At 64.8% G+C, this 57,671-nt stretch carries 54 protein-coding genes, 2 tRNA genes and 1 pseudogene (1 of these 57 only partly in view); 27 read left to right on the top strand and 30 right to left on the bottom strand.

Annotated elements, in window-relative coordinates:
• The first annotated feature begins 43 nt into the window (after positions 1–43).
• Both ACXPWS_RS09345 and ACXPWS_RS09340 read left to right on the top strand, forming a co-directional pair.
• Positions 44–631 carry an SACE_7040 family transcriptional regulator gene (locus ACXPWS_RS09345; RefSeq protein WP_458712169.1) on the top strand — a complete coding sequence of 196 codons (588 nt, stop codon included), beginning with the start codon at positions 44–46 and terminating at the stop codon, positions 629–631.
• A gap of 78 nt (positions 632–709) precedes the next feature.
• Positions 710–1,495 carry an MmpS family transport accessory protein gene (locus ACXPWS_RS09340; protein ID WP_458712168.1) on the top strand — a complete coding sequence of 262 codons (786 nt, stop codon included), beginning with the start codon at positions 710–712 and terminating at the stop codon, positions 1,493–1,495.
• On the opposite strand, the gene ACXPWS_RS09335 is transcribed toward ACXPWS_RS09340, so the two are convergent.
• On the bottom strand, positions 1,463–2,782 hold the full coding sequence (locus ACXPWS_RS09335; protein WP_458712167.1) for an MFS transporter: 1,320 nt from the start codon (positions 2,780–2,782) through the stop codon (positions 1,463–1,465). The two genes, ACXPWS_RS09340 and ACXPWS_RS09335, sit on opposite strands and share 33 nt — an antisense overlap.
• 33 nt (positions 2,783–2,815) lie before the next feature.
• Between ACXPWS_RS09335 and cmrA the strand changes: the two genes are divergently transcribed.
• Positions 2,816–3,622 carry a mycolate reductase gene (cmrA, locus tag ACXPWS_RS09330; RefSeq protein ID WP_458712166.1) on the top strand — a complete coding sequence of 269 codons (807 nt, stop codon included), beginning with the start codon at positions 2,816–2,818 and terminating at the stop codon, positions 3,620–3,622.
• Positions 3,623–3,673: 51 nt separating this feature from the next.
• Here the strand turns inward: cmrA and ACXPWS_RS09325 are convergent, their stop codons facing one another.
• Positions 3,674–5,263 (bottom strand): helicase HerA-like domain-containing protein, encoded by a 1,590-nt coding sequence (locus ACXPWS_RS09325; protein ID WP_458712165.1) that lies wholly within the window; start codon positions 5,261–5,263, stop codon positions 3,674–3,676.
• A gap of 81 nt (positions 5,264–5,344) precedes the next feature.
• On the opposite strand from ACXPWS_RS09325, the gene orn reads away from it, so the two are divergent.
• The 5 genes from orn to ACXPWS_RS09300 all read left to right on the top strand — a co-directional run bounded on the left by orn (position 5,345) and on the right by ACXPWS_RS09300 (position 10,054).
• Positions 5,345–5,992, top strand: coding sequence for an oligoribonuclease (gene orn / locus ACXPWS_RS09320; protein ID WP_458712164.1), 648 nt, complete (start codon positions 5,345–5,347; stop codon positions 5,990–5,992).
• 28 nt (positions 5,993–6,020) lie between these two features.
• Positions 6,021–6,093, top strand: a tRNA-His gene (locus ACXPWS_RS09315).
• Between the two features lie 533 nt (positions 6,094–6,626).
• Entirely contained in the window at positions 6,627–7,640 is a 1,014-nt protein-coding gene (locus ACXPWS_RS09310; RefSeq protein ID WP_458712163.1) for an MrcB family domain-containing protein, read from the top strand.
• A 215-nt stretch (positions 7,641–7,855) separates the two neighbouring features.
• A complete protein-coding gene (locus ACXPWS_RS09305; protein ID WP_458712162.1) occupies positions 7,856–9,193 on the top strand; it encodes an AAA family ATPase in 1,338 nt (445 codons plus the stop codon).
• Positions 9,194–10,054: a hypothetical protein gene (locus ACXPWS_RS09300; RefSeq protein ID WP_458712161.1), complete on the top strand. Its 861-nt coding sequence runs from the start codon at positions 9,194–9,196 to the stop codon at positions 10,052–10,054. It abuts the gene before it with no gap.
• Positions 10,055–10,223: 169 nt separating this feature from the next.
• On the opposite strand, the gene ACXPWS_RS09295 is transcribed toward ACXPWS_RS09300, so the two are convergent.
• Complete coding sequence (locus ACXPWS_RS09295) at positions 10,224–11,042, bottom strand: hypothetical protein (protein ID WP_458712160.1); 819 nt, start codon at positions 11,040–11,042, stop codon at positions 10,224–10,226.
• Positions 11,043–11,163: 121 nt separating this feature from the next.
• On the opposite strand from ACXPWS_RS09295, the gene ACXPWS_RS09290 reads away from it, so the two are divergent.
• A complete protein-coding gene (locus ACXPWS_RS09290) occupies positions 11,164–11,820 on the top strand; it encodes a hypothetical protein (protein ID WP_458712159.1) in 657 nt (218 codons plus the stop codon).
• Positions 11,821–12,398: 578 nt separating this feature from the next.
• Here ACXPWS_RS09290 and ACXPWS_RS09285 read toward each other — a convergent pair.
• From ACXPWS_RS09285 to ACXPWS_RS09265, 5 genes are all read right to left on the bottom strand, one after another.
• Positions 12,399–12,746, bottom strand: coding sequence for a hypothetical protein (locus tag ACXPWS_RS09285; RefSeq protein ID WP_458712158.1), 348 nt, complete (start codon positions 12,744–12,746; stop codon positions 12,399–12,401).
• Positions 12,743–14,041, bottom strand: a complete 1,299-nt coding sequence (locus ACXPWS_RS09280) for a hypothetical protein (protein WP_458712157.1) — start codon at positions 14,039–14,041, stop codon at positions 12,743–12,745. Before ACXPWS_RS09280 ends, ACXPWS_RS09285 begins: the two co-directional genes overlap by 4 nt.
• 86 nt (positions 14,042–14,127) lie before the next feature.
• Positions 14,128–14,436: a WXG100 family type VII secretion target gene (locus ACXPWS_RS09275; protein ID WP_458712156.1), complete on the bottom strand. Its 309-nt coding sequence runs from the start codon at positions 14,434–14,436 to the stop codon at positions 14,128–14,130.
• 77 nt (positions 14,437–14,513) lie between these two features.
• Entirely contained in the window at positions 14,514–15,650 is a 1,137-nt protein-coding gene (locus ACXPWS_RS09270) for a Fic family protein (RefSeq protein ID WP_458713472.1), read from the bottom strand.
• A 113-nt stretch (positions 15,651–15,763) separates the two neighbouring features.
• Positions 15,764–16,531, bottom strand: a complete 768-nt coding sequence (locus tag ACXPWS_RS09265; RefSeq protein ID WP_458712155.1) for an SDR family oxidoreductase — start codon at positions 16,529–16,531, stop codon at positions 15,764–15,766.
• 103 nt (positions 16,532–16,634) lie between these two features.
• Between ACXPWS_RS09265 and ACXPWS_RS09260 the strand changes: the two genes are divergently transcribed.
• Both ACXPWS_RS09260 and ACXPWS_RS09255 read left to right on the top strand, forming a co-directional pair.
• Positions 16,635–17,324, top strand: coding sequence for a DUF899 domain-containing protein (locus ACXPWS_RS09260; RefSeq protein WP_458712154.1), 690 nt, complete (start codon positions 16,635–16,637; stop codon positions 17,322–17,324).
• Entirely contained in the window at positions 17,321–17,791 is a 471-nt protein-coding gene (locus tag ACXPWS_RS09255) for an SRPBCC family protein (protein WP_458712153.1), read from the top strand. Before ACXPWS_RS09260 ends, ACXPWS_RS09255 begins: the two co-directional genes overlap by 4 nt.
• A gap of 26 nt (positions 17,792–17,817) precedes the next feature.
• Here the strand turns inward: ACXPWS_RS09255 and ACXPWS_RS09250 are convergent, their stop codons facing one another.
• Positions 17,818–18,171 (bottom strand): nuclear transport factor 2 family protein, encoded by a 354-nt coding sequence (locus tag ACXPWS_RS09250; RefSeq protein ID WP_458712152.1) that lies wholly within the window; start codon positions 18,169–18,171, stop codon positions 17,818–17,820.
• An 85-nt stretch (positions 18,172–18,256) separates the two neighbouring features.
• Positions 18,257–19,456, bottom strand: coding sequence for a L,D-transpeptidase (locus tag ACXPWS_RS09245; RefSeq protein WP_458712151.1), 1,200 nt, complete (start codon positions 19,454–19,456; stop codon positions 18,257–18,259).
• 189 nt (positions 19,457–19,645) lie between these two features.
• Here ACXPWS_RS09245 and ACXPWS_RS09240 point away from each other — a divergent pair.
• Positions 19,646–19,721 (top strand) — tRNA-Lys (locus tag ACXPWS_RS09240).
• 41 nt (positions 19,722–19,762) lie between these two features.
• Here ACXPWS_RS09240 and ACXPWS_RS09235 read toward each other — a convergent pair.
• A complete protein-coding gene (locus tag ACXPWS_RS09235) occupies positions 19,763–20,326 on the bottom strand; it encodes a cation transporter (RefSeq protein WP_458713471.1) in 564 nt (187 codons plus the stop codon).
• Between the two features lie 50 nt (positions 20,327–20,376).
• The gene (locus ACXPWS_RS09230) at positions 20,377–20,715 is read right to left on the bottom strand and encodes an ArsR/SmtB family transcription factor (protein ID WP_458712150.1); all 339 of its coding nucleotides are present in this window, start codon (positions 20,713–20,715) and stop codon (positions 20,377–20,379) included.
• Positions 20,716–20,955: 240 nt separating this feature from the next.
• Here ACXPWS_RS09230 and ACXPWS_RS09225 point away from each other — a divergent pair, with 240 nt between their 5' ends.
• Positions 20,956–21,675 (top strand): hypothetical protein, encoded by a 720-nt coding sequence (locus tag ACXPWS_RS09225; protein WP_458712149.1) that lies wholly within the window; start codon positions 20,956–20,958, stop codon positions 21,673–21,675.
• Here ACXPWS_RS09225 and ACXPWS_RS09220 read toward each other — a convergent pair whose 3' ends face one another.
• Positions 21,676–23,451 carry a cellulase family glycosylhydrolase gene (locus tag ACXPWS_RS09220; protein ID WP_458712148.1) on the bottom strand — a complete coding sequence of 592 codons (1,776 nt, stop codon included), beginning with the start codon at positions 23,449–23,451 and terminating at the stop codon, positions 21,676–21,678. It lies immediately after the preceding gene.
• 619 nt (positions 23,452–24,070) lie between these two features.
• Complete coding sequence (locus ACXPWS_RS09215) at positions 24,071–24,292, bottom strand: DUF3618 domain-containing protein (protein WP_458712147.1); 222 nt, start codon at positions 24,290–24,292, stop codon at positions 24,071–24,073.
• Between the two features lie 92 nt (positions 24,293–24,384).
• Here ACXPWS_RS09215 and bcp point away from each other — a divergent pair, with 92 nt between their 5' ends.
• The 4 genes from bcp (at position 24,385) to istB (ending at position 27,915) form a co-directional block, all read left to right on the top strand.
• Positions 24,385–24,867, top strand: coding sequence for a thioredoxin-dependent thiol peroxidase (gene bcp / locus ACXPWS_RS09210; protein WP_458712146.1), 483 nt, complete (start codon positions 24,385–24,387; stop codon positions 24,865–24,867).
• Positions 24,868–24,908: 41 nt separating this feature from the next.
• Entirely contained in the window at positions 24,909–25,565 is a 657-nt protein-coding gene (locus ACXPWS_RS09205; protein ID WP_458712145.1) for a hypothetical protein, read from the top strand.
• A 134-nt stretch (positions 25,566–25,699) separates the two neighbouring features.
• Positions 25,700–27,061, top strand: coding sequence for an IS21/IS408/IS1162 family transposase (locus tag ACXPWS_RS09200; RefSeq protein ID WP_458708835.1), 1,362 nt, complete (start codon positions 25,700–25,702; stop codon positions 27,059–27,061).
• Positions 27,058–27,915 carry an IS21-like element helper ATPase IstB gene (gene istB / locus ACXPWS_RS09195; protein WP_458708836.1) on the top strand — a complete coding sequence of 286 codons (858 nt, stop codon included), beginning with the start codon at positions 27,058–27,060 and terminating at the stop codon, positions 27,913–27,915. The genes ACXPWS_RS09200 and istB overlap by 4 nt, the downstream gene beginning before the upstream one ends.
• Before the next feature lie 189 nt (positions 27,916–28,104).
• Here istB and ACXPWS_RS09190 read toward each other — a convergent pair whose 3' ends face one another.
• From ACXPWS_RS09190 to ACXPWS_RS09175, 4 genes are all read right to left on the bottom strand, one after another.
• The gene (locus ACXPWS_RS09190) at positions 28,105–28,761 is read right to left on the bottom strand and encodes a hypothetical protein (RefSeq protein WP_458712144.1); all 657 of its coding nucleotides are present in this window, start codon (positions 28,759–28,761) and stop codon (positions 28,105–28,107) included.
• A 36-nt stretch (positions 28,762–28,797) separates the two neighbouring features.
• Positions 28,798–29,151 carry a type II toxin-antitoxin system PemK/MazF family toxin gene (locus ACXPWS_RS09185; RefSeq protein WP_458712143.1) on the bottom strand — a complete coding sequence of 118 codons (354 nt, stop codon included), beginning with the start codon at positions 29,149–29,151 and terminating at the stop codon, positions 28,798–28,800.
• Between the two features lie 39 nt (positions 29,152–29,190).
• Entirely contained in the window at positions 29,191–29,796 is a 606-nt protein-coding gene (locus ACXPWS_RS09180) for a Panacea domain-containing protein (protein ID WP_458712142.1), read from the bottom strand.
• Between the two features lie 352 nt (positions 29,797–30,148).
• A complete protein-coding gene (locus ACXPWS_RS09175; protein ID WP_458712141.1) occupies positions 30,149–30,532 on the bottom strand; it encodes a hypothetical protein in 384 nt (127 codons plus the stop codon).
• Positions 30,533–31,035: 503 nt separating this feature from the next.
• Between ACXPWS_RS09175 and ACXPWS_RS09170 the strand changes: the two genes are divergently transcribed.
• Positions 31,036–31,302: a hypothetical protein gene (locus ACXPWS_RS09170; RefSeq protein WP_458712140.1), complete on the top strand. Its 267-nt coding sequence runs from the start codon at positions 31,036–31,038 to the stop codon at positions 31,300–31,302.
• Positions 31,303–31,768: 466 nt separating this feature from the next.
• Here the strand turns inward: ACXPWS_RS09170 and ACXPWS_RS09165 are convergent, their stop codons facing one another.
• The 6 genes from ACXPWS_RS09165 to ACXPWS_RS09140 all read right to left on the bottom strand — a co-directional run bounded on the left by ACXPWS_RS09165 (position 31,769) and on the right by ACXPWS_RS09140 (position 36,270).
• Positions 31,769–32,224 carry a hypothetical protein gene (locus ACXPWS_RS09165; protein WP_458712139.1) on the bottom strand — a complete coding sequence of 152 codons (456 nt, stop codon included), beginning with the start codon at positions 32,222–32,224 and terminating at the stop codon, positions 31,769–31,771.
• Positions 32,225–32,575: 351 nt separating this feature from the next.
• A complete protein-coding gene (locus ACXPWS_RS09160) occupies positions 32,576–33,301 on the bottom strand; it encodes a hypothetical protein (RefSeq protein WP_458712138.1) in 726 nt (241 codons plus the stop codon).
• A 148-nt stretch (positions 33,302–33,449) separates the two neighbouring features.
• Positions 33,450–33,695, bottom strand: a complete 246-nt coding sequence (locus ACXPWS_RS09155; protein WP_458712137.1) for a thioredoxin domain-containing protein — start codon at positions 33,693–33,695, stop codon at positions 33,450–33,452.
• 855 nt (positions 33,696–34,550) lie between these two features.
• On the bottom strand, positions 34,551–35,681 hold the full coding sequence (locus tag ACXPWS_RS09150) for a hypothetical protein (RefSeq protein WP_458712136.1): 1,131 nt from the start codon (positions 35,679–35,681) through the stop codon (positions 34,551–34,553).
• On the bottom strand, positions 35,678–36,034 hold the full coding sequence (locus tag ACXPWS_RS09145; RefSeq protein WP_458712135.1) for a hypothetical protein: 357 nt from the start codon (positions 36,032–36,034) through the stop codon (positions 35,678–35,680). The genes ACXPWS_RS09150 and ACXPWS_RS09145 overlap by 4 nt, the downstream gene beginning before the upstream one ends.
• On the bottom strand, positions 36,031–36,270 hold the full coding sequence (locus ACXPWS_RS09140; protein WP_458712134.1) for a hypothetical protein: 240 nt from the start codon (positions 36,268–36,270) through the stop codon (positions 36,031–36,033). Before ACXPWS_RS09140 ends, ACXPWS_RS09145 begins: the two co-directional genes overlap by 4 nt.
• A 390-nt stretch (positions 36,271–36,660) precedes the next feature.
• On the opposite strand from ACXPWS_RS09140, the gene ACXPWS_RS09135 reads away from it, so the two are divergent.
• Positions 36,661–37,269: a hypothetical protein gene (locus ACXPWS_RS09135; RefSeq protein ID WP_458712133.1), complete on the top strand. Its 609-nt coding sequence runs from the start codon at positions 36,661–36,663 to the stop codon at positions 37,267–37,269.
• Positions 37,270–37,337: 68 nt separating this feature from the next.
• Positions 37,338–37,874: a hypothetical protein gene (locus ACXPWS_RS09130; protein WP_458712132.1), complete on the top strand. Its 537-nt coding sequence runs from the start codon at positions 37,338–37,340 to the stop codon at positions 37,872–37,874.
• Here the strand turns inward: ACXPWS_RS09130 and ACXPWS_RS09125 are convergent.
• The gene (locus ACXPWS_RS09125) at positions 37,871–39,508 is read right to left on the bottom strand and encodes a recombinase family protein (protein WP_458712131.1); all 1,638 of its coding nucleotides are present in this window, start codon (positions 39,506–39,508) and stop codon (positions 37,871–37,873) included. The two genes, ACXPWS_RS09130 and ACXPWS_RS09125, sit on opposite strands and share 4 nt — an antisense overlap.
• A 6-nt stretch (positions 39,509–39,514) precedes the next feature.
• Here ACXPWS_RS09125 and ACXPWS_RS09120 point away from each other — a divergent pair.
• Positions 39,515–39,577, top strand: a pseudogene (locus ACXPWS_RS09120) (peroxiredoxin); the annotation flags it as partial.
• Here the strand turns inward: ACXPWS_RS09120 and ACXPWS_RS09115 are convergent.
• Complete coding sequence (locus ACXPWS_RS09115; RefSeq protein ID WP_458712130.1) at positions 39,574–40,914, bottom strand: M20/M25/M40 family metallo-hydrolase; 1,341 nt, start codon at positions 40,912–40,914, stop codon at positions 39,574–39,576. The pseudogene ACXPWS_RS09120 and the gene ACXPWS_RS09115 sit on opposite strands and share 4 nt — an antisense overlap.
• Before the next feature lie 48 nt (positions 40,915–40,962).
• Between ACXPWS_RS09115 and ACXPWS_RS09110 the strand changes: the two genes are divergently transcribed.
• The gene (locus ACXPWS_RS09110) at positions 40,963–41,601 is read left to right on the top strand and encodes a LysE family translocator (RefSeq protein WP_458712129.1); all 639 of its coding nucleotides are present in this window, start codon (positions 40,963–40,965) and stop codon (positions 41,599–41,601) included.
• 66 nt (positions 41,602–41,667) lie between these two features.
• Here ACXPWS_RS09110 and acpS read toward each other — a convergent pair whose 3' ends face one another.
• The 3 genes from acpS to ACXPWS_RS09095 all read right to left on the bottom strand — a co-directional run bounded on the left by acpS (position 41,668) and on the right by ACXPWS_RS09095 (position 52,598).
• Positions 41,668–42,057 (bottom strand): holo-ACP synthase AcpS, encoded by a 390-nt coding sequence (gene acpS, locus ACXPWS_RS09105; protein WP_024451064.1) that lies wholly within the window; start codon positions 42,055–42,057, stop codon positions 41,668–41,670.
• A 29-nt stretch (positions 42,058–42,086) separates the two neighbouring features.
• Positions 42,087–51,314: a fatty acid synthase subunit beta domain-containing protein gene (locus ACXPWS_RS09100; RefSeq protein ID WP_458712128.1), complete on the bottom strand. Its 9,228-nt coding sequence runs from the start codon at positions 51,312–51,314 to the stop codon at positions 42,087–42,089.
• 561 nt (positions 51,315–51,875) lie between these two features.
• Positions 51,876–52,598 (bottom strand): glycoside hydrolase domain-containing protein, encoded by a 723-nt coding sequence (locus ACXPWS_RS09095; protein ID WP_458712127.1) that lies wholly within the window; start codon positions 52,596–52,598, stop codon positions 51,876–51,878.
• A gap of 164 nt (positions 52,599–52,762) precedes the next feature.
• On the opposite strand from ACXPWS_RS09095, the gene ACXPWS_RS09090 reads away from it, so the two are divergent.
• The 4 genes from ACXPWS_RS09090 (at position 52,763) to ACXPWS_RS09075 (ending at position 56,732) form a co-directional block, all read left to right on the top strand.
• The gene (locus ACXPWS_RS09090) at positions 52,763–53,863 is read left to right on the top strand and encodes an ABC transporter ATP-binding protein (RefSeq protein WP_458712126.1); all 1,101 of its coding nucleotides are present in this window, start codon (positions 52,763–52,765) and stop codon (positions 53,861–53,863) included.
• 9 nt (positions 53,864–53,872) lie between these two features.
• Positions 53,873–55,075: an ABC transporter substrate-binding protein gene (locus ACXPWS_RS09085; RefSeq protein ID WP_458712125.1), complete on the top strand. Its 1,203-nt coding sequence runs from the start codon at positions 53,873–53,875 to the stop codon at positions 55,073–55,075.
• 68 nt (positions 55,076–55,143) lie between these two features.
• On the top strand, positions 55,144–55,932 hold the full coding sequence (locus tag ACXPWS_RS09080; protein ID WP_458712124.1) for an ABC transporter permease: 789 nt from the start codon (positions 55,144–55,146) through the stop codon (positions 55,930–55,932).
• A 44-nt stretch (positions 55,933–55,976) separates the two neighbouring features.
• Complete coding sequence (locus ACXPWS_RS09075; RefSeq protein ID WP_458713470.1) at positions 55,977–56,732, top strand: ABC transporter permease; 756 nt, start codon at positions 55,977–55,979, stop codon at positions 56,730–56,732.
• A 3-nt stretch (positions 56,733–56,735) separates the two neighbouring features.
• Here ACXPWS_RS09075 and ACXPWS_RS09070 read toward each other — a convergent pair whose 3' ends face one another.
• The gene (locus ACXPWS_RS09070; protein WP_458712123.1) at positions 56,736–57,323 is read right to left on the bottom strand and encodes a MerR family transcriptional regulator; all 588 of its coding nucleotides are present in this window, start codon (positions 57,321–57,323) and stop codon (positions 56,736–56,738) included.
• 337 nt (positions 57,324–57,660) lie between these two features.
• On the opposite strand from ACXPWS_RS09070, the gene ACXPWS_RS09065 reads away from it, so the two are divergent.
• Positions 57,661–57,671, top strand: the beginning of a protein-coding gene (locus tag ACXPWS_RS09065; RefSeq protein WP_458712122.1) for an MFS transporter. Its footprint extends 1,267 nt past the window's final position; the window shows 11 of its 1,278 coding nt (coding positions 1–11); the start codon lies at positions 57,661–57,663; its stop codon lies off the right edge, out of view.

Raw genomic sequence — 57,671 nt, 5'->3', positions numbered from 1 at the left:
TCACGATTAACCCAATTTGTCTACCGGCGGATGGAGGGCGGGTATGACCGAAACCCCGCGCAGCAAGGCCAAGTCCGACCGCCGTGATCAATTGATCTCCGCGGCGGAGCGATTGATCGCCGAACACGGTTACCTGGCGGTGCGACTGGAGGACATCGGCGCCGCGGCAGGCGTGAGCGGCCCCGCCATCTACCGGCACTTCCCCAACAAGGAGGCGTTGCTGGTGGAGCTCCTGGTCGGCATCAGCACCCGGCTGCTCGACGGCGCCGCCGACGTCGTCGCCACCGCCGCGGACACCCACGAAGCGATCAGCGGGCTGATCGACTTCCACCTCGACTTCGCGCTCGGTGAATCCAATCTCATCCGCATCCAGGACCGCGACCTCGGGCACCTGCCCGCCCAGGCCAAACGGCAGGTGCGCAAGGCACAGCGCCAGTACGTGGAGATCTGGGTCGATGTGCTGCGCCGGCTCGACGACACCCTGGACGAGAACGACGCCCGGCTGATGTCACACGCAGTGTTCGGACTGCTCAACTCCACCCCGCACAGCGTCAAGACGCCGACCCTCACGCACAGCTCACGGGCGGTTTTGCGGGCCATGACCGTTGCCGCCCTCGGCGCCTCGCGATAGTTGCTGTGATCAACCAGGTGTGACCACGGCGCGGCGTACCGGCAGAGCGCGCGGGTACCCTGCAGCCATGAGGTGGGCATGACCAATTCACCACGCGGCGATGAGCCGACCCAGCGGCTCGACGGCCGGTCTGGCGACGCTCATTCCGGCTACCCCGGATACTCCGGCTACCCCGACCCCGCTTACGCCGGCCAGGCGCCCTACGGCCCGCGTCCCACCGAACCGATCCCCGCCTATCCGGCCTACGACCCCGCCTATGCGACAAATCAGTACGGCGCGCCCTACGGGTCCCCGCCGCAACAGCCGCCGGTACCCGGGGAGCCGGCACCGCCGGAAGGCCCCCGGACCCCACGCTGGTTATGGGTCGTCGCGGCCATCGCCATCATCGTCGTGCTCGGACTGGTCATCGCACTGGTGATCGTCAACAGTTCACAACAGGACACCGTGGTGGCTCCGGTGCCCTCGCTCTCGGAGCCGACCACCACCTCCGCGCCCACGACCACCCGCCGGTCGACGAGCACCCCGACACCATCGGCCGCGCCGTCCCCGTCGCCGACCACGCCCGTCACCCCGGGGGTGCCGAGCGCCGAGCCGGGCGTCACCCAGAGCGTCGTCTACACGGTCAGCGGTACCGGCCGCGCGATCAACATCACCTACGTCGACACCGGCGGCGTGCTGCAGACCGAGTTCAACGTCATGCTGCCGTGGAGCAAGACGGTGGACCTGAGCAAGCCGGCCAAGGGCTCGGCCAGTGTCAGCATCATCAACGTCGGCCGCCAAGTGAGCTGCTCGATCAGCATCGACGGCGCCTCCGTGCAGCAGCGCAGCGGGTCAGGCCTGACCATTTGCAGCCCGATCGGCTGACGCGCGTGGGGTTTTCACCCCGAGCATCAGCACCAGACCGAGGATCAGCACCACGCACAGCCCGCCCATACCGGCGCGGTCGCTGTCGAACACGTCGATGAACAAGGCGAACAGCGCGGGCGCCAGGAACGTCGCCGCGCGGCCGGTCATGGTGTAGAGCCCGAACGCCACACCCTCCTTGCCCTCATGGGAGATCCGCAGCATCTGGGTGCGCGCGGCCGACAGCGTCGGCCCGATGAACAGGCACAGCAGCAGCCCGCACACCCAGAACGCCAGCGGACCCGACAGCACCATCAACGTCAATGCGACCACGATCATCAGGCTCAGCGCACCGACGATCACCGGCTTGGCGCCGACGCGGTCGTCCAGCCAACCGCCGGCGACCGCACCCGCGGCGGCCACCAGGCAGGCAGCCACGCCGAACAGCAGCACCGTCGCCGGCGAGATGCCGTACACGTTCACCCCGAGCACCGCGCCGAAGGTGAACACCCCCGTCAGGCCGTCGCGGAAAACCGCACTGGCGATCAGGTAGTAGACGACGTTGCGGTCCCGGTGCCACTCCCCCTTCACCTCGGCCCACAGCGTCCGGTAGGCGGCCGCGATGCCGGCCGGACGGTGCACGGTGTCCGCGGGCGGCGAGGGGGTCAGCAACAGCGGCAGCGCGAACACCACCAGCCACACCGCCGTCAGCACCATCGCGGCCCGGACATTCTGGCCGTCGTCGGCCGGCAGGCTCAGCAGCCCGCCGTCGCCGGCGATGAAACCGACGTAGACGAGCAGCAGCAGCGCCACACTGCCGGCGTACCCGACCGCCAGGCCGGCCCCGGAGATGCGGCCGGAGTTCTTCGGGGTGGTCAGCTGTGCCAGCATCGCGTTGTACGGAACCGTCGCCAGGTCATTGCAGGCGGCGGTCATCGCCAGCAGCGCCAGTCCCGCCCACAGGTAGTGGTAGTCGGCCCGGATCAGGGTCATCGAGACCACCAGCGCCGCCACCACCGCGGTGAGCGTGACCAGTGCACGACGGCGGCGGTGCGGTGCGTCGACCCAGATGCCGGTCACCGGGGCCAGCACCGCGACGATGATGCCGGCGATGGTCAGGGCCCGGCCCAGCCAACTCGCCGGAGTGGTGTCACCCGGCAGGTCCTTACCGACGGCACTGGTCAGGTAGACGGAGAAGACGAATGTCACGACGATCGCGTTGACACCGGTCGCGCCGCAGTCGTAGAGAACCCACGCCCGCACCGGGGACCGCCGGGCCACACGCGGCGCCGACCCGGGGCTGCTCATGATCGCCAGCCTATAAGTCCTTACGATTTCGGCATGCCCGTACCCGCACCACATCCCGACGCCCGCGCGGTCGTCACCGGCGCCTCCCAAGGTATCGGTGAGGCGCTGGCCGCCGACCTGGCCTCGCGCGGCCACCACCTGATCATCACCGCCCGCCGCGGCGAAGTGCTGGCCGAGCTCGCCGAGCGACTCACACAGCGCTACGGAGTGACCGTCGAGGTGCGCGCGGTCGATCTCGCCGACCCGGCCGCCCGCGACGTGCTGTGCGAGGAGTTGGCCACCCGCAACATCTCGGTGTTGTGCGCCAACGCCGGCACCGCGACCTTCGGTCCGGTGGCCAAGCTGGACCCGGCCGGCGAGAAGGCCCAGGTTCAGCTCAATGCCCTTGCCGTGCACGATCTTTGCCTGGCCGTGTTGCCCGGCATGATCGAGCGCAAGGCCGGCGGCATCCTGATCTCCGGTTCGGCGGCCGGCAACTCGCCGATCCCCAACAACGCCACCTACGCGGCGACCAAGGCTTTCGCCAACACCTTCAGCGAGTCCCTGCGCGGTGAGCTCAAGGGCACCGGCGTGCATGTCACGCTGCTCGCGCCCGGCCCGGTGCGCACCGATCTGCCCGACGAGACCGAGCGCTCACTCGTCGAGCGGCTGATCCCGGACTTCCTCTGGATCAACACCGAGTACACCGCCAAGCTGTCGCTGGACGGGCTGGAGCACAACAAGATGCGCATCGTGCCCGGTCTGACGTCCAAGGCGATGTCGGTGGCCAGCGGATACGCGCCGCGCTCGATCGTCACGCCGATCGTCGGTGCGGTGTACAAGAAGCTCGGCGGCGAATAGTGATTTCGGCGCGCTCACCCGCGGTGAGCGCGGGTAGGCGCGCCGAAATCACTAGCGACGGCGGCGGCCCGTCCCGAAGATGCTGCGGGTGATCTCGCGTCCGATGACGGTGCCCGCCGAGCGCATCGCACTCTTGAACGCCGGGCTGGTCACCATCTTGTCGAAGAAACCGGGCTCGGCGGCGTTACGGGCGGTCGAGGTGCCCTCGGTTTCGGCGCCACCGGCGTCGGCCGGCACCGGCGGAGGCAACTGGTCGGCCGGTGCGGGAGCGGCCGGCGGCGGGGCCAGGCGCGCGTTGAGCCGTTCATAGGCCGACTCCCGGTCGACGGTCTGGCCGTAGGTCGCCTGCAGCGGGCTGGCCTGCGCGGCGGCCTTGATGGCGTCGGGGCCGATGGTGTCCATCAGCGACCGCGGCGCCCGCATCCTGGTCCAGGCGACCGGCGTCGGCGCACCGCGCTCGGAGAGCACCGTGACGATGGCCTCGCCGATACCGAGCGAGGTCAGCGCATCCTCCAGGTCGTACACGGTCGTCTTGGGGTACGTGCGCACCGTCTTGGTGAGCGCCTTCTGGTCGTCGGGGGTGAACGCGCGCAACGCGTGCTGCACCCGGGCGCCGAGCTGCGAGAGCACATTGTTGGGCACATCGGTGGGCAGCTGGGTGCAGAAGAAGACACCGACGCCCTTGGACCGGATCAGTTTCACGGTCTGCTCGACCTGCTCCAGGAACGCCTTAGACGCGTCGGTGAAAAGCAGGTGCGCCTCGTCAAAGAAGAACACCAGCTTGGGCTTGTCGACGTCACCGACCTCGGGCAGCGTGGTGAACAGGTCGGCCAGCACCCACATCAAGAAGGTGGAGAACATCACCGGGCGGGCGGCCTGGGCGCCGAGCTCCAGCAGCGAGATGATGCCGCGGCCCTGGTCGTCGAGGCGGATCAGGTCCTTGGGTTCCAGTTCCGGTTCGCCGAAGAAAGTGTCGGCTCCCTCGGCCTCCAGATTCACCAGGGCGCGCAGGATCACCCCCGCCGTCGTCGGCGACACCGCGCCCAGCACCTTGAGTTCCGGCTTGCCCTCGTCACTGGTCAGGAACTGGATGACGGCGCGCAGGTCCTTCAGATCCAGCAGCGACAGGCCCTTCTGGTCGGCCCAGTGGAAGATCAGCCCGAGGGTGGATTCCTGAGTGGCGTTGAGTCCCAGCACTTTCGACAGCAGGATCGGGCCGAAGCTGGTGATCGTCGCCCGCACCGGCACCCCGATCCCCTCGGTGCCCAGCGACAGGAACTCCACCGGGAACGCGGTCGGCGCCCACGCATCGCCGGTGTCCTTGGCGCGCTGCGCGGTCTTGTCGTTGGCCTCGCCCGGTCGAGAAAGGCCCGACAGATCGCCCTTCACATCGGCCATCAGCACCGGGACCCCAGCCGCCGACAGTTGCTCGGCCATCACCTGCAGCGACTTCGTCTTACCGGTACCGGTGGCGCCCGCGATCAGGCCGTGCCGGTTGACCGTCGCGAGTGGGATGCGCACCAGCGCGGCCGGGTCGACGGCACCGTCGACCACCACGGTGCCGAGCTCCAGCGCTTGCCCCTCAACGGCGTAACCTGCGGCGATCTGCTGTGCGGGGGTTGCGGTCGATTCTGAGGTCATGGGCAGACCCTACTGAACAGCGACCCCATCGGGTGGGGTGCGGGCAGCTAATGCGCGGCGGTGCGAATACTGTGGATCGCTGTGCGCGAAGAACTGGTCTGGATCGACTGTGAGATGACCGGGTTGGACCTCAAGTCCGACCGGCTCATCGAGATTGCGGCACTGGTCACCGACGCCGACCTGAACATCCTCGGCGACGGTATCGACGTGGTCATCCACGCCGACCAGGACGCCTTGTCCGGGATGGTCGACGTGGTGGCCAAGATGCACGCCAGCTCGGGACTGGACAGAGAAGTCCTGGCCTCCGACATCGACATGGCCACCGCCGAGAAGATGGTGCTGGACTACATCCGCAGCCACGTCAAGCAAGCCAAAACCGCCCCGCTGTGCGGCAATTCGATCGCCACCGACCGCGGATTCATCGCCAGGGACATGCCCACCCTGGACGATTTTCTGCACTACCGGATGATCGACGTCAGCTCCATCAAGGAGCTATGCCGGCGCTGGTATCCGCGGATCTACTTCGGGCAGCCGGAGAAGGGCTTGGCGCACCGCGCGCTGGCCGATATCCACGAGTCCATCCGCGAGCTCAAGTACTACCGCGGTACCGCGTTCGTGACCCCGCCGGGCCCGTCGACCAGCGAAATCGCCGCCGTCGCGGCCGAGCTTGGACCCCCCAAGAACGACACCAAGGAATCCGATTCGGCTACTGCGCACCCGAGCGGTTAGTATCTAGGACGCCGCTCACGCGGCAATGGTGGCTGTAGTTCAGTTGGTAGAGCACCAGGTTGTGATCCTGGCTGTCGCGGGTTCGAGTCCCGTCAGCCACCCCGCAGGTGGGAGGGCCTTTTGGCCCTCCCACCGTTTGCGTTTATGGGAGTCCTTACACCCTTATTCCAACCTCCAACGTCAATCGAATGCGGCTTGGCCCCAAGAGAGCGGACGAACTGGCCTGTAAGCCGGATATTGACTTTCGGCGTTTTCCCAGCTCACGGTGACTTGGTGCGAATGGTGGCAAGTAGCGGTCAGCGGACTGACTAAGCAGATCAGAGTATGTTTTCAGGCCTACCTCAACCTGCCACCAGTGGACGCAGAGTGGTGCCGTGCGTAGCGGCTGCGTAGTAGACCTAGCTGCTACGCGCTCGGAAAGCCGAGCAGGCCGCGCAAGTGACTGCCGCAACACCAGAAGCGGCTGCCTGTACCCACTGCGGTCGCCACGACGCGGCTCAAGAAAAGAATGCGGAGGCAGCGCGCCGGGCGCAGTTAGCGTTGCAACGTGCATGACGCATTAGAAGAAGTTCTGTTGCTACAGACTGAGTATTCACCGGCGAACACTGAGTCGATGCAGCGCCGAGGACAGATCGTGAGGACCGAACTGCGCCAAGAGCTGGAGGACATTGTTCCGGCCCTGTTAGCAGCGTCCGGGATTCAAGACCTCCGCGTGCAAGGCAAGGACGGCACAGGATTAAAGACTGAGATTCCCTGGACTCGAATCTATTCGGCATCTCGCTCCCCCAGACCAACCAATGGTTGGTACGTAGTGTTCCTGTTCAGCGCCGCCGGAGACCGCCTATACCTGAGCCTTAACCAGGGAACTACCCGCTGGGACGGTGCGGAGTTTCGGGCGCAACCGGAGAAAGAACTCACCGCCCGCACAGATTGGGCGCGGTCGCTGCTGACCTCAGACTCGCCGTTCCCTGACCGCTGGACGACCGAGATGAACCTCGACAATCGGATCAGTCAGCTCGGCAGCGGGTACGAATTGGGCAATGTCGTTGCTGTCGAGTACGCGCTTGACGCGATTCCAGCCGATGACTTGATCGAGGAAGACCTGCGACGGGCTGCGGTCTGGCTGAGTGAGATCTATGAAGCTGCCGATGAGGGACTCTACGTCCCGGGCGATTCCCCAGAAATCGCGGACACGGAGCGCTCGTTCGAATCCGTCGCTCGCCCGCGCACACCGAGCAAGCGGAGTACCCCACGGCTCAGCGCAATTGAACGACGTGTGATCGAAGAGCACGCAGTGCAAACGGTGATTACTCACCTTGAGTCTACGGATCAAGGATACGAAGTGAAGGATGTCGGACTGCGCGAGTCGTACGACCTCCACTCTACGAAGGCTGGCTCGTTCGTCAAAGTCGAGGTAAAGGGCACCACTTCGAACGGTTCCGAGATCGTCCTGACCCGGAATGAGGTCGAACTCCACAAGACCGGACACCCCGCAAACGCGCTAGCGATAGTTCGAAACATCACGCTGCACCGACAGAAGGGCTGCCCACCTACGGCCAGCGGTGGTGAATTGATCCTCGAAATGCCATGGAAGGTGGACGATGACCGACTCGCTCCCATCGCCTACCGTTACAGAACTGGGCAATAGCCCCAAATTTCGCAGGTCCTCCAACGTCACTGAAGATGTCGCAACGACCTTGGGAACTCGTTTCGCCGTCGAATTGCCAAGGAGCGGCAAGTCCTGCCTACGTAGTCGACCAACCGTGGCACGCCCCCCGCTGCCGGGCTGTCACTGGTGGTGCGAACGACATCCCAGTGGTGTCGATGATTGTGCCGCATGTCGCAACCTGCAATAGTTGCGAGGTGGCGGATGAAACACCCTTGAAGTTGATCCATGCGCGAGTATCGGGAGTCTTGGGCTCTTACGACCACGAGATTAACTTTCCCCCTGAGAACGACTACATCATTATCTATGGCCCCAATGGCGTCGGAAAAACTAAAACCCTTGAGGTGATCGACGCCCTGTCTCGCCTTGATGGCAAGAAGCTGTGCCGCTTACCATTCTCATCTGCAGAACTTTATTTCACTGAGTCGTATCGCATTTCTGCTCTGAGCCGAGATGTGAGGTCAGAAGAAGAAAGTCCGCTTTCATTCAAACTTTTCAAGAGTCGCAAGAAGATCCACGAGTGGGATTTTATTGATCACGACACCACCGAATGGCTTGACGACAACACTCCATTTGTTCAAGTTGACGAAGATTTTTGGCAACACGTGAACACAAATCAACTGATTTCACAATCAGAATTGGAGTCGAGGTATGCATCACGACTCCAACCGATTTTCGGGGATCCTGCCCCATCCGGACTGCTGAAATTCGCAAAACGGACACCGTCAGTATTGATTGAAACTCAGCGACTGAGAGCCGTGTCGTTTACAAACCCCAAGTTCCGCATTTCTCCTCGGATGCGCCGAAAGAGGCCAGTTTCGCCCTCTAGGATTTCGGCACAAGCCGCAGAAATGCTGAATCTCATTGACCAGGCACAGACTGCTCATTCGCGAGTGACGCAAGAACGTGACCGGACCTTTCCGAGTCGAGTGGTACGCCGAGCCTCGACCAAAAGAGGCGGAAATGATCAAGAAATTCGCGATCGCTACGAGCGACAGAATGGGTTTCGCGGCCGCTTGGCGCGCGTAGTTCCGGTTCCACTCACCGATGATCTATCGCTTCCGGATGAGAAATTAGACGACTGGGCCTTACAGCTGCTTGACCTGTACCTCAGCGATGCTGAAGACAAACTTGAGCCCTTTGTGTCATTGCTAAGTCGGATAGAACTCCTTGAGGAAATTCTCAATCAGCGGCTTCTCCGAAAAAAGGTTGAGGTCAACGCTTCCAACGGGCTTAAAGTTGTCGATACGGATACACATCGGGAGATTCCCCTCGACTCGCTGTCGTCGGGAGAGCAGCACGAAATCATTCTGGTTTTCGACCTGCTTTTCGACGTTCCAGAAGGCGCTCTCGTGCTAATCGATGAACCTGAAATATCGCTCCACGTAGGCTGGCAGATGAAGTTTATTCCGGACGTACGTCGCATAGCCGAGCTTCGCGATCTGCGGTTCATTGTCGCGACTCACTCACCTCAGATCATTAATGGCGAATGGGATACGGCGGTGAGGCTTGGCCCGGCGGAGGCGGAGTTCTAAGTGCGCGAATTTCTAAACAGCGATACATTGTTCAACACAATCGCGATGCTTCGCAGCGGCACGGACGGTCTGATACTGGTCGTGGAGGGGTCAGACGATCGGCACGTCATTGAGCGTCACGTTCATCATTCGGTGACCGTCCTATGCGGGCAAGGGGGTAAACAGGAGCTTGTCGAGGCAGCGGCTTTAGTCGACGCGCGGCAAGTATCGAAGGTGCGAGTTCTGATCGACCGAGACTACGATAATCACAGCGGACCCGTTGAGCCTTATGCCGACTGCATCGTTGCATCGACAAATCACGACTTGGTGATGGACCTGTTGTTGGTGGACCTGGCAATCATCTATCGTGTTATCGACGCACACACCAGAGGTCCCGCCGTAATGCCGCGAGTACGCGCCGCCGATGTATTCGCGGAGGCGCTGATAATTGCGGCGAGGGTTAGCACCCTGCGAATGCTGAGCCTAAAGAACCGCTGGGACTTGAACCTCGCGAATTTTCCGTTTGGCCGATTTAGCGGCAGTAGACCCAACCCACAGGCGGTGGTAAGGCTAGCTCTCGAACGTTCGAAGCCGGGGCCAAAGCCAACGCCAGTTCTGAAGCAATTGCGCTCGGAGTTGAAGGCGAACGCCGACCGACTCGTCAAAGTCGTTGGTGACCACGATTTCTTCGGCGCAGTGGCATTCGTTCTTCGACGTAGCGGTTACGCAGGCATAGGAGAGTCGTCGCTTGCTGCCAGCTTCTTCGCTGCGGTCGACTGTTCTTCGGTCAGTAAGACTGACTGGTTCAACGACATTGAGGCGTGGTCCACGGGTGTGGAGAACGCGCCCTGCTTCGTCTGCCCCTGCGACTACGCAGCGTAATGCTGCCGTCTCATATTTACCGTTATGGGCTTCTCGAAAGCCGCAGCGAAACTAAGGGGCGCGAGAACGCTCCGCCCGGTAACCTCTTCGAGGCGGTCCGCATCATCGGCAGGCATCCGATGCGCAACGGACATTGCCAGCCCCGGTCTGTGTTTGATCCGCCGCGAGGCTATGGCATGACCTGATCAAGCACCACCGCTAGGTCGCGATTACTGAAGACAGCTACCACCGTCAGCGCCGGACGGTTGATGTTGAGTCGGATAATTTCATCAGGGGTTGCGCGTCGATATACCGAGATGTAGTTGTGCGCGCCGCTCATGTCGTCGTCCCATTCTTGCTCGTCAAGCCGATACAGCTTCTCAAGTTCAGCGCGACGTACGGCTCGACGCCACATCAAACCAACGTGCTTTTCGACATATCCCTCGATGGCGCTGGGGTCTACGGCCATGGTGAGTTCGTCAGAGTTGATCTGCAAGAGCTCGGCCGAGGTCCACGCAGGTAAGCAGCGAATATTCTCCATCGCGGAATCCGCATACAAGACGATGGGCGAATCGGTGTGCGCGCCACTCGGGCTAAGCATGTGCTGAAGTTGGGTTACTTGCGCCCTTGCTATGCGGACCAACTCCGCTTCCTCTGAAGTCGAGCAGGTCACACCTTCCGGGCTGCTTCCAGCGTCCATTTCCGCCAAGGCGACGCCCACCTGAGCGGCGGCATTCTGTGTCGTCGAAACGCCAGCGGACACCGACTGTTTTTCCAATTGCGCTAGAGAGGCGTCATCCTCTAGGAACCGGGCCGTCGACCCCGATTCGACGTTGCGGAACTCCAACGGATAAACGATCGCGACAAATCGGCCACTCTGCGTAATGACTGCCGGCATGCCGGATTGGTTGATGCTCTCAACCAGCTCTGCCGTATGGTGAGCCAGCTCTCGCATCGTGTATAGGTGAACTTGGTCGCCATCACTGGGTAATTCATGCTCAACGCTCATGGGACCAGAATGCATTGTCCTTGGCCGGCCCGCTGCGTCTTCTCTATCACTACGATGATCACCGGCCACTTCTCGAACCCAACGCGCAGCAACGAATGCCCACCTTTGACAGGATAATCACGTGGACTCCTTCCAATTCGTGTCCAACCTAGTGTCATCGCTTGCCTGGCCAGCGGTTGCCATCGGGCTGGTGATTTACCTTCGCACCGAGGTGCGAGGGGTTGCGCTGGCAATCGTTAAGCGAATCGCGGATCTCAAGAAGTTATCCGCTGGAGCTGTATCTGCGGAGTTTGAGAAAGCCGCTTCCGAGGTTGCACAGAAATCGGATGCCATCGCTGAAGCCGTTCAGCAGCAGGCATTACCTGCCACGGAAACCGAGAAACAGTCTGCCGAACCGGCACTCGCGCTTGAACGGCAAGACCGTGAGGAACGCCGTGAACAAAAGGTCAAACGCTTACTTGAGCAGGACCCCCGTGCTGTCGTGCTGCTCGAGTTTATCGAGATTGAGTCTTCGTTGACGGAGCTGTTCTCGGCTCGATACGGCAACAGGACCCCCAGAACCGGTTTCAGCAAGATGTTGAACCAACTTGTCCGCGACGGCGTGCTTGATGCGGATGTAGCGGGCGTATTGAACGACCTTGCTGCGCTGCGCAACGAGCTTTCGCACGAGCCTGAAGCAACAGTGACTGAAGAGGCGGCGCGCAGTTACGCGGAAGCCGCATCGATCGCTCAGAAACTTCTTGGCATCGCATTGCTCCGCGAAGGCGACGGAGCCTAATTCCGGTTCGCGGTCGGGGCGTCGCGAAAGGCTATGAACGAAGACACAAGAGAAGCAGCTTGCTCGTTCTGGACCTTCTCAAAACCAAACAATTGAGATCGTTCGGACACGATCCGCAGTGAACCAGGAACTCCGAGTTCGTCGTGTCGCAGAAGCTGTATCAGAATAGGTGTCTCACACTGACAACTTGTGCGACTGTTGAAACCCTGGGTGTCAGCAGGGCGACCGTTTACCGAGTTTTAGCAGCCCACAGCGACTGACGGAAGCGCCGGCTCCGGCTCTCGCTCGTCCTGTGCGATCCTCCGCCTACCGCGCTTGGGCGCTTGCACATCGCAGAGAACGGCGGCCTAAGGTCCTCTCTACCGACCTCGGCAATGCACTATTAGGATTGGTTCGCGGCCCGGTACGAGGCACTCTCCGCAATGCTTGTGCGTCTGCTGGATATGAGTGGTGTCCCTCAAGCCTTGTTTGAATCCGAAATTGTTCTGGTGCAACACGTTCGAGGTTGCGCGTGCAACAGACCCACCGCATCGAAAAGGCCAGGTACCCGTTCCTACGCGAGGCGGCCGTCCTTGTTGCTACGGGTCGTCAGCCGTTGAACCAAGCGAATTCCCTTGTGCCGCAGACGTACCCGTGCCGCCCTTAGAACCGCCCAGACGAATGATGGCGCAGAGCACCCCGAGTGCAACGATGACGGGGATAGTGACAAACCATAACGTCAGCACGAAAACGGGAGCAGCGAAGATGAGGTCCCACATCAGTAGACCGACGTGTTCGTTCGAGGATGTTGACGGTGGACGGTTTGACGCAAAAGCAGCCGAAATGAAAACGACGACGACCGCGACGACGTAAACGATGAATGCGGCCGCGAACAGGGACCAGAAGACCCTCCACGCAGACGGTTTGGCGAAATGGACGCGGCTCATCGTCCCGTACCTACGGTCGGGATGCTGCCCTGGAAAGGGTCAGTCAGCTGCGTCGTGTGCGATAGGAACGGATCATCGCCAAAGGGGTTGGCGTTCTCCAATTCCCACTTCCAGCCGGGCATGTCTGGTCGCACCGCAGGAATGGTCGCATCGCCGACCCAATGGTGCCGCGTGAGACTTGTACCTGGGCCATATTCGCTACCCGAGTTCGCCGGCGTCCACTGAAGCGTCTCCGGAGGAACACCTGCTCGGTACTGATAGGTCTCCATGCTCGGATAAATCGTCGTATTGCCGCCCAGCGCAACCACCCCGTCATCCTGTGGACTGAGAGTAACGCGCCCGTTCACGGTGACTCCCATCGCTGTGCCCGCTGGATTCTCATATGCGTCGGATGCGTCGTAGTCGATCGTCATGCGCCCATCCGGAGCCTGTACGACGTGGATATTTGGAGTCCCCGCCGCTGCGCCACCCCGTTGCCCATCGACGGCCGCCGTCGGGTTCTGACGGGCGACGACAATCCCGTTGTCGTAGTCCACGTACAGCGACACTCTCGAATCTTCAGGATCCGCCGTCGCGCTGGGACCCCGATTGTCACCAAAATTCATGGGGAAGAGTCGTTGATTTTGCAGGTCGGTCATGTCTTTCCACGTATTGATCACTTGATCGGTCGGAATGAAGAGATTCGTTCGGACAACCCCTTTGCCCGGTTGCGGGGTGATCCGCCCTGCAACAATTTGTGGCGGAACGCCGTTGTTCTTCGGAAGATAGCTATGCGGGTCGAGTGCCGCTGCCATTCTCCAATCGTTTGCAGTCATTGGCTCATATCCGTAGACCCGCTTGAACGCATCCTTCTGGTTGCGCGCACGCTCGCTGTCCTGATCGATGGGAATCGTGGGCGGACTGCCTGGTTGATCGGTTCCGTCGAGCAGGTTGAGCCCATGCGCCAATTCTCTGTCGATGACCTCCGCGGCAGCGAGGATCTGCTTCAGTGTGGTGGTGACATACTCCTGGTCGCTAGCGCTCACATCATCTGTCAATGGCTTGACGGCGCCAGTGTCCAGGTTGATAGAGAACTTGCCTTCGGCAAAGTCAAGGACGTGGCGTAGGAGCTGCTGAACACCTTCAATCTCGCTGGCGACCTGTCCGATCACTATGGACGATTCATGATGGGCTGCAGCATTATTCGCCAGATATGTGCCCAATTTGTCGAGGCTATCGTTCGCAGCTTCGGCCGCTTGCCCGCTCCAGGTGCTGTTTATCGGCAGGTGCTTGAGCGAACCCCTGATCTCGTCCATGGATCCGGCACGGTCACCTAGGGCGGTCTTCACGTCACGGACTGCGTGCGAATCCCAGCGCGCAACATCCGCGAGGGTCAACGACGTCACAGGCTGTCGCGCACCCGCAGGATGTGTGCGGCGTCATCTTCGTCCAACTTCTGGTAGCTGTGACCGATCCGACGGAAGGCGTCGCGGTGGCGTCCCAGTTCGGTACTGATGTGGTCTGTCACTGCCCGTAAATGCGTGAGCTTGCTTTGTAGTGCAATCCCTGACGAACCGACCCATCCTGGGCCTACCGACTCGATACTGGAATTTGCTGCTGAATGGATTCTGTCGTGGTCAGATTGGTGCATATCCAGATGATCAGCCGACATGAACAGATCAACAGGATCTACTTCCAATGGTTCCGTCATCGTCCCCCCTCAGAAACGGTATTCACTGCACTATACGAGCGAGGTTTCGGCAACGCCGCATGGGTAGCAGTGGACTGCTACCCGCGCCGCCCCGCCCGTTCCGCGAAGGCATCCAAACTGTCCAGCACCTCGGGCGCGCGCCAGGCTCGGTTACGGGTGCGGTCGGTGAACTCCTTGACCACACCAGCATCGATGAGCGGCTCCAGGTAGCGCGGCACATTGCCGATCAGGATGCCCAACTCTGCACTCAGCACTGCCGAATTGACGACCGGACGGCGCATGAGCAGGTCTGCGATCCTCCACACCGCCGAGTCGCGCCGAGCCGAGATCCTGTGAGTCCAGTCCGCCCGCACTGCGCGCAATTCGGCCACCAACTGGCGTCCATTCACGACCGCCAAGACTGCGGCCTCCGACATCCGCTCGATGATTGGTGCCGCATCGCCACCTCGAAATGCGGTCAATGCGTCGAAATACGCGCCGGTGTCGACCAGCAGCCCCGCCGACACCGGCACCGTCACCTGACGGGTGAGCCCCTTGTGTCGAAGCATGGCCTGTACCAGGGCGCGCCCCGTGCGACCATTCCCGTCCGGAAAAGGGTGGATGGTCTCGAATTGCGCATGGGCAATAGCGATGTGGATGAGCGCCGGGACGTCGTCGCGCTTGGTGAAGGTAATCAAGTCATCGATCGCGGCGGCCACCACTTCGTGGCGCGGCGGAACGAACAACGCGCCGACCGGTCCGTAGTTGCCACCGCCGATCCACACCTGCTCGGTGCGCCATCGCCCCGCGATGGCGGGCATTTGGTCAGCCATCAGCGCGTCGTGCATCGCGAGGATGGCGTCGGCGTCGATGTTGTCGGCAAGGTTGATCGCCGCCGTCATCGCCCGAGTGTTGGCCACGATCTCGGCGGCGTTGCGCTTGCCTGCCCCTTCACCCGGCAGCTCGGCCTCGGCGATCGCGCGCGCCGAGGCCGTCAGGTTCTCGATGCGGGAACTGGCAGCCGACTCCGAGCGCAACAGCAGCGCGGCGAACGGTGCGATCTCGTTGCCCAATTCAGCGTCAAAGCGGGTGATCTCACGACTCGCGTCGTCGGCGTCGGCCAGGACAGCGGACGCAACCGTGACGGCAAGGTCGGCGATCGGCGCGGTGACCGCCGCGCGATACGGCCCCGATTGTTTCCGCACCGCCTGCAGGTCCGGTGCGCCCGAGTTCATTTCCCAGCGCAGGGTCTCATACGAGACAGGCGGAACCGGTGCGCCAAGTGATGACACACCACCACGATAGCATCACTTATGAATTCAAGTGATGCTTGAGCCGACCGCTGACCTCAGTTCGCCGCCGGCGCCTTCTTGATCCGCGGCGACAGCTGCACGAATTCGGGCACCACACTGGGATTCTCGTACGCGGTGATGGCCAGCGACAGCAACGTGTTGGCGACGTCGTTGAGCGCGGCCATCCGGGCGGGCAGCTGCCCGTGCTCGACCCACGACTCGAACAGCTGGGCCAGCAGGTCGCGGTCGGCGCCGCGCAGGATCTCGGTGCCGTCGGTCGGGCAGATGCCCACCCGCAACAGGGACAGGTCCGGATGCTCGTTGCGCCACGAATGCATGATCTCGTCCAGCGCGGCCTTGCTGGCGTTATAGGCGGCCACCCCGGCGCGCGGGCGCCCGACATCGTGACTCGAGGCGATCAGCACCACGCCGTTCTCCGACAGGTGCGGCAGCACGGCACGCAGCACGTTGTTCGCGCCAAGCGCGTTGACCGCGAAGGCGTGCACCCAGGTGGCGGCATCGGTGTCCTCGATGTGCGCAAGAGGCGCCACGGTGCTGGTGATGACGACGGCGTCCAGACCACCGAGGGCCTCGGCCGCCGCGTCGACGGCTTGGGTGATGCCGGCCGGGTCGGCCACATCGAGTTCGAAGGCCGCTCCCCCGACGCTCTCGGCCAGGCTGGTCAGCAGCTCGAGCCGCCGCGCCGCCACCGCCACCTTGGCGCCGCGGCCGGCCGCGCTGGTGGCCACGGCGTGGCCGATGCCGGATGACGCCCCGACCACCAGGAGTCGCAATCCAGCGGCGTCGGTGCGTCGATCAGTCATTCTCATCCTCGTTCATCGTCGGTTAGGCCACCCTTAGACAGGTCCGTAATCCCGGACAGTACCTTCGCGATGAGTTCGGGGTGTGATCCGGGTCAACACATCCATGACGACTTCAGCCAAACCACCGGTGGTCGACCACCAGACCTGGCGCGCCGCACTGGACGATCTGCGGGTCCGGGAAAAGGCCGCCACCCGCGAACTGGACGCCATCGCCGCTGCGCGCCGGCGCCTGCCGATGGTCGAGTTGCCCAAGTACGTGCTCACCGGCGAGGACGGCCCGGTGTGCCTGGCCGAGGTGTTCGACGGCCGCTCGCAATTGATCACCTACCACCACATGTGGACCGACGGCGCGCCGTGGCAGTGCGGCGGCTGCACCGGGTTCACCTCGCAGTTCACCCGCCTGGACTTCCTGGACAACTACGACGCCCGCTTCGTCGTCGTCACCAACGGGCCCATCGACGAGGCGCTGGCCTACCGCAAGCGGGTCGGCAACAAGATGGCCTGGTACTCGTCCGCGGGGTCCACCTTCGGCGCCGACGTCGACGCACCACCCGGCGGCGGATTCGCCGTGAACGTGTTTCTGCGCGACGGGGACACCGTCTATCGGACCTGGCACACCAACGGCCGCGGCACCGAGCAGCTCAGCCACAGCTTCGCCCTGATCGACCTGCTGCCGTTCGGCCGGCAGGAGGAATGGCTCGATTCACCGGCCGGCTGGCCGTCCCGGCCCACATACTCGGGCTGGCTGGACAGTCCGGACATCGCCCGCATCTATGGAGAGGAAGTCGAATGACCGAGCGTTACACCGTCACCCGGACCATCCCCGCACCGCCGAGCGAGGTTTTCGCGTTACTGAGCGACCCGGCCCGGCACCGTGACACCGAACCCGGTGATTGGGTGCGCGACGCCATCGATCCACAGCCCATCACCGGCGCCGGTCAGATATTCGCGATCAACATGTTCCTGGACAAGGCCGGTGGCCATTACGTGATGCACAACCTGGTCGACGAGTTCGACAAGGACCGCACCATCGGCTGGCAGCCCGGCCAGCTCGACGACGCCGGGCAACTCGCCCCGGGCGGCTGGTGGTGGCGCTACGACCTGGCCCCCAACGGCGAGAGCACCGATGTCACGCTCACCTACGACTGGACCGGCACCCCTCAGGAGTTCCGCGACGCGATCGGCGGCATGCCGCCGTTTCCGGAAGAGTTCATCAGCGAATCGCTTGCCACCCTGGAGCGTTCGGTCACCGACGGGTAGCCCGCGGGACCGGGCGGAACGGGAATTCAGCCCGGCACCTTGTCCAGGAATCCGAGCACGGTCTGGATCCGGCCGCCTTCGTCGGTGGACAGCACGTCGAAGCCCACCACCACCGGATCGGCACCGCGGGGGCCCAGGCCCCACTGGAAACGCGCGTGCCGGTGGTGCGTGTCGGGCCCGCTGACCAGGCTGAAGACGAACCCTGGAAACTGCGTGTGCACGGCGCCGATCGCGGCGCAGATCTCGTCATGGCCACTCACCTCGGCGAGCGGGTCGACATAGCGGGCGCCGGGCGCCCAGTGCTGGTCCAGCAGTGCCCGGCGCGCGGGCTCGTCGGTGGCGTTCCAGGTGTTCAGGTAGGCGGTGACGGTGTCGACCATGGGTAAGCCTTTCGTGGAATCGGACTGGTACGGAACCAGACTCGCTGCCGATCCGCGGCTTGTCGATTACCCCCGAGGTAACCGTTCAGGCGCTGGCGTTGCCCGACTTCCACTGCTCCCACGGGATGTTCCAGTCACCGAGGCCGTCGGTGCCCGGTAGCGGCGACCCGACGGTCCCGACCACCTCGACGATGTCGCCGCGCTTGGTGTTCTCGTAGAACCATTGGGCATTGCTGGTGCTGACGTTGAGGCAGCCGTGGCTGACATTGCTGTAGCCCTGGCTGCCGACCGACCACGGCGCGGCGTGCACGTAGATGCCGCTGTAGGACATCTGGGTGGCGTAGTCCACCTCGGTGCGATATCCGTTGGGCGAGTTGACCGGAACCCCATAGGTCGAGGAATCCATGATGAGGTGCGAGAACCGGTCACCGATGATGTAGGTGCCGTTGTTGGTCGGCGTGCTGTTCTTGCCCATCGATGTCGGCATGGTCTTGACCACCTCGCCGTTGCGCCGGACGGTCAGCGTCTTGGTGGCGTCGTCGGCCGTGGCGATCACCTGGTCGCCGATGGTGAAGTGCGAGCTGACGTTCTCCTGCCCGAACAGTCCGTTGCCCAGATCCACCCCGTAGGTGTTCACCTCCACCGAGACGGCGGTTCCGGGCTTCCAGTAAGCCGCTGGGCGCCAACGCACTTCGCGGTTGCTCAGCCAATAGAAGGCGCCCTCGACGCGTGGCGTGGTGGTGACCTTGATGGCCTTCTGCGCCGCGAGGCGGTTGGCGATGTTCTCGTCGAACCGGATGGCCACCGGTTGCCCGATCCCGACCACCTCCCCCTCACTGGGCAGCAGGTAGGGCATGGTCAGGTTCCGCGGCGAGTGGGTCTCGAACGTCATCTGCCGGCTCGCCTCACCGCCGAGTCCCAGCGAGCGCGCGGTCAGCGTGTACCGGGTGTTGTAGTCCAGCGGATCGGTCGTGGACCAGGTCAGGCCGTCCCGGCTGAGCTTGCCCGCGATGGGCGTGCCTTCGGAGTCGACCATGCTGACCGCGCCCAGCACACCGTCTTCGGCGCTGACGGTGACGGGGGCGTCGACGGTGACGCCGACCGCTCCGTCGGTGACCGAGGCGTTGAGCTTGGGTACCAGCAGGTCACTGAACGGGGTGCCCTTGTCGGCGATGGTCTGCGGCACGGGAGGCGCCTGGTCGGTGGAGCAGGCCGCCAGGACAACGACCGAGGCCAACACGACCGCCAACGACTTCACCCGGCGCGCACCTGTGACCTGCACCATTTCCCGCTCCACCCGATCAGCGCCGCGCATTCGCAGCAACTTGCCAGCATTCTATGGGAGTCGGCGCGACTGGGCCCAGCGGCTGAGACCGCGCTCAGCCGGCCCTCGACGCCGTCGCGGGGGCGTCCGCACCCCGTCCTTCATGCGGATTTCACCTCGCCGCGTGGGGCCTGTTATTGTTCCTCACGCGCGCCGTTAGCTCAGTTGGTAGAGCAGCTGACTCTTAATCAGCGGGTCCGGGGTTCGAAACCCTGACGGCGCACCACGCAAAATCCCTGCTTCGGCAGGGCTTTTGTCGTTTCGGGGTCAGTGCGGGCAACAGCCGTCGCCGCGCCAGGCCCGCCGACCCTCGTTGACGGCGATCACCGCGATCACCAGGCCGGCGATCGGGTCGGCCCAGGACCAGCCGAACAGGCTGTTGACCACCAAGCCGGCCAGCACCACCGCCGACAGGTAGGTGCACAGCAGGGTCTGTTTGGAATCGGCGACCGCCGAACGCGAGCCCAATTCCCGCCCGGCCCGGCGCTGGGCATAGGACAGCGCCGGCATGATCACCAAACTCGCTGCGGTCAGGGCGATCCCGATGGCCGAATGCGCGACGCCGCTCACCCCTCGCAACGATTGGATCGCATCCACGGTGACATAGGCGGCCAGCCCGAAGAACGACACCGCGATGATGCGCAGGGCGGTCTTCTCCCGGGTCTCGGGATCGGGTGCGGCGAACTGCCACGCCACCGCGACCGCCGACGCGACCTCGATGACCGAGTCAAGACCGAATCCGAGCAGCGCCGTCGACGAGACGCGGGCGCCTTCGGCGATGGCCACGACGGCTTCGATCACGTTGTAGGAGATGGTCATCGCGACGAACATGCGGATGCGGCGGGCCAGTAGGGCGCGCCTGCCGTCGGTCACCGCGGATGTCACCGGCACCCGCACTTCCGGCCGTCCGCATCCACGCACGTGCACTTCGGGTCGACGGCCAGCACCAAACCCATCAGGTCATCCAGGGCGCGGCCGATGCGCCCGTCGGCGAGTTCGTAGCGCATCCGGCGGCCCTCGGGCACCGCGGCCACCAAACCGCACCCGCGTAGACAGGTGAGGTGGTTGGACAGGATCTGCCGTGAGACGCCGATCTGCTCGGCGAGTTCGGATGGGTAGCCGGGCGCGCGGTTGAGGCTCAACAGGATTCGGGCGCGCGTGGCATCGGCCAGCGCGTGCCCGAACCGGGCCAGCGAGTCGGTGTGCGTCACGGTCTCCATCGGACAAACGGTACAGCGGATTGTGTATCCAGAAAAGGTTGGATCAATAGGCGCTTCGCACCAGAATTAGCCGAAGGCAATCGGTGCGGCTACACCAAAATGTGACAAAAGCCGCGCAGCGCTGCGCGCTCTGCCATGATGCTCAGTGCAGCAGCGAATTAATTGACGTTAGCCACAATTATTCGCCCTGTCAACGGGGAGTCGGGGTGCCACAACGCAGGCCACCGGGAGGGATGCTCTGTGACACACCCTGGCGTGCGCTGGTCTCGAGGCGTCATTCCCCTGCTCCTGGTGGGTGCCGCCATGGTGGTGACCCACCGCGAACAACCGCCTGCGGCTCCCCCGCTAACACCAGCGGTTGCCGCCACACCTGCACCACCGGCGCCTGTCGGGTTGGTCCCGCCGGCCCGCGTCGGCCCGCCGGTACCGGCCGTCGCCGCCGCGCAGCGGCCTGCCGCACCACCACCCGCGCCGCCTGCCACTCGGGTGCCACCCCCACCTGCGGCCCCACCGCCGCCGCCCCTACCTGTGCCTGCGCCCGTCGCACCCGTCCCGCCGGCGCCCCCCGTCGTGGTCGCGGCCGCGCCACCGCCGAACCCCCCGGCCCAGCCACCGCTTCCCGTCGTGGCCGCCGCGCTGCCGGGCCCGCCCGACGGCCAGGACCCATGCGTTCTGACACTCGAACAGATGCGCACGATGGTCGCCTCCGCCTATAGCGGGACGATTCTCAGCAAAGCCACCTACGGACCGGGCTGCACCTTCCCGCTGGACGCCGGACCGGAACTCAACATCACCTTCCCCGCTCCTGCCGGCCGCCCGAATCCGGCTCCTGCGCCACCCGCACCGCCCCCGCCGCCGGGACCCCCGCTGACGACCAACCTGCTGACCGACGAGGTGATGGTCGCGGTGCTCACCGGTGTCGGCGATTACGGGTTCCACGCCGGAACCGGCCTCACCTGACTACGCCGCGGGCTCGCTCGCGGCCTGGTCCGCCGGCTCAGATCCCGCCTGGGCGTCGCCGGACGCCGCCACCGGCGTCCTGACCGGCTCCGGGTGGGTTTGCGGCGCCTGGTGCGCCCGACGCGGACGCTTGGGGACGACCTTCCGGTGATCGGCGGGCTTTGTCGCCTCGCCGGCTTTCTCGTCGGAGGCGGTTGCCGACGGCTCACTCGTCGCCGGATCGGCTTGCGGAGCCGTTTCCGGGACCGCGTCGGGAACCGAAACGCCCTTCCCGGTCGGCTCGATACCGGCGGCGGGAACGTCGGTGTCGATCTGGCGCTTACGCGAATGCCGTTCGCTCACAACCACTTTTGTCTCGGTGGCCACACCTCCGGCAGTTTGGGCAGGGGCGGCGCCGGCCGGCACCGCGCGGGCCGAGGCAGGCACGCTCGACGATGCCGCCGGGTGGATCACGCGTTTGATGCCGTTCACCATGTTCGCGGTGGCCTGCGCGATGCCCTGCACCACGCCCCGGACCACCGACGCCGCGAAGCGAACACCGGCGCCGATCGCTTTGCCGACGGCCTGGACGACGGTTCTGACCACCGTGGCGGTCGCCTGCACCAGATTCTTGGCCGCCGACGCGACGCCGTGGACGGCCGATCGCGCCGCCGTCGCCAGCCATTGCACCGCTGTGGAGATCGCCTGCAGCACCGGGTTGCCCGGCGTGGGGGGATCCGTCGGGCCCGGGCCAAGGGAGGCGATGTAATCGGCGACCACCTGCAGCGCTTGCTTCGGGTCCCAGTTGGTGTAGTACAGGCCGAGATTGTCGGTGGGGTTGGCTTGGCCCGAATCCGTGTCCCGGAGGGTGTAAAGGAACATGGGGCCGGTACCGGCAATGGTCGGCCAGGTATCCAGGAAGTCCTGCAGGAAGTCGGCCTGCTGCTGTTCGGAATACTGCGAAGTGGTGGGCTCGCCGTATTCGGTGGCCCATACCTTCAATCCGCCATCGCCGTAGGTGGCCATGAGTTGGAGGATCTGTTGCAGTTGTTTCAGCGGTGAGCCGGCCTGACTGGATCCCTCCGAGAAATCCAATGTGTAGTCATAGGGATGAAACGAGAGCGCGTCGAAATAGCCATGAGCACCAGCCGTGTACATGCCCTGGACGAAATCGACTGGATTCATCGCGGCATTGCCCTCCGACAGACCCGCCCCGACCACCGCGCCGATCACGGTGATATTCGCATCGACGGCCTTGATGACGGGATAGGCGGCCTGCAGCAGAGCGGTATAGCCGGCCGGGTCCACCGGATCGAGGAAATTGATCGCGTTCGGTTCGTTCCATATCTCGTAGGTCGAAATCTTGCCCACATATCGGGTGGCCACCTGCTGCGCAAAAGTCGCGAACACGTCGGGATCCGGCATCCCGGCAAGATAGGGCGTCCCCGCCCACGCAGGCGTTTCGCTGAGCACACCGAGGATTCCCATGTTCATGCCGGTGGCCTGTTGGACGATGTAATCCACGGTGTCCCAGTCGAAGTTGCCCTGCGTCGCCTCGATGCCCGCCCACGGGATGCTGATGCGCACATTTTTGACTCCGAGGCTCTGCATGGCCGCGAGTTCGGCGTCGATATCGGTCGTCGACAGATTCGTCAGATTGGAATCGGCGATGCCGACGGTACCGGGGGCATCGCCGATCGCGACGACCGGCGCTATGGCGAGGGAAACCGCGCGTACAGGCGGCGTGAACAGCTGACCGGCCGCACCACAGAACAATGCCGAGGTCAGCACGGTCACCACCACTGTCGTGACAATTCGCCGATGAATTCCGCCAGTCCGTTCGGTCATGTCCGCACCCCGCCGATTCATCGCTATTTGTCAACGATTCTTCGCTGAGGCTAATCGGCAATCCGGCCGACAACCGGTGAATTCACACAAATGATTAGCTCAGTCGGAAATACCGGCGACCGCATTCATCCCGAATTAACCCGAGTGCCACGCCAACGGTGCTACGGTTGCCGCCTACGTGGTCGTCAATATTTTGTTCCGGTCGCCGCACAGCTCGTAGGAATGTGCTGGATCACCCGAAGGATTCGCTGCGAACTTCGCCGGCTTATACAAAAAGCCAGGTAAGAGGCTCTCAAACCGCGTGCCGGAGTATGGGCGACCGTGATAGCCTCAAGTTAGCTGTACGCCGTGGGCCACCCGCTCCGGCGAACAATCGGGGGACGAAGCGAGGTATTAGCTGATGCGAGGCGGAAGTGCACCGCGGACGCCGGAGGTCATCGGCCACGATGGCGCGGCGCCCAGCAACGGCGCGGTCGTCGTCGTCAGCTGTAGCCGCATCGGTATGACGGCGAACCCGCCCCGACTCACCCTCGCCGACTGGTTCCGCCCTCGCCGCCGTCGCTGACGGTCAGCGGCGCCGCATTCGGCGGATCACCAGCACCACCACGACGGTGCCGACCACCGACGCCACCACGACCGGTTTCTGCACAAAGGCCAGCACCCGCGCCTTGGCATCGTCAGCCAGGCGCTGCGGATTGGCCCGCACAGCCAACTGATCCACTGTCGAGGCAAGCTGATCGCGCGCCTGGTCGATATCGCGCTTGATGCTATCGGGATCCCGGTCGGCCACTGTGCCCCTCCATGTTGTCGCCTTGCCGCACTACCCTAGAGCAGCCGCAGCCAAGTCCGCTGCACCGGTCGACGAGAAGGACGTAACCAGGTATGCCTCAAACCCCGCGCCTCGCCGCCGGCGACAAAGCGCCGGCCTTCAGCCTGCCCGACGCCGACGGTAAGACCGTCAAGTTGTCCGACTTCAAGGGCCGCAAGGTCATCGTGTATTTCTACCCGGCGGCGTCGACTCCCGGCTGCACCAAGCAGGCCTGCGACTTCCGGGACAGCCTCGCCGAACTCAACGAAGCGGGCCTGGACGTCATCGGCATCTCGCCCGACAAGCCGGAGAAGCTGGCCAAGTTCCGGGACAACGAGGGCCTGACCTTCCCCCTGCTGTCGGACCCGGACAAATCGGTGCTCACCGCGTGGGGTGCCTTCGGCGAGAAGACGATGTACGGCAAGACGGTGCAGGGTGTCATCCGCTCGACGTTCGTCGTCGACGAGAAGGGCAACGTCGAGGTGGCCCAGTACAACGTCAAGGCTGCACATACGGCAACAAAAATCCAGCAGATCATCAAGCAAGTCACCGGCTAATGCCTGAGAGCGAGGGAAGGGTCTCGCGACTCTTCTCACACGTGAGCAAGGCCGAGTCGCTTGTGGCGCTCATCGTGGGAAGCGTCGCCCTAGTCGGCCTGATTGTCGGAGGATTGAAGTGGGTTGGCGGCGAGTCGTCCCAGGCAGAGAATCACCCTGACATTGCCGGTTGGGGTCCAGATCGAGAAACGTTCACAATCGAGAATCCGGCGCCGCGGCCAGTGTTGAACTCAATCGTGAACAATCCGGCGTACGGAGATACCCGAAACTTCGCACACGTCCGCCTGGCCGACTTCACGAACGCAACGTACGCAGACAATGTCAGTGCATCACCGGGCGATGTGATTGTCCTTTACGCGGTCGTTGCTAACGACTGCGCGGACAACGTGTGCGCCGAGGGCGACAACTTGATGCGAGGACTTGAGATGTCACTCGACAATCCTTCCCGTGGCACTCAACTCCCATTCAGTGTGCACGTTCGCGCGGCCAACGCGCAGGAGGTCTGGGACGGAGCGACCGTCCGCGCTACTGCGCCAGCCCGACTAGAGCTAGTCGATAACTCCTGCACGATGCACTCGGCAGATGAGTCCTTCCCCCTCGACTCAGGCGCGCTGTCCCGAGGCGGATGGATGAAGCTCGGGGAGTTCAAACAGGATGGTGAGTACCCGGTAGGCAGGACGCCCACAGGCATGGTGTGACCGCGCTCGCTGAAATTCCCCACTGACGCTCATCGAAATTCCCCACCCGTGTGGCTCCGCCGAGAAGGGCGGGCCTCCCTCGATGCTGCTGGTGTCTGACGCCAGTAGCTCCGTCGAAGGAGGCCCGCTTTCTCATGCTCACATGGGAGGACGACATGGAAGTACACGCCCTACGAAAACGCGGTTGGTCGATCTCTGCGATCGCCCGCCACACCGGCTTCGACCGCAAAACGGTCCGCAAGTATCTGGCCGGCGGCGCCGAGCCCGGGGTGCGGGCGCGGCCGGGCCCGGATCCGTTTGACCCGTTCGTCGACTACGTGTCGGCGCGACTGGTCGAGGACCCGCATCTGTGGGCCCGCACCCTCTACGACGAACTCGAAGACCTGGGTTTCGGGCTGTCGTATCAGAGCCTGACCCGCAACATCCGCACCCGTAGTTTGCGCCCGGACTGCGAAGCCTGCCGCACCGCCACCGACCGGCCCAACGCGATCATCCCGCATCCACCGGGTGATGAAACACAGTGGGACTGGCTGGAATTGCCCGATCCACCAGCATCGTGGGGCTGGGGCAAGAAAGCCTTCCTGTTGGTCGGATCCCTGGCGCACTCTGGGAAGTGGCGGGCGGTGCTGTCACCATCGATGGATCAACCGCACCTGGTCGCGGCCATCGACACGATCTGCCGCGGCCTGGGCGGCCTGACCCGGGTGTGGCGGTTCGACCGGATGGCCACGGTCTGCGATCCAGGCTCGGGGCGGGTGACCGCCTCGTTCGCCGGGGTCGCCAAGCACTACGGGGTCTCGGTGGCGATCTGCCCCCCGCGACGCGGCAACCGCAAAGGTGTCGTGGAGAAGGTCAATCACACCGCGGCGCAACGTTGGTGGCGCACCCTGGCTGACGACATGACCGTCGAGGCGGCCCAAGCCAGTGTGGATCGCTTCGCCCGAGTCCGTGGCGACACCAGGATGCGCTTGACCGCCGACGGGCGGTCCTCGGTGGCGGTGGTGGCCAAGGCTGAGCCGCTCAGGCCGGTGCCGGCGGTGCCGTATCCGGTGATTGTCTCCGAGGCCCGGACCGCTTCGCGGCAGGCTTTGGTGTCCTACCGCGGCAACCGGTACTCGGTGCCTCCGGAGCTGGCCGCTGCCGAGGTGAGGGTCAGTCATCCGATTGGTGGTGAGTACCTCGACGTCGCCACCACGAGCGGGATCGTGATCGCTCGGCACCGGATGGCCGCCGACGGATTGGGGGTGATGGCCCGGGACAGCGGGCACGTCGTCGCCCTTGACACCGCTGCGATGGCCACCGCGACCGCAGGCCGGCCACACCGCCGCAAGGAACGCATCCCAGCCGGACCGGCCGCTAAAACAGCTGCCGCACAACTCCTTGCACTCCGCGACGCGGGTACCGGTATCACCGAATCCGCAATGCCATCAACCGATTCCACTGTCATCGATTTGTCCGCCTACGAGCGGGCCGCTCAGAAAAGGACCTTGCAATGACCCCCACCACCCGCACCCCGAAAGCCACCGCCCGCACCACCGACACGCAGACACCGACGGCCGCGGCCAGCCGCTATCAGCAGCTGCGTTCCCATCTGGCCGAGCTCAAACTCACCGCCGCTGCCGAGGCATTGCCGTCGGTGCTCGACGCGGCCACCGCCGAGGGACTGTCACTGACAGTGGCCCTGGAACGGCTGCTCGCCGTTGAGGTCGATGCCAGCACCGCCAGGCGGCTGGCGGGGCGGTTGCGGTTCGCCAGCCTGCCCACCCCCGCGACGCTGGCTGATTTCGATGTCGATGCCGCCGCCGGCATCGACCGCGCCCTGATCGACGAGCTCGGCACCTGCCGCTATCTGGAGTCGGCGACCAACGTTCTGCTCATCGGGCCACCCGGGACAGGCAAGACGCACCTGTCAGTCGGATTGGCAAGGGCCGCAGCCCACGCCGGTTATCGTACCTACTTCACCACCGCTGCCGATCTGGCCGCACGATGTCACCGCGCCGCCATCGAAGGACGCTGGGCCACCACCATGCGGTTCTACGCCGGACCCACACTGCTCGTGATCGATGAACTCGGCTACCTTCCGCTACCCGCCGAGGCAGCCTCCGCGTTGTTTCAAGTTGTCTCCCAACGCTATTTAAAGACCAGCATCGTCATCACCACCAACCGCGGGGTAGGCGCCTGGGGTGAAATCCTCGGCGACACCACCGTCGCCGCCGCCATGCTCGACCGCCTCCTGCACCGATCCGTGGTCATCAACCTCGACGGCGAGTCCTACCGGCTACGCGACCACCACGCCGCCGCCGACACCCTCCGCCGAGCCGCCACCGGAACCCGCCAACCACTACACTGACCGATGCTCACAGGTGGGGAATTTCAGCGAGCACAGTTGAGGATTTTCGGCGAGCGCGATCAGGTGCGGGGCGCGGGGTACGTCACGTGCCGATTGAAGGTTGTTGCGACCTGATCCCGGCCATTGCATTGACGTTCCGTCATAGGCCAACAACAAGTTTGATAACCGCGATGCGCATCGAAGACGACTTCACTTGGAGGGGGATAGCTCGGACGACGTGGCAGTAGTCGGCGTTGACACCTGTGGAGCAGGGACGACCGTTGTCTTGACTTCGTCCCACCCTGCGACGAGTGCAATCCACAGGATTGTCGCTACAAGCCCGCCGACAATCCCCACAAACCACGCGTTGGTTACCACGCGGCTAGTAGAGCCCGAAGGGAATTCTTCGGGCGGCGGTGTAGCACTCCATCCAGCGGCGTTCTGTCGCGTCAACTCCGATTCGATCTCGGTTCGTACGCGGTCCATGATTCCCGCTATAGCGTCTGTGTCTGGACCTTGCATGTGTAGGACCACCTCGACAGGTTTTTCTGGTTTGGTGCGGTAGTCATAGTCCTTTTTGATAACAAGGCTGAAGTCGCAGAAGGGCCGCCTCAACACAGAAAGAATCAGGTTGAACGGGGTCTGGTAATTGAGTAAGACCGCTTTGATAGGGTCTGGCACTCTCCTAGCAGAGGACTCTAAATCTTTAGCTTTCTTTATTCGAGTCGATTTGCTGGATAGAGCGTATCCGTCCGATTGCAGATACCACTTTGCATTCCTATGCAAAGAAATAGAAAGCACACGCATCGCAGCGACAGGGTCCGGAGTTTCGGCCGTCCACTCGTGGGTTCGCTCCAGCTCATACACAGCTACCCAGTCTAGTTGTGCAGTACGACCGAGCCTCTAGAGCAGGCCGATCATCTCAACTACAAGCTCTTCCAGCCGCTTGCGTGGATCACCCTTCAACTCCCCCAGAAAGTCGCCGCCCAGGAGGACCGCCTTATCGAGTGGCTGGATGGCGGGAACCCTAATCCAACAATCTTCCGGCAGGTTCCCGCTACCCTTCGGAGCCTCAACGCAATACTCCGTCGCATGGTTCTCGTCAGTCGACGTTGGACATCCGACGACATACCGCCACTGATGATTACTGCACACCTCGCGGTTGCTCAGAACAACGAAGAATCGGGCTTTCGTCGTGGCGGGCCGGCCGTCCGGGTCCGGGTGCAAGCGCAGGTCGGTATCACGAACTTTGTACACACCCCTGTACTGAATACGACTCAGGTCCACGTACCCGAGCTATCCCAGCAAGCCGATAGAGCTGGCGGATCGGAGATCGTCCCACGCACCGATCTCCTGCACGATTCCTGCATCCCCGACAGCTTGGCGAGCGGGCTCGCCACGTTCGTCACGGCGCTTCCGCAGCCGATTCATCGAGCGTCGAATCTTCGGCGATTGGAGGTCGGTGAAGTAATTCTCGATTTCCTGGTCGGAGATCTCGATGTGATCCGTGCCCGGAACGTAGACCCGCTCCCACGGACTCTCAGGGCGGTGCACATCGTCCCACAACTCCGCTACCGACCAATCGCCATAATCCGTCCAGGCCTGCTCCAAAACCGCTAGCTCGTTGGCCGCGATCTTGGTTGCCAACCGGGGCAAGTCGACACGCACGTTGGCGATGGGCCCCGAACCATAGTCGCTAAAAGCTCGGTAGACAGGCGGGCACACTGGACCGTGCTCCCACGCTTCAAATCCTGCTCTGAAGAGTGGTTTCCCGTATCGACTCAAGTATTCGCCATGTGCGTAATACAACAGCTTTTGGACCTTGAAGTTGGTCAGGGGGCGACCCGAGTCCTGAGCGACGGCGATCAGCCACCGAGCAGCATCAATCGGTTTTGCAACCACTAGTGCGCCACCCCCTTGACCACTCCATCGCCGTCGACATGACATTAGTGTAACTATCCGACACATACGCGCAGTTAGGCGCGCCACCTCGCGGGCTCTATCGGAACGTCCGGCTGCGACAGCCACCAACGGAACCAATCCGCCGAGACGAACCCAGCGGATGCCAACACATCACCCGCAAGATTGGGATCAACCCTCCGTGCGGCGAGCCACGTTCGCACTCCTGCATAGAGTTCGTAGAGCCCGTTGTCGCTGTACCAGCGGTCAGGGTCGCACAGCTCCACCGGAAGCCGACCCGCCAGTACCGAGGGGTCGCAGGTCGCCGTCTCGCTCCCCCACCTCTTCGGAGACCTCACGCCTGGTCCCATCGCGCGGCGGCACCCATCTTGCCAATCTCACTGCGGGTCAGCTTGCCGTCGCCGTCGTCGGGCAATCGCAGCGACTTGAGCATCGCCAGGAGTGTGCTCTGATTCTTGCGGAGGTCATCGACTTCGGGCATCGAGACTGGTTGACCGTTGTACCCGGATACGCGAGTATCCGGTCCAGCCTTGCGGACCAACCGCCGTAGACGTTCGATCTCGTCGGTGAGGTAGCACGCCTCCTCGACAACAATCCGCGTCTCTGGGCAGCCGTCGAAGTTGGCGGCGGCATGCAGCTCGCGCCACAGCCGTTTGCCGCGCGCCTTGAGGCCGGTCGGGTACTTCGGGATGGTCGGTTGTTCGTCGTTTTCGGGCATGTTTTGCCTACTTTCTGGCCTGTTTGGGCCGGTTCTTGGCCGTTTCTGACCTGGTGATTTGCGGCGGGAGCACAACCGGATTCATTGCTTGACCTGCGACGACCACCGTCAGGCCGATTCAGGAAAACCGGGGAGATGCCTAGGCATCGGAACGCGGAGACGCATTACCAGCCGGTCCCAGGGGCGCGGGGACAGGGGTACACCCCCCTGGGGTAGGCACCCGACCCAGCAATGCCAGCGAGTGCCCGACGCACCCCGTCTAACATGCACACACCCCAATGCCGGCCGAGCGCCCCAGCGAAGCCCAGCGCACGCCCACACCCCGGCACACCCCCGCCCAGTGCCTCCTGCTGCCGCACCCCTCCCCGGCGCCCCCCAAGCGGACAGGACAGCCCTAGCGGGCACACCCCACCCCTGTGTTACTGCGACTGCAAGCGACAGCCACTTTGAAAATACATTTGTGCGATGTATCTTTGTGTTATCTCCGACCGAAAGGTGTTGCCGTGAACTGGAATCTGGCAAGCGAGCTGGCACACAAGCTGCCCACTGTTGATGCGGTGTGGACATTCTCGTCTCCGCCCGGTTGGTACTTGTCAGCCGACGAATCGGAGATGCCCGTCTTCTGGGACGGTAGCCAGATGCACGACCCCGCCGGGGAGTTCCAGGAACGCATCACTGAGCTGCTCATCCCTCACCTGGAGGAGATGTTCAAGCAAGGATTTCTGGCGGGAGCTGCTACCGCACAACAGAATCAGGACGTTGTCGCGTGACGACTCGTTACCTATCTCGCGCAGAAGTGGCCGAGCGGATAGGTGTCGCGGCAAGCACATTGAGCCGATACAAGCTCCCCGAGCCTGATTGCATGATCGGGACTACAAGAGGTTGGTTGCCCGAGACCGTGGACGCTTGGAATGCGTCCCGGCCGGGCAGAGGTCGCGCGTGGAGCGACGAGTGAGCAAGGCTTAGACCCTTTGAATCTCACTCCACCGTTCCTTCGGGAATCCGTCTGTCATCGCCCGGCGATAGGTGTCCCTGAACGCCCGCCGGAACTCGGTTAACGCATCCGAATAGGCCACCGCTGCCGCCCACAGATCCGCTGTGTAGCTGCCACCCACCTCGCGGCAAACGGACTCAGTCTTGGCTAGCTCTTTATCGACCACGCCGCATTGCACTGAGCAGCAACGGTATTGGTGATTGCGAACCTCCCTATCGCAACCCTCACGAGCACACGCCCTTTTATCTACTGCCATTGACCGTCGCACCTCCTCCGAGCCCTCGGACCGCAGCGGCCAGGATGCCAGCGCCGTTCAGAGGAACCCCAGCACCCGATGAGTTCCAGGATTGCGAACTCGTCTCGCGCTTCCCGCCACGGAACGCCTCTATGAGGGCCTCTTGAGCGGAGAGACCCTGCTGACGCTCTGCCTCCTCCTGGGCTTCGCGGTCAGCTTGGTACTTTCCCGTTCGAACATCCCGGTTGAAGTCCGCCAGATCTTTGATTGCCGCGCGGTGCTCATCCGCCGCCCGCTGGCGTTCCGCCGCCTGCATCTCCGCCGAATCGGGTAGGTACTTGCCGAATCCCTTGCCTTCCAACGTCCGAAGCCAATGAACCTGCGAAGGCGATAGTTCTTCCGGAGCCTTGGCCGGAACCTCTCGGTTGAGCATCCGAGTCAGTTTCTCCACGAGGTCGCTCACGCTGCAACCCCCTGCACTTCGCCAGCCTCGACAGACGACCAGAGCCGGTCATCGCCACGGATCACGGACATGTCCGTGTGAAGTCCTACGGGCGGTGCGGGTCGTTCGTACCGACGCATCCATAGATCCCGCTGGAGATCGACGTCACCGTGGTGCCAGGGCACTTTCGGGGTGTCGCCCTGGGCGATGATCGCAGCGTGGTACGCCTCACGGTTGGATAGGTGCTTCTGGAATGCGGCTTCACGGGCCGCGAGTTCAGTCTGTGTGGTCATTTGATGTAATTCCTTGGGGTAGAGAGTGAAACGCCCCCAGCGTCGAACTGGGGGCGCGTAGCGGGTGTGCGGGCAATCGTTAGGTGAGGCTCTGACGGATCTCCCGCAGCTCCCGTGGGGGGTTGATCCTGAACTCGATCCCCTCGCGGGCAGCGGCCAGGTAGACACCGTTCACCGCGCGTTCAGCGTCGGTAGCGTCCCAACCAGATCGCTCCGCAGCCTCATCAAGCACTCGTAGCTCGTCGTACGTCGTGGGGTGCAGGACCCGCAACACCGGCTCGATGCCGCCGCCCAGACCTGGGACACCCGAGCAACTGGACACCCAGTCAGCGAACTTATCCAGTTCCGCCGCTGCCGATTGGGCCTCGGCGAATGCCTTCACAACGCCTGGACCGCCGGACACCAACGTCTCGTTACCCAACGGGTCGGGCAGCCTCCGCGCAGCTTTGACGTACGCCTCCGCGTGCCGGGTGAACTCGGGTGTGAGCTGTTCGATCATGCTTGGCACGGCGTCGGCTGCCAGCGACACCACACGGCGGGCGGTGTGGTCCACGATGCGCGACTTCGCTTCCGAGACCGGGCCGGGGCCCCTTGGAATCTTGACAATTTCGCCTGCCAATTCGTCAATCTTGGCCGCAGCATTGTCGACGGTGACGGACTTGAAGTCGAACACCGGTTCGCCGGGAACCACAACTGCCAGTGCCGCCTTGAACACGTCGATGGCGACTGCGAGGTCGTCGGGCAACGTAACGCCCAGATTGCTCCACCCAGCGATGTTTCGAGCGTAGATGTGATAGTCGAACATGAATCTCCTTCTGTTGGTTGGTAATGCGATCAGCGGAAGCTGTCTCGCTGTTGCTGCTCACAGCACGGCGTGCAAGTGCGCAGACGACAAAGGCCACCCGGCAAGGGGTGGCCTCGTTTAGGTGCCCAGCGTCGACGCTGAGCGAGTTTCATCGCTTCAGCGGGTTGTTGCCGTGGTAGCCGCTGGCGAGCATCTCAGCGAGCGTTCTTACGTTGGGCCGGTTGACGACATCGACGCCGAGCGATTCCAGCACGGTGACAAGCTCGATGGCCGCGCGCTGGCGCGTACGGTAGGCGACGTTCTTCGCCTTTCGGCACCGTTTGCACCACCCGTCCGCGTCACGGTCGGCCGATGATCGGATCTCGTGCCCCTGCGGGCACACGGTGAAGATCACACGTTCACCTCCAGTCTTGGTTGTTTGAACAGGAATTAGGCACGACGAAAACACCCCCGGCTTTCATGGCCGGGGGTGCTAAGTGTTGGGGCTCATGGTTGGGAGCCAGCGGTCCGCCTCTTGCCCAGGAGGCAGCCGTGCGAAGCGGACCGCCGTCTCAACCGGCGGAGGGGTCACGGCAGGAGAACGAATCCGCCGAGGTGGTCTTCCCCTCTACCAGTTACGGGGTTTCTGTGACACCCGTGGCCCTCCGCTTCGCTCTGCTCTTTCGTTGCCGTTCGGCCGCAGCGCGGCGCGTGCATTCCGCAGTACCGCAACGCTTCGCAGGTCGCCCACCCTTTGGCCGGAACTCCCCGCGCAACCACAAGCCCCGAATGAGGCACCAGTTGCAAGCACACGAACTCCACCCCTCAGTCCCAGGCAGGTGCCCAACTTCGCAGACCCATTCGTCGGCGGGCGCGTGTAAGGCGCTCCCGCACAGTTCGCAAGTGCTGCGCCACAGAGTCTTTGGCCGATCACCTAGGTCTCTCACCATGAACCCGTGCCCGGACTGGACCAGGTCGCCGGGTGCCATGAGCGCGAACATCCGTTCCGGGTCGCCGTTGCCGTCTAGCCGGAACTTGACCGGCGTGAGCCGGCCTACGTCGTCACCGTCGTGCCCCGCTTCAATAGGTCGCTCATCCGCGTATCCGGGGTCCCACGGTTCCATTGGTCTATCACGTGTCTCGACACCGTCATCGACACTGTTGACGCCGATCTCAGCAAGCCCGACCTCGTCAGCCGAGGGTGCGAAGGTGTCCGGGAGGCTCTCCGGCTCGATCTCCGAAAGGTCGTCAGGTGTCCTCGTCGTAGAGGTCACGCGGTCATCCCTTCTGGGTTGTACGCATTGGGGTATGCAGCCCGGTTGGCGGTCTGGCGCTGTTCGATACGGCTGACGTGCCCGACCAAAGCACCTGCGCAACCGAGAAATTCAGCGAGAGCGTCCACAGGTGGATACGCCGCACGCAACCAACGGTGCGGCTTGCCGGGAAGTTTCACCGCGAGGCAGTTGTCAAACAACCGACCGAGGGCTGTGTCAACAGCTCTACGCGTCAGCCCTGTCTCTCCGGCCAGGTCTGCGGCAGACTTCCCGGTATGGTCCGAATCGTCATCTCGGTCTCGGATCGACGCCGGGTCAGCCAGCGCGAAGACAGCATGGCCGGGATGTTCGGGGAGCTGCTGCCAGACGCGGTACGCGGACTGCCCGAGCCCCCCGGACTTCGGGGTCCGGTGGGTCCAGATGTCATGGTCGGACAGGTCGACCTCGTACACCGTGTCACCCAATTGGCACATGTGGCGCAATGAGTGTTTGCCGGTATTCATTGAGTCACTTATGCCTTTTGGGTTGTAGGCACCGTTTGAAGCGGTGCCGTGTGTTGGTTTCCAGTACAGGTTCACCGCGTATCTGCTGGTAGACCGGCGGGAAGTGCGCCGGTCCCGCCGCTCTACTCGTTGCAATAGGCCGATCCCCACAAGATCGGCCAGTGCTCGTGCTGCCGTCTTCGCAGACGTTCCCGGCATGTACTTCGCCAGCTCGTAACTCGACACCGTGCGGGTGTAGCAGTTGCGATCCCGGCAGAACGCGACGAACGCCAGCGCCGCCGCACGGTTGCGGTTTCCTGCGCGCCCGCCCCACGCTGCCGCCGCGATCCGGTCCAGAAGATCGGAGAGCATGTCATCAAGCTCAAACGGCTTGGACCGTTCCGCGCGGTCCCACGCGCTCGCAATGTGCTTGCGTTGAGCTGTCGCCGGATCGCTCGTGCTCCCTGTGTACGACGCCCATAACCCCGACGCCGTGACCCACCTCCGGTAGTCCGCTTCCGTACCGCCCGCGTTGCGAATCCGGTTGGCGATCGGAAGCAGTTCCTTGCCGACCCACGTCCCGTTGACGTGCTCGGCGTGTAGCAGCCGCAGCGTCGTCACATCGGGTTGAAACTCAGAAGTCACGCAGCAGCTCGGGCGTCCGAGTCGTCCAGCCGGTAGACGGCGTGCTCCGCACGGAACCACACCATGTTTTCGTCTTCGACCGTCAGCCGGTTGATCGGCTCAGCCTCCCCGACGATGTCCCGGACCGGCTGCAACCATTCGTCGTCCGCCGGGACGATGAGGCTGCGATACACGTGGACCTCGTTACCGACGACGTGGGCGTAGAGCAAGCAATCCTGCGCTACCAGTTCGATGGCGTCATTGAAGTCGGTGCCTGCTTGTTCAGTGAAAATCGTTCTTGTCCTTAGTATTTGAAAGTATGTGATGAGGAGAGCCGCCCGCAAAACACGGGCGGCATCTCGCTGGCCGGTCAACTCAGGCGATGAAGCGGTGCCAGGTAGAGGGATTCGATGTCCTCTGCCAGGAGGAGTACCTCGCAGCGCACCGAGCCGGTCGAGTCCTCTTTGAGCGATCCAGGCTTGATGCGGATCAGGTTGCTGAAACGCTGCGCGTCTGGCTTAAGCACGATTGCCGACACCTTGTTGTACTTCCGATCAGTGTGGTTGATCGCGATGGAGTCGAGCGTCGAAGTTACGGCTTTGCTTCCCATTTTTATTGTCTCCCATTGATTTTGATTGATCGTGTTAGTTCCGTCGATGCTGGACCACTACCGCGTCGCTGCCTGCCTTCTCGGGCGTTCCTGGTCGTCTCGATTCCGGTCGAGACAGCCTTGTCGTGGGGTCATGGCGTATCTGAGAACCAACGCTCGCCCGACTCGTATCTGTCGCGGGTACTGCTCACTCTGTGTAGTTGTTCGGGCCACCACGCCGCCTTGGTGGCGGGTGCGACATCCGGGCGAAAGCCGGGGCCGGTGGTCCTACTTGTTTCGTTGTGGTTGCCGTTTCCGACACGAGTCAGCGTAGCTAGACTCAACAGATTGTGTCAAGACATGATGAGTCACATCCTGTTGTGGACGCGATGACTTGGTACGCTCCCCGGCATGATCGAAGCTAAAGCGCATTCAGTCATGCGACCCGTTGGGGATGACTGGGTGGTCGTGATGACCTGGCCTGCGGGAGTTGAAGACGGCGGACCTGCCGAACTGACGATCAGGCCCGTCGAGGGCTATCCGGTCGGCGGTCTGTCTTCAACCGTTCTGCGGCTGATCGACTTCAAAGATGCAATCGAGCAGCTACGGCACCAAGTGCGGATGGATGCGCGCAGGAACCGGGCACGCGAACGGGAGCAACAGGCCGTAGCCGAGTGGCGCGCCAAGCGGTTGCAATCCACACTGGCAGGCGGCGCGGGTGAGGACGAGTATCTCGTCCTACTGTCGAGCGAGTACCTACGCGCTGTGCAGCGCGGGCAAACCAAGGTGAACGAGTTCCTGGCCGAAATGGCGGGGAATCTCCCGGTCAGCACCATTCGAGGCCACCTGTGGCAGGCGAGGAAACGGGGACACATCAGCGCCAGCCCAGGCAAGAAGGGTGGCGAGTTGTCGGACGACGCCAAAGTGATCCTAGAACGGATCGAAGCGGATTCGGCGGACTCGTACCTCGCGGCACTGGAGAGCGCGCAGCGACGACCCAAGCGAACGCCTCAGGGCTGACACACCGGCAATGCAAAGCGTTGCAGTCCTGGGGATTTCGTACGGTGTCAAGTATCTATCCTCTGGGGATGACCAAACGAATACTGATCACCGGTGCGGTAAGCCCGAAACTCTGCAACAAGGCATTGGCGTGGCTATTGGAGTCCGTAGCCGAGACCCGGCCGGACGAGATTGTCTGCACCGAAGCATCGCCGGGTCTGCTAGACCGGCTCCGGGAAGCGTACGACGGACCTGTGGGGGTCCACAGCGGCACTTTCGAGCCACACCACAACGTCACGGAGCTACCCGCGCTCTACGACATCGCACCGGGATGGGTCAGCCTCGACAAATCGGATAGCGCGGACGAAAGTCCAATAGCGGGCAACACGGCTCTGAGAGCCGTCAGGAGACTGGGAAAATCCGTCGTGGTGGGCAGTACCGGACGACTAGGGATGGTCACGGAGAGCAAGGGCTACCGGGGCGAGATCACGTCTCAGAGCACCGGCCTGGAAGTCGGCAACCTGGCCGACTTACGAGGCACCACACACACAGGGACGCAACGAGGGTTTGGCCTGTTGACGGTCGATGGCGACCATGTCCAGTCGGAATGCCGCAGGGCCGTCTAGCGGCTGGCGAGCATCTCTCGTATCTCGCGTTCCTCGTCGGTCAATACCGTCTCTGGCCACGATGACGGCACGCGAACCTCGGTGATCAGGGCCTTGGTCGATTCGGAGGTGCCGTACGGCAGGAGGTAGATGACGAGCCGTACCCCCGCGTCCCGCAGCACCTGGCGGCGGTCGGTTGTTGTGTCGTCCCACAGTTCCCGGTACGTCCTGCCGGTTCCGACGAGATCCCACCGTGCCGGAACCACTGTGTTCGCCGTCAACTCAGCCTTGCGCGCCACAAGCGCAATCAGACGAGACCGATACAGCGATTCATCGTCTACGAGACCGTTGTCGGACTCCCACCGCAGTCGCTCTAGCGACTGCTCGGTCTGGGCAAGCTCATCGGAATGATCTTCGCCAGGGACAAACACCCGGCGTTCCATCTCCCGGTGGCCGTAGTCGAGCAGGAACCGTTCCTCTAGGTACGCCGTAACGTCGTCAAGACGCATGGCTCCCCGGCAGGCGGTCGCAGACCGGCCACAACGCACGTAGGTGTGCACCTTGCCGCTGGACGACTTGCGGCGGTGCAGGGTCAGCGCATAACCACACTCCGGGCAGTCACACCGTGGCCCCGTGTACGGTCCCCGTGGACCGGGGACGCCAGAGTATTCGCAATCGGGCGTATGCAAGATGGCGCCACAGTATCCGATGCCAGACAACGGGTTTGGTGTCACCTGCCGGCGCTTTCCGCTGGCTGTGCGCTGCGCTAACGCATCCTGTAGTTGCGTCCACTGGGCCTGATCAAACGTCGGATCTGCCATACGGATCGGTTGCCCTTCGGCATCCAATACGAGCTTGTCCCCCGAAACGCGGAACCCTTGGATACGCGGGGAGGTGAGTATCCGTTTCAGCGTCGATACCGACCACTTGCCCTTGCCCGTGGCCTTCGCCCGGTTCGATTGCCGCCCGGTGTCGTTGAGCCACCGGACAAGCTCTGTCATGGAGTAGTTATCCACCACCAGCTTGGCGTGTATCTCGTGCAGCAGGGCGTACCCCTCCGGGTCGCGCGCCAACGCCTTGCCCTTGCCGCTCGGATGCGGCACCGTTTGGAAGCCCAACGGGGCCACACCGTGACTTACCCGGTCGGTCATCTTGAGCACCGCCAGCCGGTCGGTGGCGCGCGTTTTGAACCGCGACAGCTCGATGGCCGCGAAGAACGAACCGACATAGATAAAGAACTCGCTCATCATCTGGTCGAGCGAGTCGCCCGCCGGATGCAGATAGTCCAGGATGATCCCGTCGCCGGAGAACGCGAGAATCTTCCGGTTGTCCTTGGTCCACTGCGCGAAGTCAACACAGTCCTTAGTCGACCGGAACGCACGGTCGATCTTCGAGAACACCAGCACGTCCCACTCGTGTAAGCGTTCGGGTGCCAGCCACTCCCCTAGCTCCGGACGCTCGAACGGCGTCGTCTTCCCTGCTGAGACCCCCAGGTCCTGGAACGTGCCGACAACCTCGAATCCACGAGACTGCGCCCAGCGCACGCCCTCTTCGGTCTGCGCGACATGCGACACCTTGCGAGTGTTCGCCTTGTCATCGTCCAGGTGAGAGACCCGCGCGCCCACGATGGCGCGCAGCGTGCGCGTGTTGTCCATAGTGCAGCACAGTACAACGTCAAGGCCACCGGTCACGTCGCCAAGCTGCGCCGGGACATCTCGGTCTAGGAGCCCGTTCCGGACCCCAGCGACCCCAGCAGCAGCGCCTCGGCCGTCGCCGCGCGTTCCAGCACGCCCAGGTGCAGGCTCTCGTTGACGCTGTGGGCCTGGGTGCCCGGGTCTTCCACGCCGGTCACCAGAATTTTCGCGTCCGGGAAGGCGGTGGCGAACTCGGCGATGAACGGGATGGATCCGCCCATGCCCATGTCGACGGGTTCGCGGCCCCACGCGGCGCGGAAGGCCGCACGCGCGGCGTCGTACACCGGCCCGCTGGCGTCGATCGCATAGGGCTGACCGACGTCGCCGGGCGTGACCGTGACGCGCGCCCCCCACGGCACGTGTTCCTCAAGGTGGCGGGTCAGCGCCTGCAGGTGAACCTTGGCGTCGCCGCCGGGGGCCACCCGCATGCTGATCTTGGCCCGCGCCCGCGGGATCAGCGTGTTCGACGATTTGCCGATCGGGGTGGTGTCGATCCCGATCACGGTGATCGCGGGTTTTGCCCAAAGTCGTTGCACCACCGAGCCGGAGCCTATCTGCGATACCCCGTCGAGCAGCCCGGAATCGGCGCGCACCCGCTCGTCGGAGAACTCGACATCGGCGGCGCCGCCCTCATGCAGACCGGCGACGGCGACATTGCCCGCATCATCGTGCAGGCTGGCCAGCAGCCGCACCAGCGCGGCCAGCGCGTCCGGTACGACACCTCCCCACAACCCGGAATGCAGGCCGTGATCCAGGGTGGCGACCTCGACGACGCAGTCGGCCAAACCTCGCAGCGACACCGTGAGCGCCGGGATCTCGGTGCTCCAGTTGTCCGAGTCGGCGATGACGATGACGTCGGCGGCCAGCAGGTCGCGATGAGCGTCCAGCAATGCCCCCAATGACGGCGAGCCGGATTCCTCTTCACCCTCGACGAACACCGTCACCCCGACGGGCGGATTGCCCCCATGCGCCCGGAACGCCGCCAAATGCGTTGCGATACCGGCCTTGTCGTCCGCGGTACCACGACCGTAGAGCCGGCCGTCGCGCTCGGCCGGCTCGAACGGCGCCGACGCCCACTGCGCGGGATCGCCTTCGGGCTGCACATCGTGGTGGGCGTACAGCAGCACCGTCGGTGCCCCTTCGGGCGCGGGATGGCGCGCGATGACCGCGGGCGCTCCCCCTGCGCTGACAATCCGGACATCACCGAAACCGGCTTCCGCCAACAGCTTTGCCGTCAACTCGGCGCTGCGCTGCACCTGGTCGCGGCGGGCCGGATCGGCCCACACCGATTCGATGCGCACCAACTCTTCGAGATCGCGCCGCACCGACGGCAGGATCTCCCGGACGCGTTCGACAAGATCGGTCATGGCGTCGAGCGTAGTGCGCCCTCGCAGCACCCGGCGTATTGTCACCGCATGCCGTCGATGGGTCATTTGCTGGCGTTCGGGTTGATCTCATTTCTGGTGATCGTGGTGCCAGGGCCCAGCGTGCTGTTCACCGTCGGCCGGGCGTTGACGGTCGGTCGGCGCCAGGCGTTGTTGACCGTCGCGGGTAACGCGATGGGCGCCTACGTCCAGATCCTCGCCGTGGCCGTGGGCGCCGGTGCACTCATCTACGCTTCATCGCTGGCATTCAGCATCATCAAGTTCGTCGGCGTGGCCTACCTGATCTACCTTGGCGTCCAAGCCATCCGGCATCGGCACGCCCTCGGTGAGGTGCTCGCCGGCGGCGCATCGGCGCTGCGCCCGAGCCGGGTGCTGGCCGACGGTTTCGTCGTCGGGATGACCAACCCCAAGACGATCGTGTTCTTCGTCGCCGCGCTGCCGCAGGTGGTGGACCCCGCGGCCGGACACGTGACGACCCAGATGCTCGTGCTGGGAATGGTGTTCCTGGCCATCGCGGTGATCTCCGACAGCGTCTGGGCGCTGGTCGCCGGGCTGGCCCGGGACTGGTTCGCGCAATCCCCACGCCGGATCGCCGCCATCGGCGGTGTCGGTGGATTGGCGATGGTCGGCCTTGGGGTCAGCCTGGCCGTCACCGGCCGCAAGGACTGAGCGCCCCAGAATGCCAACCGCGAGCGGCGTGTCGTGTACCGACACGGCCCGCTCGCGGAAGGGAACTCAGGCCTCCAGAACCGCGACGGCTGCCGCGGTGTCCGCCTCGTGGGTGAGCGACAGGTGGATGGTCACATCCTTGAGGTGCTCGGCGATGGCTCCGGTCAACCGGACCTTCGGCCGACCCCACATATCGGTGATGACCTCGATATCGCGGTGGATACCTTCGGGCAGCATCGGGCGCTTGGAGAACCGTGACCCCGACCAGGCCTTGATCACGGCCTCCTTGGCCGCCCACCGCGCCGCGAGGTGACGCGCCGCCGACGAACTCTTGTCCGCGGCGTCGCGCCGTTCCCCCGGCGTGAAGGTTTCGGCGAAGACGGTGCCCGGCTGGTCCACCTGTTCCGCGAAATCCGGAATCGATACCAGGTCGATGCCGACCCCAACTATGCCCATACCCCGAACGCTATCCGATGCGTCTGCGCTCATTTCGAGTAGTGGCCATCGGCACCGAGGCGAGCCGCAGGATCGAGCAGCATCGCCGCTTCCTGAGGCTTCTCCGGGGTGTCACCGCCGAAGCGGCGGTCGGCCGGCTTCTCATACAGCGACGGTCCACCGGCGATCGCCGAAGCCAGCTTGCGCTGACCGTTCAACACGCGGTCGTTGGCTCGCGCCTGGTAGTCGGCCCGCTGATCGGCCGGCAGTGCCGCCAGCAGCGCCTGCGGATGCACCAGCGCCACCAGACCCGACACGTGACCGAACCCGAGGCTGGTCACCAGACCGGCCTTGAGCGGGAACTTCTCCTTCAGGTGCAGCGGCTCGCGAACCCAGACGAAGTGCTGTGCGTGCGACAGTTCGTCGTCGACGCAGTCCAGGCTGCGGTTCGGCGGAATGACACCGTCGCGCAGGATCTGGCACAGCCCCATCATCTGGAACGCCGCCGCACCACCCTTGGCGTGACCGGTCAGGCTCTTCTGGCTCACCACGAACAGCGGCGCACCCTTCGAGCGTCCCATCGAGGCCGCGAGCCGCTCGTGCAGCTCGGTCTCGTTGGGATCGTTGGCCAGCGTGGAGGTGTCGTGCTTGGAGATCACCGCGATGTCGTCGGGGCCGACACCGAGCTTGGCCAGCGAGCGCGCCAGCCGGGACTCGCGTCCACCGCGGCCGGCACCGAGGGCTCCCAGGCCGGGGGCCGGGATCGAGGTGTGCACACCGTCGCCGAACGAGGAGGCGTAGGCGACGACGGCCAGCACCGGCAGACCCATCTGCACCGCGAGATCACCGCGGGTCAGCAGAATCGTTCCGCCGCCCTGTGATTCGACGAAGCCGAGGCGTCGACGGTCGTTGGCGCGGGAGAACTTCGAGTCGCTGATGCCCTTGGCGCGCATCATCTCGGTGTCCGCGGTGGCCGACATGTCGCCGAAGCCGATGATGGCCTCCAACGTCAGGTCGTCGTAGCCGCCTGCGACCACGAACTCGGCCTTGCCCAGGGTGATCTTGTCGACACCCTCCTCGACCGACACCGCGGCCGTCGCGCAGGCGGCGACCGGGTGGATCATCGAGCCGTAGCTGCCGATGTAGGACTGCACGACGTGGCCGGCGAAGACGTTCGGCAGCACCTCCTGCAGGATGTCGTTCGGCTTGCTCTTACCCAGCAGGTTGCCGTGATACATGGTCTGCATCGACGTCATGCCGCCCATGCCGGTGCCCTGCGTGCTGGCGACCAGGCTCGGGTGCACCCACCGCATCAGCTCGGCCGGGCTGAAGCCGGCCGACAGGAACGCGTCCACGGTGGTGACCAGGTTCCACAGCGCCACCCGGTCGATCGAGCTGGCCATGTCCGGCGACACGCCGTAGACCTGCGGATCGAAACCGGTCGGGATCTGCGCACCGACGGTCCGGGACAGCTTCACCTTGCGCGGCACCCGGATCTCGGTACCCGCCTTGCGGGTGACCTGCCAGTCCGCACTGTCGGCCACCGGCGCGATGACGGTGTGCTCGGGATCGAACTGGACGAACGCCCTGGCGTCCGCCTCGGACGACACCACGAAGGTGAAGTCCTTGTCCAGGAACACCGAAACCAGCAGCGGCGCAGCATGATCGGGATCGATCGCACCGTCGTCCACCCATTCCCGGATGCCGACCCGTTCCACTACCGCGTCGTGGTAGCGCTCGACGAGTTCACCCTCGTCGACCAGGTCACCGCTGGCCGTGTCGTACCAACCCGGCTTCGGGTCGTCCTCCCACTTCACCAGACCGGTGGTCCACGCCAGCTCCAGCACGCCCGCGGCGGACAGCTGTCCGGAGACCTCCATCTCGAACCGGGTCCGCGACGAGCCGTACGGTCCGAGCTCGGCGCCACCGACGATGACCACCATGTCGGCGGGGTCGACGTCGAGGTCGTCCCATGCCGGCGGCGGGGCGGCCTGGTAGCCACGCGGCGGTGACGGCAGCGCGGCGATGGTGCCTGCGCCGTCCTCGTCCTCGTCGCTCTCCTCTGCCGACTCGGCGAGCATCTCCTCGCGGGCCTTGGCGGCCAGTTCGGCCATGTCGAGCTCGACGTCGCCAAGCCCGCCGGTCAGGTCGACCTCGATCGGCTCGCGGGCGGCGGCCACCTTGGACTCGATATCGCAGAGCGCCAACAACATCGACGCCATCTCGGCGGTCGTGTAGGTGGTGACGCCGGCTTCCTCGACGGCGCCGACGATCGCGTCGTTGTGGCCCATCAGGCCGGTGCCCTTGGTCCAGCCGATCAGTGCGTGTGCCAGCGAAACGCGCTGCGCCCAGGATGATTCCGCCTTCCAGCGGGTCACCACCGCGTCGAGCGCGGACTTGGACTCGCCGTAGGCGCCGTCACCGCCGAACATGCCGCGGTTGGGCGAGCCCGGCAGCACCACATGCAGGCGCGAGGCGATATCACGCTCGGAGCCCAGGTGCGAGAGCCCACCGATGAGCCGCTGAACGGCCCACAGCAGGACCTTCATCTCCATCTCCGAGCGCGCACCGGCCTCCGACATGTCCCCGGCCACGCGCGGCGCGGCGAACGGGAACAGCAGTGTCGGGGTCTGCGCGTCCTTGAGGTGGATCGCTTTGGGCCCGAGGTTCTCGGTCTGCTCGCTACCGACCCACTCGACGAGTGCGTCGATATCGCTGTAGGACGCCATGTTGGCCGGCACGACCCACAGGGTGGCGTCGAAGCGGGCGTGGTCGCGGTACAGCGTGCGGTAGAACGCCAGCCGGTCGTCGTCCAATCGGGACGTGGTCGCGATGACCGTCGCCCCGCCTTCGAGCAGCTGGGCGGCCACCGACGCGGCGATGGAGCCCTTCGAGGCACCCGTCACCACGGCGACTTCGTTTGCGTACCCGCCCTTTTCGGGGTTCTCGGCACCGGCGGCGGCGCGGCCGTACAGCGAGGCGTGGGTGAGCCGACCGGCGGCCAGCGCGCGGCCCTGCCACCAATTGGCCTGCGTGCCCACGACGTTGCCTGCGCCTTCGAAGCGCTGTGACAGCCGCTCCCAGTCGCCGTCGATCTCGCTCTCGTCGAGCAGCCACAGCTTGGCCAGATCCTCACGTGCACTCGCCCACCGGTCGTCGAACACGACGGCCTTGCGGCCGTCGAACACCGGCGCCACCAGACGCGGCCAGTCCGAACCGAGTTCGGTGGTGACCAGGTCGATCAGCTCGGCATCGCTGACGGATTCGGCCGCGCTGACCGGCTGGTCCAGGCCGAGCTCACTGAGCACCAACCGGGCGGCCGAGGCCAGCACACCGTTGGGTCCGGTGACCTGCGCGGCGAATTCGCCGAGCGCCGCGGAGTCCACGACTCCGCCACCGGCGGCCCCGGAGGACGGCAGGCTCACCGAGATGCCCTTGCGGGCACCGACCGCGAGCACCGCGGCATCGATGACCTTGTCCACCGAGGCGGCATCGGCCAGGGCGCCGTCGTGCAGGCCACCCAGGCTGCCACCGCGGACACTGGATCCCTCGCGGGTGCCCAGCGCCACCTCTGCGGTGACCTGCTTGGCCCAGCCGGGTCCGAGTTCCCATGTCTTGGTGACGCGTTCGGTGATGTAGGCCGGACGCTTGCCGGACGGGCCGAACACGGTCCGCAGCTGATCGTTGATGGCGTCGGAGAGCACCGGGCCGAACGGCTTGTACGTCCGGGCCAGCTTGGTGACCTGAGCCTTCAGGCCCGACAGATCGGCCTCGGCCGCACCGTCGATGGCACCGAGGTTCAGCTCGGAGCCCAGGTCGACCAGCAGCTGGTTGCGCCGCGAGGACGCACCGTCGGTGATCGACTCGATGGAGTCCAGCGGCTCGATCTGCTCGGTCCGCATCTTCGCCGACAGCGCGATCAGCGTCAGGGTCGCATCGGCGGCGTCGTACCCGATGTCGTCGGGACGCGGTCCACCGCTGGGGGCGGCAGCCGGGGCCGGAGCCGCCGCGGGTGCGGCGGCCGCAGCTTCGGGTGCCGCGGCCTCGGGAGCGGCCGAAGGAGCGTCCTCCTCGGGCTCGGGGTCGGTGTCGGTGGCGAACAGCACCGCGGCGTCACGCTCGGCGTTGAGCACCTCGGTGGTGTTGTGCGAGTACTCCGGCAACTTCAGCGTGTTGGTCGCCAGGCCGGCCACGGTCGGGGCGGTCTTCACGCCGATCTCGACGAACCGCTCGACACCGAGACCGCCGGCGGCTTCCTCGATGAACAGCAGGTCCTGGGTCTCGATCCAGCGCACCGGGCTGGCGAACTGCCAGGCCAGCAACTCGATGACGACCTTGCGGCACAACGCTTCCGGCTTCTCGTTGAGCCAGGTGTCGTAGTCGGCAAGGACTTCGTCGAGCGGCTCGGCGGGCACCAGGTCGCGGATCTCCTGGATGAAATCGCGGTCCAGGGTGAACGGCCGGGGCACCAGGTTCGGGATGTAGCGGCCGACGATGAGCGCCGGATCCTGACCTTCGGGCATGACCCGCTCCAGCGCACGGCGGAAGTCGGCGACACCGACGCGCAGCACCTCGGAGTGGAACGGCACATCGATACCGGGGACCAGGATGAACGACCGCTTGCCGCCGCTGATCTCACGGCGCCGCTCGATCTCCTCCTCCAGCGCCTCCAGGCCACGCACCGTGCCGGCGATCGCGTACTGCGAACCACGCAGGTTGAAGTTCACGATCTGCAGGAATTCACCTGTGCGCTCGGCGATCTCGGCGACGAAGGCGGTGACGTCATCATCGTCGAGGTCGATCTGCGACGGGCGGATCGCGGCCAGCCGGTAGTTGGACCGGCCCTTCTCGTCACGCGGCACGATGTCGTGCATCTTGCTGCCGCGGTGAAACACCACCTCCAGCAGCGCTTCCAGCTTGTAGACCCCGGAAACGCAAGCCAGCGCGGTGTATTCGCCGACGGAGTGGCCACACGCGATGGCGCCCTCGACGAACGCGCCCTGCTCGCGCATCTCGGCGACCTGGGCCGCGGCCACCGTAGCCATGGCGACCTGGGTGAACTGCGTCAGATACAGCACGCCTTCGGGGTGGTGGTAGTGCACGCCGGAGGCGATCAGGCTGGTCGGGTTGTCCCGCACCACGTGCAGCACCGAGAAGCCCAGGGTGTCGCGGGTGAACTTGTCCGCGGTGTCCCAGATCTTGCGCGCCGCCTTGGACCGGGCCCGCACCTCCATGCCCATGCCCTTGTGCTGGATGCCCTGGCCGGGGAACGCATACACCGTCTTCGGGGCGGCCAGCTGCGCGGTGGCCGACATCACCAGGTCGCCGCCGACCTTCGCGGTGACCTCGATGATCTCGGCGCCGCGGTCGATGCCGACGCGATCCACCCGGAAGTCGATCTCGTCGCCCGGCAGCACCATGCCCAGGAACCGCGAGGTCCAGCCGACCAGACGAGCCGGCGGGGTGGCGCGGCCATCGGTGGCGGTGACCACGTGTTGCGCGGCGGCCGACAGCCACATGCCGTGCACGATCGGGCCTTTCAGCCCGGCCAGCAGGGCGGCTGCCCGGTCGGTGTGGATCGGGTTGTGATCACCGGAGACCACCGCGAACGCGCTCATGTCGGTCGGGGCGGTCACGGTGACGTCGCGACGACGGCGTCGGGGGGTGTCGGTGGCGTTGTCGGTGATGGCACCCCCGGCGCGCGGCGGGTCGGCCAGCTCGGCCGCGCCGTTGCGCCCGCGGATGGCGAAGCGCTCCTGCAGGGTGGCCAGCACGGTGCCCGCGGTATCGGTGATGGTCACCGACACCGGCACCACGCGGCCGTACTCGGTATCGCTGGCCGGCTCAGCCGTTGCGGTGACGGTCAATTCGGCCGTCGTCTTGGGCATCGGCGCCAGCAGGTGCGCGGCGTGGTCCAGGTGCACCAGGCTCAGCAGGCCCTCGACCACCGGGAACTCGTCGGCGGTCACGGCCGAACCGATGACGGAGAACACCGCGGGCCAGGTGCGGCCGACCAGGGCGTCCGGCACCAGGGTCAGGCCCGGGGCCAGCGGTGCGCCGAAGGTCGCGGTGACACCGGTGTGGTCGGCCACCTCTTCGGGATCCCAGCCGACGGTAACCGTGGCCGTGTTGTCCACCACGGCGGGAAGCGATTCCGCGCCGTCGACGCCGGCGGCGATCGCCAGTACGGCACGCATGGCGGCCGAGGCGTCCTCGGTGGTCACCACCGGCATACCGCCGTTGACCGTGGCGGCCGGCAGCGTCAGCTTGATCTCGATCCAGATGTCGCTCAGCGGCACGCTCAGCGTGACACCGTCTTCGGTGAGCTCGATACGTGAACCGGTGGACGGGTGTACCGCAGAACGGTTTTCGTTGACCTGCCACTCGCTCGGCGCACCGATGCGGTGCACCGGGTTGATCGCGGTCCGGCCGGCCCACAGCACGTCGGGCGAGTCGAGCACCACGGCGATCGGGCCGACTACATCGGCGCGGGCCTGCCGGCGGGACACCACGGGCACCGGCTCGGCGCCGGTGGCCACCACCTCGTCGATGGCGGCTTGCTCGAACCGGTCCAGCAGTTCACCGACCGGCTCGTCCACCCGGGTGATCCCGGCGACGGCCTGGGTGCCGGGGATGATGCACACCTGGTCGGCGCTGTAGCGGGCGTCGTGCGCCTGCCACAGCGAGTCGCTGCGCCACCAGCGCCGCACGTCCTTGTCGATGACCGGCACGAAGTTCACCGGCTTGCCCGGCGTCTTGCACAGGGTGATGAAGAACGGCACATCGGCCGGGTGCAGCTTGACGGTCTCGGCGTCCGGGTAACGCGCGAGCAGCGCGGCCCGCGCGGCGGCCGGATCTTCCAGCAGCGCCGTGTCCGCGAACAGCGTGTCGATGGGACCGGAGTCCTGCGGATGCAGGCGGGCCTCGGCGCGCTTGAGCATGCCCTCGTAGCGGTCCCGCCAGGTGCCGTCCAGCCACGGCGAGTCCTCGCGCTTGGTGTCGGCGGTGGAATCGCCTGCGCCGATGGCCAATTCGACGTAGCGATCCAGCCACTGCAGATAGGTCAGGTCGGACAGGTCGCCGAAATAGGGCTTGGCGGTGTCGGCCATCGCGGCGATGATCTCGTCGCGTCGCTCGGCGACCGCGTCGGCGTCACCGGCGACCTCGTCGAGCAGGCGACCGCAACGCGAGGCCGTGTTGTCGATCTCGTGGATGTCCGCGCCCAGCTGGCTGCGCCCGGAAGCCATGCCGCCCTGCGCTTTTCCGGCCCCGACCCAGATGTCGGTGCCGTTGGTGTCCACCAGCAGCTGCTTGACCGCAGGCGAGGTGGTGGCCTCCAGGGTGGCCATGGCGGCGGTGCCCACCAGGATGCCGTCGACCGGCATCAGGGGGAAGCCGTAGGTTTCCGACCACCGGCCCGACAGGTACTCCGCGGCACGCTCGGGGGTGCCGATGCCGCCACCGACGCAGATGGTGATGTTGGGCAGCTTGCGCAGATCGGCGTAGGTCGCCAGCAGCAGGTCGTCGAGGTCCTCCCACGAGTGGTGGCCACCGGCGCGACCGCCCTCGATGTGGGCGATGACATCCTTGCCGGGCACCTCGGCCGCGATCTTGATGACGGACTTGATCTGGTCGATGGTGCCGGGTTTGAACACCACGTGGGTGATCCCGATGCCGTTGAGCTCGTCGATCAGGTCGACGGCTTCTTCGAGTTCGGGGATACCGGCGGTGACGATGACACCGTCGATGGGTGCGCCGGCCTGGCGGGCGCGCTGCACCAGGCGGCGGCCGCCGAGCTGCAGCTTCCACAGGTACGGGTCCAGGAACAGCGAGTTGAACTGGATGGCGCGGCCCGGCTCCAGCAGCTGGGTCAGTTCGGCGATGCGGCCGTCGAAGATCTCTTCGGTGACCTGCCCGCCACCGGCGAGCTCGGCCCAGTGGCCGGCGTTGGCCGCGGCGGCGACGATCTTGGCGTCCACCGTCGTGGGGGTCATACCCGCGAGCAGGATCGGCGAGCGTCCGGTGAGGCGGGTGAACTTGGTGGACAGTTTGACCGACCCGTCGGGCAACGTGACGGTCGACGGTGCGTAGCTGCTCCACGGCGCGGGCACATCGGGCACTGCGCCGACGGTGAACAGGCTGCGCTGGCCGGCACGGGTGGCGGCGGCAACGATGCCGATGCCCAGACCGCGGATCACGGGGGCGGTCAGGCGGGTGACGGTGTCGGCGGGTCCGAGGTCGATGATCCAGCGCGCGCCGGCCTGGGCCAGGCCCTCGACATCGTCGACCCAGTCGATCGGCTGGACGAAGATCGACTCGGTCATCCGGTGGGCGAGCTCGGTGTCGATGCCGATCTGGGCTGCCCAGCGGTCGACCAGGGCGACGCCGTCGGCCAGCCGCGGGGTGTGGAAGCCGACCTCGACCTGGACCGGGTTGAACACGGGGGCGAAGATCGCGCCGCCGCGCAGCTTGTTCTTGCGCTCGGCCTCTTCCTTCTCGGTGATCTTGGAGCAGTACAGCTCGAACCGGCCCAGCTGTTCGGGGGTGCCGGTGATGACGACCGCGCGGCGGCCGTTGCGGATGGACAGCACCGGGGGCAGCACGGTGCGCACGTCGGTGGAGAATTCTTCGAGCAGTTCGGCGATGCGGTCGGGGTCGACGTTGGTCACCGACACCATCGGCGTCTTGTCGCCGCGGCCGACCATGCCGCGCCTGCGGGACATCAGCGAGCCGGCGGCACCGATCAGCTGCAGCAACGCCAGCAGTTCGGCGTCGCGGGTGCCCTTGGCCTTCAGCGACTCGACACCGAGGATGCCCTGTGAGTGGCCGGCCATGGCGACCGGCGGGGTGCCGTACAGGTCCAGGCCCTGACGGGTGAGCGCCCGGATGGCGGCGATCTGGGTGAGCAAGATGCCCGGGCCGGAGATCGCGGCGGTGGTGAGCTGCTTGATGGCCGGCAGCGGCTCCTCGGCGGCCAGCGCCCGGACCCACTGCAGCGGCTCGAAACCGATCGGACGTACCACGACGAGTTCGCGCGCGACCGGCTCCAGCAGCATGGCCGCTTCGGTGACCAGTTCGCTCAGTTCGGATTCGATGCCTGCGGAGCTGACCAGTTCTTCGAGGCTTTCCAACCAGGAAGCGCCCTGCCCGCCGAACGCGACCGCGTAGGGCTCGCCGGCGTTGAGCAGATCGACGAGCGCATGTGCACCCGACAGCGATGCTCCCCCGAGGCTGCTCTTACCGTTGGCGGTCACCCTGTCGTGTTCATTGATCGTCACGTCTTGCCATCTCCCTCGGTACTGATCTCTTCGCGCGTCTGGCTGATGGTGCCGGTCACGCCGCGCCATCGCGGCGGATTCCGGTCGAGCCCGCGCGGTGCGGGCCCCGGCGATTCGGCACTGAATCTCCACAAGCTCCCGGCCGGCGCCGCCTGCTGGCATGGTCAGGGGTTACACCCCGGTGTTCGACTCACCGGGTGCGACCCACCGGGCCAGGCCCAGCCGTGCAGCGCAGCCGTACTAAGAGTGTCATAAGAGCTAGGGTGATTTTCCGCCCTCAAATGGTTACTGGCGAGTTCTACGCTCGAGTAACCACGACTCCGATAACACCGGTTCACATGGTGACCGAAGCCCAACGGGACAAATGTCCTGTTGGCAGGTGGTTACGGTCGGGTAGCTATAACTTCCCAGATCAAAGCTGCATTGTTATCAAATCGTTATGTCTATTTCCCGCGGTCCGCGCGGTTTTCGATGCGATCGACAGTTTGGTCAGAAGTGTCTAGAAATCGTCGCCAGCGATCGAAAAAAGTTTGCTGGTTATTATTACTGATCGGTAAGGTTTTAGTCCCACTGCCCGAAGGACGGCTTCAGGATGTGGTTGACGTCCACGCCGACACCGCCGACCGACCGCTTGTCGATCTCCACCTGGTGCAGATGCGCGGCGGGATGGGCCACCCGGCCCGGTGAACCCCAATTGTGCTGCCAGAAGTACGAACCCAGGCCATCCTGTACGGCCCATTCGATGGTCTTGGAGTTGGCGTAGACGCCGGTCCGCTGATGACCCACCACCGCTTCCCAGCCCTTCAGATAGGGCGCGACCTGCGCCTTGTACTGGTCGTAGCTGGGATCATCGTCGATCGAGGCGTAAACGGGCGCGCCGACCGGCCCACCCGCAGCGGTGTGCAACTGCCAACCGCGTTTGGCGTGTGTCACGCCCGCGTTCTGGCCGCCCAGCCAGTCGGCGGTGTCCGCTTTGCCGTACTGGTAGCAGGAGACGATCTTCAACCCGGCCTGGTACAGGTCACGGGCTTCGGGCAGTTGGATCGGCTTGCCGAGCATCCACTGGCCGTCGGGGCGCCGGTCGGAGACGTAGCGGATCGCACCGATCGCCCCGGAGGCCCGGATATCGCCGGCCGGTATGACGCCTGCCGCGTAGTCGAGCAGCACGCCCAGCGGAGCTGCGGTCGCTTGCGGGGCAACCACGGCGGCCAGGACGCCGCCCATGCCGAGGACCGCCGGCGCCGCGGCAGCGTATTTGAGCAGATCGCGGCGCGAAATTGACACGATCATCAGAATATGACAACTGCCTCATAATCATCACCAACCCCGCCGGTCACAGATGCACCAGGATCCCGCGCGGCTGGCGGAAACCGTGCCTGTGCCAGCGCACAGACACGGAATCCGCACTTACGCTGCGGTTTGACCGGCGGATCCATACGATCGCAACCATGCCCGCACCGATATCCGGTCTCGCCGAGGACCCGGGCCTCAGCGCCGGTGTCATCTCGACGGGTGATCCGGGTATCGAACTGGTCGGGGTCAGAAAGGTGTTCAGGGGCCGCCACCATGAGGTCGTCGCCGTCCAGGGCGCGGATCTGACGGTCGCCGACGGGGAGCTGTTCGCCATCCTCGGACCGTCCGGGTCGGGAAAGACCACCGTGCTGCGCATGGTGGCCGGATTCGAACAGCCCACCGCAGGCAGCATCCGGCTGGGCGGCACCGACGTCACCGGCGTGCCGGCCCAACGCCGGGACGTCAACACCGTGTTCCAGGACTATGCACTCTTCCCGCACATGACGGTGGGCCAGAACATCGAGTACGGGCTGAAGGTGCGCGGGGTGGACAAGGCACAGCGGCGCCGTCGCGCGGCCGACGCCCTGGACATGGTGCGGCTGGCCGAGCACGGCAACCGCCGTCCCGAACAGTTGTCCGGCGGTCAGCGTCAGCGGGTTGCCCTGGCCCGCGCGTTGGTCGGCCGCCCGCGGGTGTTGCTGCTCGATGAACCGCTCGGGGCCTTGGACCTCAAACTCCGCGAGCAGATGCAGGTCGAGTTGAAGGCGATCCAGCGCGACGTCGGCATCACCTTCGTCATCGTCACCCACGATCAGGACGAGGCGCTCACCCTGTGCGACCGGCTGGCCGTGTTCAACGCCGGCCGCGTCGAACAGGTCGGCGCGGCGCGCGAGGTCTATGAGGCGCCGGCGAACCGTTTCGTCGCCGATTTCGTCGGGACCGCCAACGTCTTCGACGGGCCTGCGGCGCAGGCACTCCTCGGCCGGGCCGGCACGTTTGCCGTGCGGCCGGAGCGCATCTCGGTGTTTGCCCCGGGTGGCCCGGTGCCCGCGCCGGCCGGTGCGCGCACCATCGAGGCCACCGTGGCCGAGATCATCTACGCCGGCCCACTCACCCGCGTGACGTCCACGGCCGGGGATACGACGCTGACCGCGACGGTGCTCACCTCCGCCGGCACCACGCTCGCCGGCCTGTCGCACGGGTCCCCCGTCGTGCTGTCCTTCCCCGACTCCGCCGTCCACCACCTGCAATCCTGAGGAGGCCGCATGTTCAACACCTCGATCCGCACCGGGTTCGTCCTGGCCGCGACCGTCGCGCTGGTTGCCGCATGCTCGGGCGGTTCCGGTTCCGGTTCCGGTGGCGGTTCGGCCGGACAGGCCCCGCCGAAACTCGAAGCCCCCACCTCGGTCGGTGACGGCGAGGGCCAACTCAATCTGATCGCCTGGGCCGGCTACGCCGAGAACGGTTCCAACGACAAGGCGGTGGACTGGGTCACCCCGTTCGAGAAGGAGACCGGCTGCAAGACGAACGTGAAAGTCGGCAACACCTCCGACGAGATGCTGCAGCTTATGCGCACAGGGCAGTACGACGGTGTCTCCGCATCCGGTGACGCATCCCTGCGCCTCATCTACGGCGGTGATGTGGCTCCGGTCAACACCGACCTGGTGCCCAACTACTCGACCATCTCCGCGTTCCTCAAGGACAAGCCGTGGAATTCGGTGGACGGCAAGATGTACGGCATCCCACACGGCTGGGGCGCGAACCTGTTGATGTACAACATCGGCGTGGTCAAGGACGCGCCCGACTCCTGGGGCGCAGTCTTCACCGACGCGGCCAAATACAAGGGCCGGGTGACGGCGTACGACTCACCGATCTACATCGCCGACGCCGCACTGTACCTGTCCAAGACGAAACCAGAACTGGGCATCAAGAATCCGTACGCGCTCACCGCCGCGCAACTGGACGCGGCGACGGATCTGCTGAAGGCGCAACGGGAGAACGTCAGCGAATACTGGGCGGACTACACCAAAGAGGTGCAGTCCTTCGAATCCGGGACCTCGGTGATCGGCACCACCTGGCAGGTCATCGCGAACACCATCGGCGGCGACAACAAGGTCGCCGTCAACACCATCCTGCCGAAGGAAGGCGCCACCGGCTGGTCGGACACCTGGATGGTGTCGGCCAAGGCGGCGCATCCCAACTGCATGTACAAGTGGATGAACTGGATCACCTCCCCCGAGGTCAACGCCCAGGTCGCCGAGTACTTCGGCGAGGCGCCCGCGCAGACCAAGGCCTGCGAGCACACCCGCCAGCAGGATTTCTGCGACGTCTTCCATGCCACCGACTCCAAATATGCTGAGCAGATCCATTATTGGACGACACCACAGCGCAAGTGTGTCGACGGCAGCGGCGACAACTGCACGACCTACGATCAGTGGGTCGACAAGTGGCAACAGATCAAGGGGTGATCGGCCGCCGCGTCCGGCCGGGGCCGGGGCCGGGGCGAGCGAGGCGACGGGGACTGATACTGCTGTTGGTGCCGCCCCTTGCCTGGCTCACCATCGCTTACCTGGGATCACTTGCGGTACTGCTGATTTCGGCGTTCTGGAGTACCGACAGCTTCACCGGCGCCGTCACCCGCACGGTGACCACCGACAATCTGGTGCGGGTGCTCACCGATGCGGTGTTTCGGGCGGTCACCATGCGCACCCTGGGTATCGCCCTGGCGGTGACGGTGATCTGCATCGTGCTGTCGGTTCCGCTGGCGCTGTACATGGCGAAAGTCGCCTCGCCCCGTGTCCGGCTGATCCTGCTGGTCGCCGTGACGACGCCGCTGTGGGCGAGCTACCTGGTCAAGGCGTATGCCTGGCGCATGCTGCTGGCCCCGGACGGTCCGCTGGCCTGGGTCACCGGCGCCACCCCGGGTTACGGACTGACCGCGACCGTCATCACCTTGAGCTATCTGTGGTTGCCGTACATGGTGATCCCGGTCTTCGCGGCGTTCGAACGGGTGCCCGACGCCCTGTTGGATGCCAGCGCCGATCTGGGTGCCTCCGATGCGGCCACCCTGCGGACCGTGATGGCACCGTTGGTGTTTCCCGGTATCGCCGCCGGGTCCATCTTCACCTTTTCGTTGTCGCTGGGCGACTACATCGCGGTGACCATCGTCGGCGGCAAGACGCAGATGCTGGGCAACCTCATCTACGGACAGTTGGTGACCGCCAACAATCAGCCACTGGCCGCCGCGTTGTCCCTCATTCCGTTGGCCGCGATCGTCGCCTACCTGCTGGCGATGCGACGCACCGGCGCGTTGGAGAACGTCTAGTGCGCACCCGAGGGACCCGCTGGGCGTTGCGGTGCTGGACCGCCATGGTGCTGCTGTTCCTGTACATCCCACTGCTTCTGGTGGTGGTGAACGCATTCAACGCGTCGCGCACATTCGCCTTTCCGCCGACCGGTTTCACGCTGCGCTGGTGGGCCGATGCCGCACACAGCGCCGGCATGTGGCAGGCACTGGCCAATTCCGCGGTGGTCGGACTGGCCGCCACCGCCATCGCCCTGGTGCTGGGCACCATGGCCGCGTTCGCCGTGCAGCGTCACCGGTTCTTCGGCAGGCAAGCCGTGAGTTTCCTTGTCGTACTGCCGATCACCTTGCCCGGTATCGTCACCGGTATCGCGTTGAACGCGACCTTCACCTCCGCGCTGGGCATGACCCTGGGCATGGCGACGGTGATCATCGGGCATGCCACGTTCTGCATCGTGATCGTGTTCAACAACACGCAGGCCCGGCTGCGCCGGCTCGGCATCCACCTCGAGGTCGCCTCGGCCGATCTGGGCGCATCGTCGTGGCAGACGTTTCGCTACATCACGCTGCCGATGATGCGCGGTGCACTGGTGGCCGGCGCGATCCTGGCATTCGCGCTGAGTTTCGACGAGATCGTGGTGACCACGTTCACCGCGGGACCGGCAGTGCAGACGCTACCGATCTGGATCTTCGCCAACCTGTTCCGGCCCAACCAGGCGCCGGTGATCAACGTCGTGGCAGCAGCACTGACCGTGCTGGCGATCCTGCCGGTGTGGCTGGCGCAGCGTTTCGGCGGAGACCCGGCGACCACCCGGCTGTGAGGGTCAAGGCAGCTTGCCGGCCAGTCGGTCGGCCACCACCAGACGGCCCAGCGTGTGGTGATCGGCGGTGAAGCGACCGACTGCGGCATCGTCCCCGGCGGCCCAGACGACGGCCTCCCGAACCGTCGCCGACACCGTGTCGGCGACGCGCTGCACGTCGTCTTCGATCGCGGCGATCAGCGCCAGCATGAACCGCACGTACTCGCGTTGGTCTGGAACCCGCGCGACGATCGCGCCGATCGCCGGGTTGGCCCATGTCAGCCGGGCACCGTTGCGCCGCACCAGGCCCGCCGCCAGCAGTGCCGCCGACGCCGGACCGTCGGGTTCGACATCCAGGGTGAAGGCCTGCCGCGCCAAGCCCACGAATTCGGCGAGGCTGGTGCCGCTGCGCACCCCGTCGAAGAATTCCGCGATGTGCGCGGACGTGAACCCACGGCGCAGCAACTGATCGATGGTCCGTAACTGGACCAGGTGGCGGTCGTCGTATACGGCGACCCTGCCGTCCCGGCGCGGCGGATCCAGCAGCCCGCGTTCGCGATAGGCACGGATGTTGCGGGCGGTCACCCCGGAGATACGGGCGAGTTCAGCCACGCGGTAGTCAGGCAAAGTCGAGCCCCTGCCCACTGCCGCAACCCACCATGTCCACACTCTAGTCCGGGTTTGGAAGCAACGAGCGAATTCAAATGCGCCCCTATTCGAGCGACCAGCAAAGCGCAGTATGTCCGCCCACCTGCGTCAATTAGCGCATCTGGATTGCAAACCCGGCGACCGACGGACGATTCAGCCAACCCAGGCCCGCGATGCCCGCACCCCGGTGAGCAAATTCACCGGAAAACGATTGGCGATTCATCCGATCAATTTGGGACACTATGACCGGACAAATCCTTGCGTCCGGTCCCGTCCATTCCGCCGAAGAGAGGCTGCCGCTGTGCGTCCCTG

The organism is Mycobacterium sp. BMJ-28, from assembly GCF_054404835.1.
The sequence above is the reverse complement of the archived record's forward strand: the minus strand, read 5'-3'. Positions and strand labels throughout refer to the sequence as shown.

Bases quoted from the DNA above. Each gene is read 5' to 3' on its own strand.
- ACXPWS_RS09345 (WP_458712169.1), top strand. From the start codon at position 44: ATGACCGAAACCCCGCGCAGCAAGGCCAAGTCCGACCGCCGTGATCAA.
- ACXPWS_RS09340 (WP_458712168.1), top strand. From the start codon at position 710: ATGACCAATTCACCACGCGGCGATGAGCCGACCCAGCGGCTCGACGGC.
- ACXPWS_RS09335 (WP_458712167.1), bottom strand. From the start codon at position 2,782: ATGAGCAGCCCCGGGTCGGCGCCGCGTGTGGCCCGGCGGTCCCCGGTG.
- cmrA (WP_458712166.1), top strand. From the start codon at position 2,816: ATGCCCGTACCCGCACCACATCCCGACGCCCGCGCGGTCGTCACCGGC.
- ACXPWS_RS09325 (WP_458712165.1), bottom strand. From the start codon at position 5,263: ATGACCTCAGAATCGACCGCAACCCCCGCACAGCAGATCGCCGCAGGT.
- ACXPWS_RS09295 (WP_458712160.1), bottom strand. From the start codon at position 11,042: ATGAGCGTTGAGCATGAATTACCCAGTGATGGCGACCAAGTTCACCTA.
- ACXPWS_RS09285 (WP_458712158.1), bottom strand. From the start codon at position 12,746: ATGAGCCGCGTCCATTTCGCCAAACCGTCTGCGTGGAGGGTCTTCTGG.
- ACXPWS_RS09280 (WP_458712157.1), bottom strand. From the start codon at position 14,041: ATGGACGAGATCAGGGGTTCGCTCAAGCACCTGCCGATAAACAGCACC.
- ACXPWS_RS09275 (WP_458712156.1), bottom strand. From the start codon at position 14,436: ATGACGGAACCATTGGAAGTAGATCCTGTTGATCTGTTCATGTCGGCT.
- ACXPWS_RS09270 (WP_458713472.1), bottom strand. From the start codon at position 15,650: ATGAACTCGGGCGCACCGGACCTGCAGGCGGTGCGGAAACAATCGGGG.
- ACXPWS_RS09265 (WP_458712155.1), bottom strand. From the start codon at position 16,531: ATGACTGATCGACGCACCGACGCCGCTGGATTGCGACTCCTGGTGGTC.
- ACXPWS_RS09260 (WP_458712154.1), top strand. From the start codon at position 16,635: ATGACGACTTCAGCCAAACCACCGGTGGTCGACCACCAGACCTGGCGC.
- ACXPWS_RS09255 (WP_458712153.1), top strand. From the start codon at position 17,321: ATGACCGAGCGTTACACCGTCACCCGGACCATCCCCGCACCGCCGAGC.
- ACXPWS_RS09250 (WP_458712152.1), bottom strand. From the start codon at position 18,171: ATGGTCGACACCGTCACCGCCTACCTGAACACCTGGAACGCCACCGAC.
- ACXPWS_RS09245 (WP_458712151.1), bottom strand. From the start codon at position 19,456: ATGGTGCAGGTCACAGGTGCGCGCCGGGTGAAGTCGTTGGCGGTCGTG.
- ACXPWS_RS09235 (WP_458713471.1), bottom strand. From the start codon at position 20,326: ATGTTCGTCGCGATGACCATCTCCTACAACGTGATCGAAGCCGTCGTG.
- ACXPWS_RS09230 (WP_458712150.1), bottom strand. From the start codon at position 20,715: ATGGAGACCGTGACGCACACCGACTCGCTGGCCCGGTTCGGGCACGCG.
- bcp (WP_458712146.1), top strand. From the start codon at position 24,385: ATGCCTCAAACCCCGCGCCTCGCCGCCGGCGACAAAGCGCCGGCCTTC.
- ACXPWS_RS09200 (WP_458708835.1), top strand. From the start codon at position 25,700: ATGCTCACATGGGAGGACGACATGGAAGTACACGCCCTACGAAAACGC.
- istB (WP_458708836.1), top strand. From the start codon at position 27,058: ATGACCCCCACCACCCGCACCCCGAAAGCCACCGCCCGCACCACCGAC.
- ACXPWS_RS09175 (WP_458712141.1), bottom strand. From the start codon at position 30,532: ATGCCCGAAAACGACGAACAACCGACCATCCCGAAGTACCCGACCGGC.
- ACXPWS_RS09160 (WP_458712138.1), bottom strand. From the start codon at position 33,301: ATGTTCGACTATCACATCTACGCTCGAAACATCGCTGGGTGGAGCAAT.
- ACXPWS_RS09140 (WP_458712134.1), bottom strand. From the start codon at position 36,270: ATGGGAAGCAAAGCCGTAACTTCGACGCTCGACTCCATCGCGATCAAC.
- ACXPWS_RS09135 (WP_458712133.1), top strand. From the start codon at position 36,661: ATGATCGAAGCTAAAGCGCATTCAGTCATGCGACCCGTTGGGGATGAC.
- ACXPWS_RS09130 (WP_458712132.1), top strand. From the start codon at position 37,338: ATGACCAAACGAATACTGATCACCGGTGCGGTAAGCCCGAAACTCTGC.
- ACXPWS_RS09125 (WP_458712131.1), bottom strand. From the start codon at position 39,508: ATGGACAACACGCGCACGCTGCGCGCCATCGTGGGCGCGCGGGTCTCT.
- ACXPWS_RS09115 (WP_458712130.1), bottom strand. From the start codon at position 40,914: ATGACCGATCTTGTCGAACGCGTCCGGGAGATCCTGCCGTCGGTGCGG.
- ACXPWS_RS09110 (WP_458712129.1), top strand. From the start codon at position 40,963: ATGCCGTCGATGGGTCATTTGCTGGCGTTCGGGTTGATCTCATTTCTG.
- acpS (WP_024451064.1), bottom strand. From the start codon at position 42,057: ATGGGCATAGTTGGGGTCGGCATCGACCTGGTATCGATTCCGGATTTC.
- ACXPWS_RS09090 (WP_458712126.1), top strand. From the start codon at position 52,763: ATGCCCGCACCGATATCCGGTCTCGCCGAGGACCCGGGCCTCAGCGCC.
- ACXPWS_RS09085 (WP_458712125.1), top strand. From the start codon at position 53,873: ATGTTCAACACCTCGATCCGCACCGGGTTCGTCCTGGCCGCGACCGTC.
- ACXPWS_RS09075 (WP_458713470.1), top strand. From the start codon at position 55,977: ATGGTGCTGCTGTTCCTGTACATCCCACTGCTTCTGGTGGTGGTGAAC.